This is a genomic window from Psychrobacter glaciei, assembly GCF_014652895.1.
Lineage (GTDB): Bacteria > Pseudomonadota > Gammaproteobacteria > Pseudomonadales > Moraxellaceae > Psychrobacter > Psychrobacter glaciei.
On record NZ_BMZR01000002.1, the window covers coordinates 288,358 to 346,028 of the forward strand.

Consider the following 57,671-nt stretch of genomic DNA (forward strand, 5'->3'; position numbering starts at 1 on the left):
ATTATTGCCCATCAGCTATATTCTGCTGCTCAATTCCGTTAAAATTGTCTTATCTTTGTTTTTTGCCTATTATATCTCTATACGTCACTGCCTCTATCTGGTCAGTGCGAGATGGCAAATTGACAATTAACCTATTTATTTTAATATTTACGATTCAAGAGATTAAATTTTATGACCAACACCATGACCGAAGAACGCTTAAAAGAATGCTTAACCGTTGTTGAAACTGCGCTAGACGATATGAAAGCGAAGAACATCACTGTAATGAATGTAGAAGATTTGACAGACGTGATGGAGCGCATCGTGATCGCTGACGGTACCTCTAAGCGCCATGTACGTGCAATGGCTGACAGCGTTGGTGCTGAAGCTAAGCAAGCGGGCTTTATGCCACTTGGCCGTGAAGGCGGTATCGACTCTGACTGGACGTTGATCGATTTGGGCGCTGTTGTCGTCCATATGATGACGCCACAAGCTCGTGAGTTTTATGACTTAGAAGGCCTATGGTCATCACCTGAGCAGTTGGCTGAGCTAGTCGCCGTGCCACGTGAAAAGAAAACGGCCGGTCGTCGTAACAAAAACAAATAAGAGTGTTGATTACGATACTCGTTCAACATTTAAAAACGTATTACAAAAAAGACCAGATGATTATTCTGGTCTTTTTTTATGTAAAAATAAGCGGTTCTGTGTCTAATAAATATTCTGAAAATGGTTCAAGATTAGGCTAAGATATCAGCAACCAGTCAGCATTACTGCCTCAAAAAACAACCAACCATCAGAGTGGCTTATGAGCACAGAACCGATGATATCTACGTTACCAGCAACGGCACAAAGCAAACAAGACTTTAACCAAGACTTGCCGCTACATATTGCCACCCTAACCTGTGTGCGTGCTGGCAAATCTATGCCATTCACCCGTGAGCAACTGAGTGCCATTGACAAAGCGCCAATTAAAGCGCCTGTCGCGGTCAACTTCATGGGCCTCGCCACTGATGAGCAAGCCGACCGCAAGCATCATGGTGGTCCGCTAAAAGCGGTGCATCAACTGGCACCTGCGACTTATGAAAAAATCAATACAGAGTTTGGCCTAAAAGTACGCGTCGGTACATTGGGCGAAAATCTTACGACTGAAGCCGTCAATGGCCTGCCTGAAATGACCGAATCTGCCGTATGTATTGGCGATGTTTTTCAATATGGTGGACATTTTGAGAACGGTCAAGACAATAGTAATGATGATAGTGTCCAGCTACGCATCGTTCAACCGCGACGCCCCTGCTACAAAATCAATGATCAGATTGGACAGTTTACCAAAGTGCCAAATATCGCGGCATGGGTCAGTAAACAAGGTATCTCTGGCTGGTACTTCCAAGTCGTGCGTGATGGCATCATAGATGCTGATTTACCAGTTTACTTGATAGAACGCCCTTATCCGTTTGCGACACTTGAGACACTGTGGCAATTGGCCAATTCTAAAGAGAAATACGATGCTGATATGATTGAGCCTTGGCTCGCGATTGAATGTTTGGAGGACAGTTGGAAGAAAGTGTTGGCGAAGAAGATTCGCAAGAATTAAAAAAGCTTTCAAAGATATTTCGACCTCATCTATCTAATATCAATAGAAAATAAAGGCAAGTATCAAAGCTCACCTTTATTCACACAGAGCATTTCATGGTAAAAAACATATTCTTAGCATTTGGCCTAACACTGCCCTTGATTGGCTGCGTGACCACGACCTCTCCAGTTGCAAGCACTGAGAACTACATCGTAGATAGCAAAACCTATCAAGCCACTGGCAAAAGCGAACGCATCAAAACCATTGTGCTGCACTATACGGTTTCAGACAATGATAGATCTATCAAAACACTGACCACAGGCAAGGTCAGCGCCCATTATCTTATTTTAGATAATGACGATGATAAAATTTATAATCTAGTACCAGAAAACGAGCGAGCTTGGCATGCAGGTGATGGCGGCTTTGCAGGACGAACGATATTAAACGATACTTCTATCGGTATAGAAATCGTCAATACAGGAATTGCGCCTGAATATAAAGATGCGCTAGAAGACGGCAAGCTGGCGTATCATCCTTATGAGCATTATGTGGCTTTTGACGAGTTGCAGATTAAAAAGGTCGCAGAGCTAGTACAAGATATCACCGCAAGATATGGCATTTCACCAAAGAATATCATCGGTCATTCTGATATGGCACCCTCACGTAAGATAGACCCCGGTGCAAAGTTCCCTTGGCAGCAGCTGTATAAGCAATATGGTATCGGCGCTTGGTATGAAGGTGCTGACAAGCTTGCTTTTATGGATACAGACGCATTTGCAGCGGCCACGATACCTGAGATCAAGCAGCAGTTTCGTGACTATGGCTATCAGATCAATAATAGTGACGAATGGGACAAAGCCAGTCGCGATGTCATCTATGCCTTTCAGCTACACTTTCGACCCCGTAATCCAACGGGGGAAATAGATTCAGAAACTTATGCTATTTTAAAGGCATTGAATAAGAAGTATGCTGATACCAACGATTTTTATTAGCCATTAACAACCAAAAATATATCAATAACAACAATGAAAAAGGAAATACTATGAGCACATTGTTTAGCGTAAATTTGAATAAATTGGCTTTAATCCGTAACTCTCGCGGCACTGACTACCCTAACCTGTTGACCTTTGTGAAGAAGCTGATTGACCTAGGGGTCAAAGGCTTTACCGTACACCCAAGACCCGATGAGCGTCATATCAGATACCAAGATGTCTATGATATCAGTGCATTCTTAAAAGGCTATCCAGAGATTGAGTTCAATATCGAAGGCAATCCGAATGAGCAGTTCTTAAAGATTATCCGTGAAGTAAAGCCGCATCAATGTACGCTCGTACCAGACAGTGACGATCAACTGACCTCTGATCATGGCTTTGATATCATTAAACATCATGAGTTTTTATCAACGTTGAGCAAAGAGCTGGAAGCATTCGGTACGCGCTGTGCGGTATTCATCGACCCTGATATCGAACAAATCAAAGCGGTCATCGAGAGTGATGTACAGACGATCGAGATGTATACCGAAGAATGGGCGCGTGCTTACAGTAATGGTAAGAGCGATGACAATGTTGAATTCGATGAGGTTAAGCAACGCTTTAGCGACTGTATCACCCTAGCCAATCAAAACGGTATCCGCGTCAATGCTGGTCATGATTTGAATTTGGAAAATTTAGCCGATCTGCTCGCGCTTAGTGATATCGCTGAGGTGTCGATTGGTCATGCATTTACGATTGAATCGCTGGAGCAAGGCATGGATAATGTCGTGCGTCAGTATTTGGAGATTTGTGGGTAGTCCGTACTAATAAGCAAATAGTCTATTCACTTTACACTCGATGCGGTGATGCTGGGATATATTTTATGCAGCCTCTGTCAGCGTAGACACAGCAAGCAAGTAAAATTTATACCAGTAGCACGGTAATATTGGCGTATCAATTTTATTTTAAAATGACTACAGTTTGGTTCTATTAGCAGTCCTAATATCTGCATTATCAATACAAACGCTAATAATATTAAAAAAAGGAATCTTTATGTATCAAGACTTTCAGAAACACCTACAACAAGAAATCAGCGACATACGCGCAGCAGGACTGTATAAAAACGAGCGCGTTATCACCTCCCCACAAGATGCGCTAATCAAGATTGCCGATGGCCGTGAGATGCTTAACTTCTGTGCCAATAATTATCTTGGATTGTCTGACCATCCTGAGATTAAAAAGGCGGCGATCAAAGCCATCGAAAACTCAGGTTATGGCATGTCATCGGTGCGGTTTATCTGTGGGACGCAAGATTTGCATAAGCAATTAGAAGCGGCGATTTCTAAGTTTTTTAATACCGAAGATACGATTCTTTATGCGGCCTGTTTCGATGCCAATGGCGGTGCCTTTGAGCCACTCTTGACCAGCGAGGATGCGATTATCTCTGATTCGCTAAATCATGCCTCAATCATCGATGGTGTACGCCTGTGTAAAGCTGCCCGTTATCGTTATACCAATGCGGATATGCAAGATTTAGAGACGCAATTACAAGCGGCGCAAGCACAGCGTTTTCGTTTGATTGTGACCGATGGTGTTTTTTCGATGGATGGTAACGTCGCACCAATGGATGAGATCTATGCGTTGGCACAAAAATATGATGCCATGGTAATGATTGACGAGTCGCATTCAGCAGGCGTGGTCGGCCGCACGGGTGGTGGCGTGACTGAATTGTTTAATCTGCGTGGTGATATTGAGCTGATCACTGGTACATTGGGCAAGGCCTTTGGCGGTGCTATTGGCGGCTTTACCACGGGTAAAAAAGAAATCGTTGAGATGCTGCGTCAACGCTCACGCCCATATTTGTTTTCAAACTCTATTCCTCCTATGGTGGCTGCCGCTGGGGTAAAAGCGTTTGAAATGCTGTCAAAAGACAATACCCTACAAGATAAATTGCATGAAAATACCGCCTATTTTGTGAAGCAAATGCAAGATGCAGGCTTCGATATCAAGCCTACCGAATCGGCCATTTGTGCGGTGATGCTTTATGATGCTAACGTCTCCCAACAAATGGCAGACGCACTGCTTGAAGAAGGGATTTATGTGATTGGCTTCTTCTACCCTGTCGTACCCAAAGACGAGGCTCGCATCCGTGTCCAGCTCTCTGCCGCCCATACTCGCGAGCAGCTAGACAAGTGTATCACTGCCTTTATCAAAGTCGCCAAGCAAATGAAGGTGATTGATTAAGCATCGTTCGATATTTGTTCGGTATTCACTCGCTAGATTCAACCATTAAGTACAACATCGTTAAATAAGAGAAAAGTATGAAAGCACTGGTTAAAGCCCATGCCAAAAAAGGCATTTGGATGCAAGACATGCCAGAACCTATGGTTGGCATCAATGACGTTAAAATTAAAATTAAAAAAACTGCTATTTGTGGTACAGATTTGCACATTTACAAATGGGATGAGTGGTCAGAAAGAACCATCAAGACGCCGATGATCATCGGACACGAATACGTCGGCATCATTAGCGAAATGGGCGATGGTGTGAAGCATTTTGAAGTGGGCGACCGAGTCACTGGCGAAGGACATATCGCTTGCGGGCATTGCCGAAACTGCCGCCGTGGTAAGCTACATGTGTGCGAAAACACCATCGGCGTGGGCGTCGACCGCGATGGCGCGTTTGCTGAATATTTGGTGATACCTGCCGACAATGTCATCAAACTCGATGAGCGTATCAGCGATGAGATGGCAGCCATTATGGATCCCTTTGGCAATGCCACGCATACTGCCCTTTCATTTCCTGTCCTTGGTGAGGATGTACTGATTACGGGTGCGGGACTGATTGGCTCTATGGCAACGGCGATTTGCCGCTTCGCAGGAGCGCGTAATATTGTGGTCAGTGATATCAGTGATTATCGTCTAGAGCTTGCCAAAAAAATGGGCGCGACGATGACCATCAACCCAGCCAAAGGTGAAACCATCGAAGGCGCTATTGCTGAGTTAAAAATGCACGGCTTTGATATCGGGCTTGAGATGTCAGGCTCGCCTCAGGCCTTTGATTCAATGATTAGTAATATGTATAACGGCTCTAAAATTGCGCTCTTGGGTATTTTACCTAACACCACCACGGTGGATTGGAGCAAGATTATCTTTAAGGCGTTAACCCTAAAAGGTATCTATGGCCGCGAGATGTGGGAGACATGGTATCAGATGGAGCAAATGCTGATTAGCGGTATTGATCTATCGCCCATCATTACCCATCGCATGCACATTGATGACTTTCAAGAAGGCTTTGATATCATGGAAAGCGGACAATGCGGTAAGGTAATTTTAAGCTGGGATTGATTTTAGCGATTCAGCATTTGAGGAATCGTGGTTAACTTTTAAGTTGTCACGACTTATAAAACGGCGCTGATTTCAGTGCCGTTTTATATATGGTAAAAATCATATGGGAGATAAACTATGGGCGATTCTGAAGCCGATAAACTTGAAAATTATTTAGCAGAAAAGGCCAAGCAAGATCAGGAAAAAGAACAAGCGTCTGAGCCGCTTTCTGCCTATGATGCTTGCGTGCTAAAGGAAAGTGCTAAGATACATGAGTTGATTGCTGAGGCTCAAGTAAAGGCTAAAAAATAATTTGTCACTTTTATATATTGATAAAATCACTGTTATCTACCTTCAATTTTTTCAAATAGCAAACTTCGTAGTACTTAAAATATAGGAACTTTTCATATGGACGAACTAAGTATCAAGAATTCTAGTACTACTGAAAAAATCGTAGAGGATAAAGTAGCTCTCAAGGAAGAAGTATATGGAGTTGGAGAAGTAATTGATATTTTCTTACATAGAATTATGGATATTGAGGAATGTGCATCAGAATATATCCCTGAAGCTGCTCAACGATATAATGATAAAACAAATGAACTATTCCATGAGTATAAAAATATAATCAATACTTTGGAAACAGTAGACGGCAAAGAAAACAAGGTAGTATCTGAGAAAGATCTAAGAAAGGCTTTAAGAAAGATTAGAAGGCATGTAGGTTCATCCCCAGTTGAAACGCTCGAAAAAAGCTTATTCGTTAGCCTTTTTTCATCCTTTGACAAATTTATCGGTGATTTAGTTGAAGTTCTATTTAGGAAAGAGCCAAAACTATATTTGAATATAAATAAAGAAATTAAAATTTCAGATGTTCTTGAATACAGTTCTATTGAAGAACTACGTCAATCATTTTTAGATAAAGAAATTGAAGCAATAAGAAGGAAAAGCTATCAAGAGCAGTTCAAAAGCCTTGAGAATCAATTTAAAATTACACTTACAAAGTTTAAGCAATGGCCTTCTTTTATTGAAAAATCGCAAAGAAGAAATTTATTCACACATTGTGATGGTGTTGTAAGTAAGCAATACATAGATATATGCAAAGAAGTTGGTTACAAATTTGAATCAGAAAAAAATATAGGTGAACAACTTGAAGTAGGAACTGAGTATTTATTTCATTCTTGTATGATTGTTGCTCAAGTAGGAGTTATGCTTGGGCAAACGCTCTGGCGAAAAGTAGTTAATGATGAAATAGAACAGGCAGACGGACATCTTAATGAGAAAATTTTCGACTTTCTACATGAAGAAGAATGGTTGAATGCTATTACGATTGGTAATTTTGCACAGAATCTACGAAATAATTCAACAGAATCAATGGAAAGAATGTTTTTAATTAACCATGCTATTGCTCTAAATGCAATAGACAAGAAAAAAGAGGCTAAAAGTCTACTCGATACGAAAGACTGGTCTGCAACGCTTCTTGATTTCAAACTAGCTTACACAGTTATAAATTATGAATATGATGAAGCACAAGAAATTATGAATAAAATAGGAAAAGTGGGTGAGTTAGTAATTGAAATTGCATATCACGACTGGCCATTGTTTCGGGAATTCAGAGATTCAGAGCAATTTCTTAGCGGTTATGAATCAGTATATGGCTATCCGTATCTATCGAAAGTAAAAGAATTAGCTGAACAAACTAAAAATGAAGTTGAGTTTCTTCATGAAGAAGTTTTAATAGAAGATTATATAGTTGATTCAGATTTTTCCACTATGCAATGGATTCCAAATACGAGCGAAAAATCAAAATTCTTAATTATAATTTAAATAAATACTTATTCAAATCTATCTGTCTTCGGTCTCTAGGATGCACCCAACGCACCGATTCCAATTAAATCTCAGATTAATTTATTACAAAATGGTTCTTAGAAAGTACGTTTTAGCCCAGACTGGCAGATATCAACGGTAGAGAAAATTCTCTTTAAGGAATTTTCACTTACGAAGCTAAAACTGCAGTGCAATTTTTTAAAGCCTCTCAGGAATAATTCCCCACTTCTTAAACACCAAAAAGGTGAGCCTAAGCCCACCTTTTTATTTTAGAAAATAGCTGTCTAAAGCAGTATTGCAAACTAACTCAGTTAATCTTAACGAAGCAACTGAAGGCGTCAAAAAACGTTATATATCATTCAGCTCTTTTAACGCAGATATCGCCTGCTCCGCCTTATCATCCGACACAAATATATGGTCATGATAGTAGGCAGCGATCACATTGGCACTGATACCTTTTGAGGTCAGTTTGGTTGCTACTGCCGCGGTTAGACCTACCGCTTCTAAACTTGAATGCACCATCAGAGTGATTTGCCGAAACACGCCCTCGTAATGCAAATCTGTCTCATCAGCTTTGTCTTTTGTCAAAACCAGAGTCAGCCCTTCTGTCTCCACAAATGTCGCTATTGGCGCTAGGTTTACGTATTCAGCCAGTTGACCTTTTACGGTACAAAACACGAATAATTCATCAATCAATGCTGGTTGCATAGAACCCAATAGCTCGTTTATATCTATAATTCCTGACATTTTCTTATTCCTTATTTTGCCTGATTTTAATCTTTGTTAACCGCAATTTTAGCATGGGTGTCACCACCTATACTTGTGAAAACACGGTATAAACGCTAGCCCTTCTCCAAACACTCAAATCTTAAACACAAAAAAGGTGAGCCTAAGCCCACCTTCTTATTTTAAAAAACAGCTATCTAAAACTATAAGCAATTACTAGAGGTCTGAGTAGCGACTAGCGCAACCAAGCTCGGGCATTGCGGAACATACGCATCCACGCGCCGTCCTCATCCCACTCTTCTGGTTTCCAGCTGTGGTTATAGGCTTTTAGGTTACGCTCAGGATGCGGCATCATGATAGTGACGCGACCATCAGTGCTACACAGACCCGTGACACCGCCGACAGAACCGTTTGGATTGAGCGGATAAGTCTCGGTTGGATGACCTTGGCTATCGACATAACGCATCGCAAGTTGACCGTGTTTTGCCATACCGTCGATTTCGTTGTTGTCTAGTGTGGCATAGCCTTCACCATGCGCCACAGCGATTGGCAAGATGCTGTCTTGCATGCCTTTGAACAGGATAGACTTGGTACGCTCAACTTTTACGTTGACCGTACGCGCTTCAAAACGAGCCGATTGGTTGGCGATGAAGCGTGGGAAGTTGTCTGCACCTGGGATGAGGTCTTTTAACTGAGCCATCATCTGACAACCGTTACAGACACCTAATGAGAAGGTATCAGGACGGGCAAAGAAGCGGACAAACTGCATGCGTAGCTCGTCATGGAACAAGATAGAGTTTGCCCAGCCAGAGCCTGCGCCGAGTACGTCACCATAACTAAAGCCACCACAAGCGACCAGACCGTCGAAGTCACGTAGATTGATGCGACCACTGAGTAGATCGCTCATGTGTACATCGACTGCTTCAAAGCCAGCTTGGGTAAAGCCTGCTGCCATCTCTGTCTGACCGTTGACGCCTTGCTCTCGGAGGATTGCGACTCTTGGTTTGTTCTCGCGACTGTTGAGGTAAGGCTCTTCAACTTTTTGATTGAGATCAAAGTTTGGCGCAGCGATTAGGCCTTTATGGCTCGCATCAGCAATCAAGTCATACTCTTGCTGTACGCACGCTGGATTATCACGGCGACGCGCGATTTGATAGCTGACCTGCGTCCAAGCTTGCTGCAATTCAGTACGGCTAAAGCGTAAAGTGTCGGCACCCATGAGCGTTGGCGTTTGGATAAGTAAGCTGTCTTCTTCCGAGCTTTGACCAACGAGGCTCAGCATGTCAGCAACGTTAAACTCTTCTGCCAATTGCATGAGAGCAGCGACGTTTTCTGGCAATACTTGGATGACCGCACCCAATTCTTCACTGAACAGTTGACCGAGTAAGTTATCATCCGTCAATGACAGCTTGATACCTTGACGGCTGGTGAACTGCATCTCAGCGATAGTCGCTAGTAGACCGCCATCACCGATATCGTGATAGGCGCTGATGACGCCTTGCGCGTTACCCGCTTGGACAAAGTTAAAGAAGTCGACCAAATCGCTTGGCTGCGCCAAATCTGGGCAGTCGTTACCTAATTGGCTAAGCGTCTGCGCAAGAATTGAACCACCTAGACGTAGCTTGCCTTTAGATAAGTCAATACGGTAGAACGCGCTATCGCCATTGATTAGCTCAGGGGTTAGCGTTTTTGCGACATCAACCACAGGAGCAAAGGCAGTAATCACCAAGCTCATTGGTGATACGACTGATTTGTCTTGACTGTCGCCATTGTCGTTGTCAGTCCAGTTGGCACGCATCGATAGCGAGTCTTTACCGACTGGAATCGCGATACCCAGTGCTGGGCACAGCTCTTCGCCGACTGTATATACCGCGTCAAACAATGCAGCATCTTCTGCATCATCACCACAGGCTGCCATCCAGTTCGCTGACATCGTGATATCAGACAACTGAGCAATACGCGCACCAGCGATGTTGGTGATCGCTTCACCAATTGCAAGTCGTGCTGACGCTTGTGGGCTAATTAACGCAACTGGTGTACGCTCACCGATACTCATCGCTTCACCGCTCATCACCTGACCATCTAGCGCAATCAAGCCTGATGCCGTCACCGCACAATCCGATACGGGCACTTGATAGCGACCCACATACTGATCACGCACGACCATACCCGTGATAGAACGGTCACCAATGCTGATCAAGAATGATTTGCTAGCGACCGTTGGATGACGCAACACATCAGTGATTGATTCGGCTAGGTTCACATCGCCCAGCTCTAATGCTGGCAACGTGCTATCAGAACGCTCAAAGCTACGCTTCATCTTCGGCGTGCCACCGAGCAATACTTGCATCGGCATATCAACTGGCTGCTCATCCAATAGCGTATCGTCAACGACTAGCTGACGCACATCTGTAGCTGATCCCAAGATGGCATACGGGCAACGCTCACGCGCACAGATGGCATCGAATTGGGCTTCGCTTTCTGGGCGAATCGCGAGGACATAACGCTCTTGCGCTTCGTTTGACCAGATGGCCATTGGTGACATGCCAGCTTCTAACGAAGGAATTTTACGCAGGTTTAGCACCGCGCCCATCTCGTGGTCATTGACCAACTCTGGCATCGCATTAGAGATACCGCCAGCGCCCACGTCATGCAATGACACGATAGGGTTGCCGTCTTTGCCATTATTGCTCGCATCGACATCATTACCCGCTAGTGCCCAGCAGCGATCCATCACTTCTTGGCAACGACGCTCCATCTCAGCATTATCGCGCTGAACTGAGGCAAAGTCCAAGCCTTCATCAAGTGAGCCACTATCAACTGAAGACGCTGCACCACCGCCCAGACCAATCTGCATGGCAGGGCCACCAAGGACGATTAATAAATCACCTTGTTGAATGGCGTTTTTTTCAATGAGGTTGCGTTTGATATTGCCATAACCACCTGCCAGCATGATTGGCTTATGATAGCCGCGCATTTCGCTGCCGTCTTTTGCCGCTGACGTATCAAGCTGAAAACTACGGAAATAACCGCATAGGTTAGGACGACCAAACTCGTTTGAGAAGTTGGCTGAACCGAGTGGTGCTTCAGTCATAATCTCAAGACTGGTTGCCATACGATCTGGCGTGCCATAAGCCTGAGTACTCAATTGACCTGACTGCTCCCATTTTTCAGCGAGCTCTGGGATATGTAGGTGTGATACGTGAAATCCTGTTAGACCTGCTTTTGGCTTACCGCCACGACCTGTTGCGCCTTCATCACGAATCTCACCACCAGCACCTGTCGCAGCACCTGCATAAGGGGCGATGGCGGTTGGATGGTTATGCGTTTCGACTTTCATCAGAATGTCGATCTCTTCTTGATGGAAGTCATAAGGATGGGCAGAGTTTACGTCCATCGCGTCAGTCGGAATCGGGTAGAAACGCATACCGTCAGACCCTGCCATCACCGCAGCGTTGTCTTTATAGGCAGATAAGATACCTTGTGGATTCGACTGGTAAGTATTCTTAATCATTTGGAACAATGACTTTGGCGCCACAATACCATCAACCGTCCACTCAGCATTGAAAATCTTATGACGGCAATGCTCTGAGTTTGCCTGTGCAAACATCATCAGCTCAACGTCAGTTGGATTGCGCTTTAGCTCATTGACATACGCATTCATCAAATAATCAATGTCTTCACTTGATAATGCAAAACCAAACTGGGTATTGGCAGACTCTAATGCTGACTGACCTTGTCCGATGACATCAATATGATTCAATGATGCTGGTTGCTCATCATCAAACAATTTGTTCAAATCATTCAAATCATAAACCAAGCTCTGCGTCATACGGTCAAACAACAACTGCTCAGCGTCTACTGGTAGTTTTTCGCCCACTTCACCATCGATTGTTAGGGTATAAACAACCACACGCTCAACACGGTTGAGCTCAATTTCACAGTTATTAAAAATATCAGTCGCTTTACTTGCCCATGGCGAAATCGTGCCAAAACGTGGACCAACGATGACTTGTATTTGATTGTCCTGCGTACCAGTCAGCACTGTCGCACTGTCAACAGCGAGTAGGTCTAACGCCTTTTTATGTTCATCACCTTCGAGCTTGCGTGATAGCACATACACTTGCTGGGTACTTATTTGACTGACATTGAGCTCGGTTTTTTGCTGGAACTGACTGATGAGTTGCTGCGTCTGAAAATCGGTAAGAAACGGTTGTCCGGCGATGGTCATCATAAAGGCATAATCCGTAAGATCAAGGCATCTCTGCCATGCTAAGTAAATGGTCTGCGTATTATAACAAGAAGCCCTGTAATAAGCAGGTCTAAACCAAGATAAATTGCTGATAGGTTGCGCTCTTCTGCTATCAGATATTTACAGAATAGCAAGCTTGCGCTAAGGCCTAATCGCTACCCTTTCAACTTTGTACTGGATAATCAGACAGCAAAAATACACAGCGTCACACTTTTTACCTAACCCTCATACTCCTTACAAACACTCACATCGCATTACTGGTCGCCTATATAAATGTGTGGTCACAACTCGGTATTCTAGTTCCAGTTGTTGGGACGATTATTGTTTTTGATATTTCAAATACACTTTGCCCAAATAAAAACTACTATAAACAATTAACTATAAAGAAAAGGAAATCCCCTATGAGTAGACAAGACCATATCGATAAAGTACAAGCTTTGGTAAAAGAAGTGAAATTTGCCATGATGACGACTCGCACTCACGAAGGCCATCTACATGCCTGCCCAATGACAACGAGCGAGACGAGCATCGGCGCAAAAGAGATTTGGTTCATCGGTGATAAGAGTACTGAAACCGTCAGCGATATCCAGAAAGACCCACAAGTGAACTTGGCCTATGTCAGCCAAGATGCAAAAGACTATGTCTCAATCAATGGTAAAGCAGAGTTGGTAGAAGACCAAGAGAAGCTCGATGAGCTATGGTCGCCAATCTACAATGCATTCTACGAGCAAGGTAAAGAAGATCCAAACGTCCAGCTAATCAAAGTCGTACCACATGGTGCCGAATATTGGTTGAGCGGTAGCTCAGTGGTCAATATGTTTAAGATGACCACCGCTGCCGTAATGGATGGCAAAAAAGCGACCAATCTGGGCGAAAATAACTCAGTGACTTTATAAAAATTAGTAACGTTATAAGAAACCGTTATTTAAAAGTAGAATAGTAGAATACAAAAACGCCAGTGGCTAATGCGACTGGCGTTTTTTGTTGTCTAACATTTATGTTTTTGATACTAAGGTTATGAACTTAACCGCTTTGCTTGAGGTATGGCCAAGCAGCTTTTAAATAAATCATCATAGACCACAACGTCAGTATCACAGCAGCGACCATCAATACATAGCCAATCATTTCGAGCGATTCCCAGTTGAGCAGTAACACCGTAATAGCTACCATCTGAAAGGTCGTTTTTAGCTTGCCGACATAGGACACGGCGACACTGGTACTTTTACCCAATTCTGCCATCCACTCACGCAGCGCTGATACCGCGATTTCACGCGAGATAATCACAATCGCTGCTATCGCCATAATGATGTTGGGATGCCACTGAACCAATATAATCAACGCAGCGGCGACCATGAGCTTGTCCGCAACGGGATCTAAAAAACGCCCAAACGCCGACATAACATTGAGCTTCCGCGCAAAGTAGCCATCCAACCAGTCGGTAATCGCCGCGATGATAAACACACCAGTCAGTAACAAGTGCCGCAATAAGCTGTCGCTGAATTCACTCATGCCAACTCGGGCAATCACATTATCTGAAATGGCTGGCATCCCGATACCCATGGCTGGTGGCCAATAGGCAATCGCCACAAACAGCGGAATCATTAGGATACGCGCGATAGTAAGGTTATTGGGCAAGTTAAAAATACTTTTGGTATTTTGTGTACTTGACGGCTCCTGCGTATGCACTTGCGTATTCTCAGTCATGGCAAACCCAGTTTAATAGAGACATAATAATGGCGGATAGCTTAGCATTTTTCCAGCACGTCGTCATGCCATCTCTTGATGTATTGTTTTACTGCTCGTACTTAAAGACAGCCATTACTTTTATCTCAATACATCAATCTTGACTATCCACTGCTGAAATAGTGATAGCGCTGTCTATTTTATACCACACTCACACGTCGTAAACACCTGCAATTTGCTAAACCAAATTCCTCGTTCAGCAATAATTGCTCAACGCATAGCAAGGGATGAGAATACCGAGAAACGTAATGTCATGTAACTGAAATAACCAAATGAGAACTATTTGCGCTATGATAGCGAAGGTAATAAAACAGTTGTACACTTAAAGTTGTAAGCAAATATATGCACCCATTGAATTCTCCATTATTACCCTAATCTTAGTTAAACAATAGCAAAGAAAACCAATAATAATAAGTCATCATCACTGCCCTGTAGTCAATCTACACGATCAGTTTTCCTCAGCCCACAGCACCTCCTCTGTGGGCTCTTTTTTTGTCTGTAAATCCTTGGTATAGCTAAAAAGGCTATGAATAACGTCGTTACGTTAGCCTTTTTACTTTTCAACTTAAAAAGGTGCTGAGAATTGTAAAATGAAGAAACAAGCAAGACGATTAAAAGCACGACAAATAGTAGGCTAAATGAGCCTGACACCGTATTTAATTGATATAGAATTGACGATGTCACGATATCTTGCTCATCATTATGTTAATTGCTTGATTGCCTGAACCGTTTCTACTGCCATTTGATAACAGCTTTCTATATTGCCCTGTCCGCACCAGTCACCACTGACAACCCATTGATGTTGTGGATCGACCAAGATACCCAGTGCCTCGTTATTATCGACAATCGTTGCTGCATAACGCCAGCGATGGCAGTCTACTTGGCGTGGTGCTGTCTCATCATCCCAATGCAGCGCGTGCTGCGCGGCTTGCAATAACTGCTCTGTTATGGTGTCGATGTCGTCATCAACGTGTGTCTCTGACCAGTCGTTACGCGCATGAATGGTGACACTGGGCAGCAAGTCGTTATGAGCAGGCTTTTGATGCTCGATGAATATTCTGTCTAATGGTGAATTATTTACGTAAGCCACGTCCCACCTTGATGGTGTTTGACTGGTCAATGTTGCAGGTAATGATTGCACCTCATCCCAGCCTAACATTAAGGTATAACATGCCTGCATTTTTGGCTTGGCGATGTTGGCTGATTCCGTAAAACCGCTCTCTGCCATCAGCTCTAGCGCTTGACCATTTGGCGCGGTACAAATTACCCAATCAAAGCAGCCGAGACTGTTGCCAGACTCATCGAACAGCTCAGTCTTGTCATCGGTTTGGTTTTGGGGATATTGCGCAAGGGGTGCGACGCGAGTTTTGAATTTTATATTGGTATGTTGCAAATCATCGGCTAATGCGCGCCCCCAACTGGTCATTTTTGGCGTACTGATGTAGCGAGCTTGGGCAGTACCCCATTCATCTTTGTGCTGTATATCAGATGACTCAGTATTGTCATTAGCTGCCGTTAACTCAACCACCTCAGCACACCATGGTTGTAACAAATCAGTCTCAAGCCAAGGTGCAATAAACTGCTGAAAGCTAGGCGTTTTTGCGGTAAAAAACTGCGCCCCAAATGCCCATTGCCAATTTTTACCAGTTTGACTATCAGTACGATAACGGGTGGCTAAGCGCCCTACACTGCGTGACTTTTCAAAAATGGTTATTTGCGGTATAGAGGATTGGTCTGTGCTTTGAATGTCTGTGCTTTGAATAAAGGCACGCTCTAGTAATGTGGCGGTCAACAATCCTGTCAAACCACCACCGATGATGGCTATTTTTGGGAGAGATTCATCAGTTGAGAGTAAAGTGTGATCAGTCATAATGACAGTAGACCTTGTAAATTATTTGATAAAAAAAGACTTATATTCAAAATATCCTAAAACTAGTCAAAATACCCCAAGAACGCTACGATACTGCTGATATCGATATTACTTTGCACTGACTACATAACAATGGCAGGGATATTTTGAATAATATGTCTATCAATCATATTTAACCTTTGAAAGGCTTCAATATCAATATTATCTCCGTAAAAAAGCCATGCTACCCTCGATAACATGGCTTTTATTTAGCGGTGATAGACGAACAAAAATAGCTAGTGTTAAACCACCATTGTTAACGCTATTAACCAGCCTTCTCTGCGCGACCAGCTTTGACCACATCGACCAACTGATTGATCACTGAGCTGTCTGCAAGCGTAGACAAATCACCCAATCCAACATACTGTCCCGCCGCAAGGTTACGCAAAATACGGCGCATGATTTTTCCTGAGCGCGTCTTTGGTAGCGCATCAACCATATAGATGGCATCTAAAGTGGCAATTGGGCCAATTTCAGTGCGCACATGACGTTTTAGCTCAGCTTTGAGTGCGTCTGTTTTTTCTTCACCAGATTTCAGGATGATAAAAGCGCAGATACCTGTACCGCGAATCTCATGCGGCATACCGACGATAGCGGCCTCAGCAGTAGCAGGATGAGCGACCACCGCGCTCTCAATCTCCGCAGTGCCCAAACGATGTCCGGCAACGTTGAGTACATCATCGACGCGGCCTGTGATCCAATAATGGCCATCTTCATCGCGCTGGGCACCATCACCGGTGAAGTAAAAACCTGGGTAATCACTAAAGTAGGTCTTCAAAAAGCGTGTGTGGTCATTATAAATGGTACGCATTTGCCCCGGCCAGCTACTGTTAATCGCCAAATTTCCTTCTGCAGCGCCTTCTAGTACCGCACCATCACCATCGATAATCTCTGGTTTGATACCGTATAGTGGCGTCATCGCTGCACCTGGCTTGAGATCAACGGTGCCTGGAATAGGTGCCATCAAAATACCGCCAGTCTCGGTTTGCCACCACGTATCGACGATTGGACATTTGCCATCACCAACGACATTATAGTACCAGTCCCATGCTTCTGGATTGATAGGCTCTCCAACCGAACCAAGCAAGCGTAGGCTTGAACGATCTGATTCTCGTACAAAAGCATCACCCTCTTTCATCATCGCGCGAATCGCTGTCGGTGCGGTGTATAAAATCGTAATGTCATGCTTGTCGACGATATGACCGATGCGCGCCCACGTTGGATATTCTGGCACACCCTCGAACATGACTGTCGTTGTGCCATTGGCAAGCGGTGCATAAGTTGAGTATGTGTGACCAGTAATCCAGCCCACATCTGCCGTACACCAATACACATCGTCTTCTTTGATATCAAAAACATCACGAAAGGTAGAGAGTGCATAGGTGATATAGCCGCCGGTGGTATGCAGTACTCCTTTGGGCTTACCCGTTGAACCAGAGGTATATAATAAAAACAGCGGATCTTCGGCATTCATGACTTCAGGCTCGCAGTGCTCTGATTCACCGTCTATCAGGTTGTGATACCAGACATCACGGCGACCGCTCATCGGTATGGCACTACCCGTGCGATGGACGACGATGACTTTTTCTACACTGTCCGTGCCATCTATATCTAACGCGTGATCGACATTGGCTTTGAGCGGTGTATGCTTGCCACCACGCAGGCCTTCATCAGCAGTAATGACGACTTTTGAGCGGCTATCGATTAAGCGATTGCCCAAGCTCTCCGCAGAGAACCCACCAAAGACCACTGAATGCACCGCGCCAATACGCGCACATGCCAGCATCGCTATCATGGCTTCTGGTATCATCGGCATATATAGCGTGACGCGATCGCCTTTTCCGACCCCAAGCTTACGCAGTGCATTGCCTAGACGACAGACTGATTCATATAGCTCTTTAAAAGAGATAATTTTATGTAGTGAGGGATGATCGCCCTCCCATATGATGGCGGGCTTGTAAGGGCTTTTTTTCATATGTCGATCAAGGCAATTGACGGAGATATTCAGTTCACCATCTTCGAACCACTTAATATGGAAATCATCTAGATCATAATTGACGTTGCTGATTTTGGTGGGTTTTTTGATCCAATCGATTAGCTCAGCACGCTTCGCCCAAAAAGCATCACTTGTCTCAGTTGATTCGATAGAGTGTTCGTAGTCTTTGAGGTACTGCTCAGGCGTGGTATTGGCAGCAGCCATGAAGTCGGCGGCGATAGGAAATGATTTCTGGGTCATAGTGTTCATCCTTTTTAATTATTATGACCTATATAAATAATCGTCTATAACGACCATCTATACGGGCAATAAGAGTCATCTTCCATAATGTGTGACACTTCATGATAGTTTGACAAATAAGCGCAACGGTTGCAAGGCATCAACAGTCAATCATAACAATTTCGCTGTACATCTGTATACTTAGGCACAGATAGTCTCATCCTTATAAAGCGACTAATTTGTCATCCTAGTTAATTTTTATTATCGGTAGCTAGTGGCTTATTTTGTGTTAAGTACGGATTTTAAACTCATAAAAAGCTATAAAGTAGTTAAAATATAAAATGAGACTATAGTCGGTTCAGTATAATTTGGATACAAGGAAGCCGAGTGAAAGTACTACAAATAGTAGACTAAGCGAGACTGACACCGTATCCAATTTATAGAGGATTGACTATAATCAAACACAAAGTTTATAAACGATACAAGCCATACTTATGTATGGCTTGCTGCTATCAAAATTTCACTAAATTAATAATGCGTACTTATTTGAGCTGTTTAACGGTTTTCCATGCGCCGCTTTGTACTTGCGATAAGTAAACATCGTTAAAGGCGACATGGCTTTCAGGAGTAATAGCAATAGTAGATCCTGTGATGCCATCTACAAAACTAACGGTTTCCATACCGGTATTAAAAGTATCGGCATTCAAATCTTTGCCAGCAGCTTTGAGTCCTTCAACAGTGATTCTGGCTGAAGTATAGCCAAGGATAGCACCTGCTGATACATCTTCCCCTGTGACTTTTTTATACTTTTCAATAAAGGCTTTGGTCTCAGGCTCATTCGCTCTCAAAGCCAAATCGTTATAGTAAGAAACCGCATATAGACCTTCACTAGCGCCGCCCGGTGCCTCAGCCACTGCGGGATGGAAACCCGTTGCAGGAGCGATGAATTTCACGTCAGTCCAGCCCATAGCGTTCGCTGTCCCTACCGCAGTAATAGCGCCGCGTATCGTAAGAGATAGGCCGATTAACTCGCAATTGGCTTCTTTTAATTTGGCAATTGCACCAGCAAAGTCTGTTTCATCAGGACGATGTGAGCTGGCCTGAACTAACGTGACGTTAGGGTTGTTATCGCTGATATCCTTAGCTGCCTCATTGGTCTCTTCACCATAGTCTGAGGGGATATACATGACGCATAAATTTTTAATATCATTTTCGGCAATCAAATATTCCATACCCATTTTCATAGAGTCGTAATACGTACTACCCATCGTATAACGGCGATTGAAAGCCCCTTCTTCTTGCATAGGTTTTGCAAAAGTGATCGGCATAATATTGGGGACATTCGCGCGATCCATAATAGGGAAACTCGCTAAGTTATGCGGCGTACCAAGCGACATCAGCATACCAAATACTTTATCGCGGCTAACGAGCTTATTAGCAGCCTGTACCGCCTTTGGTACTTGATAAGAATGGTCCTCGACGACGTAACGAATCATTCGACCGTTAACGCCGCCTGCCGCATTTACCTCATCGAAATACATATTGGCACCCGCGACCGCAGGATTACCGAATCCTGCAAACGGACCTGATAGATCATTCGCACCGCCCAATAGAATCTCGGTATCCGTAACACCTTGTACCGGCATATCACTCGTTGAAGCGGTTTCAGTATCTGTACCAGCTGCGGCGGGCGTTTCTGAATTGCTACACCCTACTAAACCTATCGTACCGACAGATAGTGCCAGTAGCGTCGTCTTGAATGTCCATTTCATTGCCTTTCTCCTTGCGACTTCAGTCGCTGTTAGTTTGATGCTTTCAAGGTTGATACTTTTGAGGCTGATACTTTTAAGATTGATACTTTCAAGGTTGAGATAACGTCAAAAAATCTGAACGGTGCTAATTGATGACAAGCCCCAGATCAGTACATAGAGTCGATAAGAGCGTGATGCTTTTTCTCAACCAAACTTCTTTTCAATTTCATGGTCGCAGTCAATTCGTCATCTTCAGGACTGAGCAGCACATCAATAAGCCTAAAGTGCTTGATGGTTTCCACCTGTGCTAACGTCTGATTGGTAGACTGTATGACCTCATCTATCAAGGCGATGACTTCTGGCGCATGACACAGCGAGCGAAAATCTGAGAACATTACCTGATTGTCTTGCGCAAACTTTTCGACATTCTCCTGATCTATCATAATCAGGCAGGTCAGATATTTGCGTCTATCGCCGATGATGACGGCATCTGAGATATAAGGCGAGAATTTAAGCTTGCTCTCAATCGCAGCGGGTGTGACGTTTTTGCCACCTGCGGTGATAATGATGTCCTTGATGCGGCCCGTAATGAATATATAGCCGTCTTTTATCTCGCCAACATCGCCAGTATGTAGCCAGCCATCCCGTAAGTCCTCAGCGGTTTTTTCGGGCTTGTTCCAGTAGCCTGCAAACACGTTCGCCCCTTTTACGAGTATCTCGCCGTTGTCGGCGATACGGACTTCAGAATCGGGTAATGCCTTACCTACGCTACCAGCCATCTGTGCTTCAGGCGTATTGACCGATATCACACCCGCACTTTCAGTCATGCCATAGCCTTCATAGATAGGCACGCCTATCGCATGAAACCAGCGGATAATATCTAGCGAGATGGGCGCGGCCCCAGTGGTGGCACGGCGAATATTACTCATGCCTATCAGGTCACGAATTTTATATAGCACCAGCTTGTTCCAAAACTCGTAACGCAGTCGTTGACCTGTCGTGGGCGTATTGCCTGCCATCACGATATCAGCGTGGTCATGACCTGCTTTTATGGCCTGATCAAATGCCCAGCCATTAAGCGCACTGGCATCACTACGCATATTACTGATGGAGGCATACATTTTTTCCCACAATCTAGGCACAGCGGTAAAGGTATCAGGCGAGACTTCTTTCATATTCTCAAATACCGTCTCTGTGCTCTCAGCAAAGTTGACAATACAGCCTCGATGAATGGGCAGATCCACTGACGTCAGACGCTCAAGCACATGGCACAATGGTAGAAAACACAGCTGCTCATCAGTGGGCAATATAGGTAGGATATCAATGCTTGTTTTTAGCTCAAAGAGGACATTGGCATGCGTTAAAATCGCACCTTTTGGGTTGCCTGTCGTGCCAGAAGTATAGATTAAGGTGCGTATATCGTTCGCTGTACCTTGATCGATATAATCGCCAAAACGCTCTCTTACGTTTTCAATAGTCCGACCGATCGTATATAGATCATCTAAGAACATAACCTGATCATCATCTAGGCTACGCAAACCTTTACGCTCAAAGACAATGACTTTTTTAATGTTAGGCGTTTGTTCACGAATCTCTAAAAACTTATGCAATTGCTCATCGTTTTCTACGATCAGAAACTTAGAATGGCTATCACTTAATATATAGGCAAGCTGCTCGGGACTGTCGGTCGTATAGACACCGTTGGGTATGCCACCTACAGCGCAGATGCCCATATCACAATAGAGCCATTCTTTATTGTCTTCGCTCAAGATAGAAACGGTATCGCCTTTACTCAGACCAAGCTCGACGAGTGCCATGCCGATATCACAGCCATGATGATAATAGTCTAGCCAACTGTAACTCTGCCAAATACCAAAGCTCTTTTCGCGATGAGCAATCTTGTCGCCTCGGCTCAAGCAAACTTGTCGCCAAAGTTTGCTCAGCGTATCGCACCCTTCTAGGATTTGAAGTGGATGATCGAAAGGCGCATTGCGTATCTGTTGACCAGTTTCATCATCATGATTGTCGGAGTAATCGTGAGACGATACTGGCGTGGCAGATGTATTCGTCTTATCCGCAGGAAAAAGTGAAGTATTGTTTTCAGTATGAATATCAATAGAGGTCGTCATGATTATTATCGCCAAGTCTTTTTGCGTTTCCACCGAGTGGCTTCCGCAGTGTTGTCTTTGGTTTGTCCCAGATAGAACTCTTTAATATCATCAGAGTGCATCAGTTTGTCCGCTGAGCCTGCCATGACAATACGCCCTGTCTCTAACACATAACCGTAATCCGCTGCTGCCAAGGCAACTCTGGCGTTTTGTTCAACCAGTAGAATCGTGACGCCCTGCTCTTTATTAAGCCTGCGAATAATCGCAAATATCTCCTGTACCAATAAGGGAGACAGTCCAAGAGACGGCTCATCAAGTAACATGAGAGAGGGTCGTGACATTAGCCCGCGACCGATAGCGAGCATCTGCTGCTGACCACCGGACATCGTGCCCGCTGCTTGTGTACGGCGATCTTTTAGGATAGGAAAATACTCATATATCATCTCAACATCACGCTGTATCTCAGACTTGTCACGCCGAGTATAAGCGCCCATCGCCAAATTTTCGGCGACGTTCAAGAACGGAAATACCTCGCGCCCTTCGGGTACGTGCGACAGTCCTTTTTTGACCAAGCGATCAGGTTCAGTGCCATCGATACGCTCACCGTGGAACCATACTGCGCCCTTGCGAGGATTGATAACACCCGAGATGGTCTTCATTAACGTCGTCTTGCCCGCACCATTCGCGCCCAAAATAGTGACGACTTTACCTTCGGGCACCTCTAGACTCACTCCCCTCAATGCCATAACCGGACCATAAGCGGATTCTAGATTTCGCACTTCAAGCACGTTGTTCTTTACTTCAGAGTCGACCAAATTCATTTCAGTGGCGGGCGCGGCAGAGGATAGTGATTTTTTAATAGCTGACATTACACACTCTCCTGTCCAAGATAGGCTTCAATAACCTGTGGATTGGCTTGCACCTCAGCTGCCGTGCCCTGAGCCAAAAACTTACCTTCAGCGACGGCCAATACTCGATCGGACACCCGATTCACAAGACTCATGTCATGCTCTACCATCAAGATAGTCAGGCCAAGATCTTTTTGCATGTCTTCGATCCACCATGCCATCTCGGATGTTTCCTCCACGCTGAGACCAGAGGCAGGCTCATCGAGCAAAATAAGCTTTGGGTTAGCCGCTAGTGCGCGCGCAATCTCGACTACTTTTCTAATGCCATAAGGCAAACCTGCGATCAGCTTATCTCGATAAGGGGCTAACTCTAAAAAATCTATAATTTTCTCAACTTGCAGACGATGCTCGCGCTCGCTACGGCGCACTTTTGGTAGAAATAATAAGTCCTGTATCCATGACGTATTGCGCTGTGAATGTCGACCGATAAGCAGATTCTGTAACACGCTTGAGTGATCAAACAACTCGATGTTTTGAAACGTACGGGCGATACCCAGTTTTGCGATATCGTGAGCGGGTAGCTTGGTAATATCATTCTCATCAAAGGTAATACGACCACTGAGCGGCTCGTACAAGCGACTGATTAAGTTAAAAATCGTTGATTTACCAGCGCCATTAGGCCCTACGATCGTGAATACCTCGCCCTCCTGTACCTCAAAGCTAATGTTATCAACGGCTTTTACACCACCAAACGCGATAGATAAGGAGTCAACTTTCAATAAGCTCATCGCATACGCTCCGTTTTAAGATAAGTTTTGGAACGACGAAATAGTCCTTTTCGATATAACGGAAACATCTGAAACCAAGTCCGTATCTTTATCCAAATACCGTATATACCGCGTGGCTCATAGATGATCATGATGACAATGACTAAGGCAAATAGCGCCGTATCAATACCAGGAATACTGGTGATATTAGAGCCCGTACTTTGACCGATGACATCGCCTAAGATAGCAATCACTTGTGGCAATAGTACAACGACGATAGCACCAAAAAACGCACCATGTATCGATCCTAAACCGCCGATGACAATCTGCAATAGTATGGTTATAGAGATGATAACGGTGAAGCTCTCATAGTTGACTGCTTGCACAAAATGCCCGTACATAGCGCCGCCAATAGCGGTAATCGCACAAGATATGCTAAAAGCGAGCGTTTTGGCTTGCGGGACATTGACGCCAAGCGCGCGGGCGGAGACTTCGCTGTCTCTAATGGCTAGGAACGAGCGCCCTGTGCCGCTTCTGAGTAAATTGATATAACCTAAGGTCACCAACACTACTAGCACGAGGCACAAGTAATAAAAGGCCTTTGGCGTGATGTAGCGATCGATAGTGTAGCCAAAGAGATTAATGGGAGAAGCAAAGGTACCAGAGATGCCGCCAGTAATAGGCTCAGCCACGATAGCGATGTCTTCGACGATAATACTAAGCGCCAAAGTCGCGATGGCTAAATAGATACCGCTGGTTCTCAAGATTGGTCTGGCAATGATAGCGCCGATGACTCCAGTGATGAGCGCGCAGGCAATCAAGGCAGGGAAAAAATTCCACCCTCGAGCCATCAGTGCCATGTGGCTAAAGGCACCTATCGCCATAAAGGCGGCGTGACCTAAGCTGACTTGTCCGGTGTGACCCGTCAAGAGCATCAGACCCAGTCCAGAGATAGACCAGATCAATATGGCACTGAGCTCACTAATATAATAGTTACTCAGCAGCCAAGGTGCCATTAAGAGGAGTAAGAGGAGTACGCCATACTTTATGAGTTGGCGCTTGTCATCGAAGATATTGATATCTTGATCGTAACTGTGTTTAAACTGGGCTTTCATGGGCAGTACTCATCCTTGAAATATTTTAGTCATCCTTGACTCAAAACTTCTATACTTTTTTCTGTTTTACCTGAGAAAAAATACCGCCTGGACGTACGATTAGTACGATCAGCATAACCACATAAGGCGCAATTTGACTTAAGCCTAGCGGTAGATAGCGACCAGCAAATGGCTCTATCACCCCTACTAACAGTCCACCTGCAAGCGCCCCCGGTAAAGAACCTAAACCGCCGATTACGGCAGCGGCAAAGGCCTTGATACCGAACAGTAGTCCGACAGAAGGCTCAATCGCGCCTTTGGCGGCAAATAGTATGCCGGCAAGTGCAGCAACCACCCCTGATAATGCCCAAACGATACCATTGACGCGCTTAACGGGAATACCCATATAATAGGCGGCCATTTGGTTCTGACTACTGGCTTGCATCGCAATACCAAGCCGCGTATGGGCAAAAAAGAAGTATAAAATGGAGGTTAATGCGATAGTAGATATGATGATAATGATGTCAACATAGGCGATACTCAGCGAGCCTAATGCCATCATCTTGCCTGAGAATGGTGTCTGTAGTGACACTGGGCTATGTCCCCAGATGACACCAGCGACAAAACGCATTAAGAATCCGAGCGAGATGGTCAGGATGACCATCGCAAATTGCGGTTGACCAAAAATACCACGTAGGACAAAGCGATCAAGTAAGTAGCCAAATGCGCCCATGATAATAGCCGCAAAGGTGATACCTAATAAGAAAGGAAAGTTTGCCTGATCGGCATTAATGAAAGATATGCCTAAAAAGGCACCGAGCATAAGCATGTCGCCTTGGGCAAAGTTCACTGCCTCTGAGGCTTTGTAAATGAGTACAAAACCGAGCGCTAACAGCCCATATATACAGCCATTAGCAATCCCGCTAATGAGCAGTTGTAGGATATCCATAAAGTCCCTTTTGTCTTAGCATTGTCATCCGTGACAATGTTTGAATAAGCCGTTCAATCGGCTGGCTTTTTAACTCAACTACTTTTGAAGAAATTCATTTCCTTCAAATAAAAACGACTAAAATTCTAATAGGTAACAAAAGTGGCAGCAGTAGGTGCAAATAATATTCATATTTTTACATTATACCAATCATCAATTGTTGTCTATAGAAAAAGTAAAGTTATTCAATGATTTATAGCAAGCAGACTAAAGCTCTCTATATTACTCACCTAAAAACACTTCCATTATTGCCATGGTATAATTGAGATACTTTATATCGTTTATCCAAACCTATTATCTTAACCTACCCTATAAGTCATTATCATGAGCCAAATGCAAAACCAAGCGGCACCCGTTAAGTCAAACAGCCAATACGATGTCATCATCATCGGTGCAGGCGCTTCAGGGTTATACTGTGCGCTTACTGCGGGTCGCCGTGGTCGCCGCGTGCTGGTATTAGACCATGCCAATAAAGCTGGCAAAAAAATCCTCATGTCGGGTGGTGGCCGCTGTAACTTTACCAATTATTTTGTAGAGCCTGAGCACTTCATTGGTGCCAATCAACATTTCTGTAAGTCAGCCTTGAGTCGTTATCCGAGTTGGGAATTTATTGGTATGGTGGAGGCGCACAAAATTGCTTACCACGAGCGTGAGCATGGTCAGCTATTCTGTGATGACTCTGCACAAGATATTTTGACCATGCTGCTGGATGAATGTAGCGCGGTAGGTGTGCAAGTAAAGCTGAATGCGCAGGTTGAAAGCGTTCAAGCCATCGAAAATGATAAAAATGCCCGATTTGAATTACTGACAACCAAGCAACTCAGCAAAAAAGAAAAGCAAGAGAGAAAAGAATCAGGCAATCAAACCAAGCTGCCGCAAACAGGCTACCGCTGTGAATCTTTAGTGGTGGCGACTGGCGGGCTGTCTATCCCAACGATGGGCGCTAGTGGCTTGGGTTATGAATTGGCGCAGCAGTTCGAGCATACGCTTGTCGCAACCGATGCCAGTCTCGTGCCTTTTACTTTCACCGATAAAACGGGCGAGCTCATCCGTGCTTTGGCAGGTATTAGTCTGCCAGTCATTGCCAGTAATGAGCGCATCTCCTTTAAACTGCCTGTGTTGTTTACCCATCGCGGACTCTCAGGTCCTGCTATGCTACAACTTTCAAACTACTGGCAAATTGGCGAAACCATTAGCATTAATTTACTACCAAATATCGATATGACAATGCTATTTTTGGCGCATAAAAAATCGCATCCCAGACAGCTCATTCGTACTGTCTTGGCTGATTACACCGATAGCGCATTACCCAAAAAGCTATTGGCAGCGCTACAAACGCACTTGTGGGATGATATCAAAGACACAGAGCTGGCCAATATTAAGGACGAGCGTCTGACTGAACTTGGTACGACGCTCAATGGCTGGCAGCTTAAGCCGTCTGGCACCGAAGGATATCGTACCGCGGAAGTGACGCGCGGCGGTGTCAAAACAAATGAAGTCTCGTCAAAAACCATGCAAAGCAGCTTTCAGGACGGACTATACTTTATCGGAGAAGTATTGGATGTCACAGGTTGGCTCGGTGGCTACAACTTCCAGTGGGCGTGGGCCAGTGGCTTTGTCTGCGGCGAAGTGGTTTAATAGAAGTGGATTTTATATAGGGTCTATTGATAAGTTTAAAAATAAACCCTAAATAGACCCCAGATAGACAGTTATCGTCTGGGGACGTGTCAATCCGTTGTATATACGATTGACTGTGATGACCATTATTATAATAGTAAACATAAACACGGGCTTGCGAGGTGAACAATGCGTGCAATTAAACATATTCATGGTGACAAAGCACCGCATTGGGTCGGTGACGGTTTTTATGTGAAAACCTTAGTCAATCATCTTGAGGATGATCCCAATTTTAATTATAGCCACACTGACCCATTTTTATTATTGGACTATGGCAAGCCCACGACCTTTGCCCCAAACCCCAATTATGAAGCGCAGCCTCACGGTGTCGGACAGCATCCACACAAAGGCTTCGAGACCGTGACCATCGCTTACTCTGGTGAAATCAGTCACAGGGACTCAACTGGCGGTAATGGCATCATCTTCGAAGGTGATGTGCAATGGATGACTGCAGGGCGCGGTATCTTGCATGAAGAGTTCCACTCTGAGGCATTTGGACAGCGCGGTGGCGTCTTTAGTATGGTGCAAATGTGGTTAAACCTACCAAGCGCCCACAAGCTGACTGAGCCAAAATATCAGTCCATCAGACGGACTGATATGCCGATTATTGAATTGCTAGATGATAGTGAGGCTGCTCAAACAACCATTGGTAAAGTGGCTATCATCGCTGGTGAGTGGCAAGATATAACTGGAGCAGCCGATACCTTTACACCCATTAATTTATGGGATATCGAGCTGCATGCAGCAGGATCGACGACGCTACAGGTGTCAAACAGCCATAATGTCTTATTATTGGTACAAGAAGGCGAGCTACTCGTCAATGATACCTCTATCGCAGCGGGTCAACTGGTTCAGTTTATAGCACCTACCAAAAACACTATAAACTCTCAAACTATAGATTCACAAACAGGACAGTCTGCCTCATTTATTGCCGATGCCACTGACACTATTCAGCTGACTTACCCAGCAACGTCTGATACTGAAAAAACCGTCGCACCTGTTAAATTACTGCTATTAAGCGGCGAACCCATTGGCGAACCTATCGCCAGTTATGGGCCGTTTGTCATGAATACTCAGGCCGAACTAAAACAAACTTTTCGCGATTATCAAACAGGGAATTTTGGTAAGTAATAGGGTCTGTTGAATAGTATAAAAACCATAAGAAATAAACATAGTAAATCTTCAAATTATTGACAATAAAAAAGCCACCTCACTATTGATAGTAAGGTGGCTTTTTAATGGATATACCTTTTAGGGATATTTATCGGCTTAGCATTTACGCGAGCTGACAGTCCATTATGCTTGGCTTAGAAATGGATAATCGGTGTAACCTTCAGTACCGCCGCCGTAGAAGCTTTCTGGATGCTGCTCATTTAGCGCAGCGCCTTCGCGGATACGTTCGGCCAGATCAGGGTTGGCGATATAGTCACGACCAAAGGCGACCGCATCGATATAACCTGCTTTGATGTTTCTCTCTGCTTTTTCAGCAGTATAACCACCAGCCGCGATAATCGTCTGACTAAAAGCTTGGCGAATGTGCTTACGGAATTCATCGTTATAAGGCGTGCCACCTGCCCAATCAGGCTCTGACAGATGTAAATACATCAAACCACGGTCATTAATCTGCTCAATCATCCAGATGTTTTCATCTTCATTATAGCCAGCTTCGACATTATTAAAAGTACCAAGTGGCGAAATACGAATGCCCACATGGTCTGCATCCCAAGCGTCGACACAAGCATCGATAACGTCAAGCGTCAAGCGAGCACGGTTTTCGCGACTACCACCATACTCATCATCGCGCTGGTTGGTTTGCTCAACCCAGAATTGATGCAATAGATAACCATGAGCCCCATGAATCTCTACACCATCAAAACCTGCTTCTTGAGCATTTTTGGTTGCTTGTGCAAAATCAGCAATGACTTGTTTAATTTCATCAAGTGTGGCTGGGCGTGGTGTCGTTGCTTCAACACGGATGGCTTGATTGTTGCTATCGCGCAATGAGGTACGGATACCAACATGAACATCTGACGCAGAAATTGGCGCTTTGCCATCAGGCTGCACGCTCTCATGAGAAACCAGACCGGTATGCCATATCTGTGCGACAATTTTTCCGTCTTTGGCATGTACATTATCAACGATGGTTTTCCATGCTGTAATTTGATCTTGGGTATGAATACCCGGCGCGCCAGCATAGCCTTTTGCTTGAAAAGAAACCTGAGTCGCCTCAGTGATGACAAGCCCAGCGCCACTACGCTGTGAATAGTATTCGCTTGCCAATGCTGTCGGAACATCACCTGGCTCGACAGAGCGCAAGCGCGTCAATGGTGCCATGATAATGCGGTTTTTTAGGGTTTGAGTGCCCATATCGAGTGGTTCAAATAAGTTGTCGTGTGCCATGATATGCCTTATATCTAATTGGTTTGTTATTACAAATGAAGATCGTTGTTGTAGATGCCCGTTACTATAAATCAATCCGCTCAGCGCTATGAAAAGTTTATGAGTTATTGAGTTCATAAAATGTATCCATGCTTGCGATTGAATCATGCAATCGATACACAAAGTATCTTATGAGCAGTTCGACTACATTATGGGGAATAAGACTTTATATTCAATGATAATTTATCAATCCTGTTGTTTGATAAAGCTAATCTTAACTATCAATGCCTTACTCAACAGACTTCCGAGACCACCTTATTGAAAATATCAGGGAATGTTTGATTGACGAGATGGAAGGTTAGATTTTTGCTAGGTATTGAAAACAAATGAAATGGTTGAATCTTTAGTACAGTCAATCGCTTTTACGCTAAGCAGTGCCTAAACTTGCATATAGACGATATACTTTGACGAACTTAAGTTTGATTTTTAACGCTTTAGGCCTCTATAATGTCAGGCAAATAATAGATTCGCGATAAGCGTCTAAACGTTGGGCATTTAAGCAAGGTAGCACTATGGCAGCCTATATCACAGTCGGCGCAAAAACCTCACATGGTGGGACGGTCATCTCTGGTTCACCGCACACCACTCATAACGGCATCCCTATCTCGCGTAAAGGCGATAAAGTTGTTTGTAAAAAATGCAAAAAGGTCACGACTATTCTTACGGGTGACCCGTCGTTTATCGTCGATGGCGCACCCATTGCACGCGGCGGCGATGTCACTAGCTGCGGCGCGAAGCTGATTGCGATTCAGCAGGCGTTTGCGGAGTCTGGCTTTGAGGTGTTTGGGGTTGAGCAGGCGGCGCCTTTGGTGTTTGCGAAGTCTGAGCCAGAGAGTATATTTGGTAATAGCTTTGTAGAGGATAATGGCACATTTGGTATAGGAGGCAATGATAATTGGATTAAAGGTACTTTTTCTCTCGGACTATGGAGCCAAGAGCAAGGAAACTCACCGTTAGAAACTCGTAGATTGTTAGATGAGTACAACACTGGCAAACACTATGCTAATAAAGCACACCCTCTATTATCAACCAACAAACCAAAAAACTATGTTGGCAATGAGGAAATGTTTAACCACTATTTACATGGTCAAGGTCAATCTTTAACATTAGAAAACTTAGGGTCTTTAGAGTTAGTAAAAAAAGCAGTTATTGAAGAAAAATCGTTTGGAAAAGATGGATCAATACAAAGTAGATTCATCAGACAGTTGATCAGAAAATTTAAGATAGGTGACAAAGATTATACTTTTGAAAACTCTTACAATGTTGGTAAAGAAATTGGAATATGGGCTTACGGTAGTGGAGTAATAGCTGGTGAATTCAATGGTGTGATAACTGAGAACTCTGTAGGTGATATCAGAATCTCTGGAAAGATCAACTACTTCTTCAAAGATAAATTTAAAGATCCTTATGATACATTTGACTGGATTCCAGGAAGCTGGGATCCGAACGGTACACCCTATAAAATAACAGGGAACTGGTCAAACTATATAAACACAACTATCAAAAAATAGATAAGGATAAAAATTGTTTAACAAACCTAAAAAATTCTTAGCTTTATTACTCATTGGTCTGTTAACTATAACTATATTGTTGTTTCTCAATCATAAGGTTTATCAACCGCCAGTTCTAGGTAAATTAAAACTAAGGTATATCTCTAGTGAAAATTACCAATTAATCTACAAAGGTGAAAAAATTGCAGGTAAAGTTACAGCCGTTGATAGCTGGTATGTTCATGAACCTTATGTTTATGGGTCAACTACAAATTTTGAAACATCGACAGGCGACGATATTGTGTACTTCTTCATTAATGTGTGTAGCGGTAATAGTTTTGAAACAGAGAATTTCATAAAATTTAAAAGTTATTTGGATAGCAAACAAATACCAGAAAATAAAAGAAACTGGATGAGTGGTGATAATGCTATAGACATCAAAAGAGCTGAGTACTCCTCAAATATCGACTGTAATGAATACTAAAGCAACTTATTTGTATGAAAGTGAATAAATTTTTTTCAGGATTATCAAAAAGCAATGCAATGGTATTTATTAGCCGCCGACCAAGGCAATCAAGAAGCCAGTAATCGAATCGGTAGATTGGTCATGAATGGTAAAATTGACGGTACAGGCATCACTATCTACAGCACCCAAGAAACTGGTCTCACATTAGGTGATATTGAAGATATGAGCCAATGATAATGATGGCTGTATGAGCCAGTAGCTTTTAACTCATACAGCCACTAGTTTGTGAAATATCTAACAACCCCATCACTCCACCAAACCATCCAAAATCATTTTCACCTCCGTCACATATTGACCCAAATCTGGCTCTAAATTAAATCCTTCTACTGGTGTGGGCAAACCTTTCTGCTTGCCCAATCTGACGATGATTGCGTTCTCTTCTGGCAACACTAATACTCTCTGACCTAAATGACCAAGCATTGCATAAAACGGAATCGGACTGTCCATATCCGTCCACACTGAATGTCCATAAACTTGCGCCTGCCCTTCTGCAAATGCACCCGCGTTTGGCGTAATCATAAAATCAACATGCGCTTTGCTAAGCAGTTGCTCACCTTGCCACTCGCCACCATTTAATAATAACTGCCCAAATTTAGCAAAATCCAGCGCACTGGCGTTTAGACAGCAATATACTTTTTCAATGCTCTCTGAGCCGTCAAGCGACCAGTAAGCGTCACCTTGCATACCAAGTGGCTGCCAAAACTTCTCTTCCAAATAGCTAGAAAGTGTATAGCCATGAGGTTCTAATGCACGTGATAGAGCAATACCGAGCATTTGCGTGTCACCCGATGAGTATTCAAACTGACCGCCACACGCCTCTACGAAATCTCGATTGACCATTTGCTTGACTAAGTCATGACCATAGTAGGATTCTGCGGTGGGGTTAATTGGAAAGTAGTAATCCTCCGTCCAATCATAGCCTGAGGTCATCGCTGATAAATCCGCGAGGGTACAGTTTTGCGCATATTGATTGTCCGCATATTCAGGCAACCACTTGGTAATCGGCTCATCAATGCTGCCGATGTAACCGTCTTCCACCGCTTTGAGATAGAGCATAGTCGTGACGGTTTTTGCCATCGAAAAGCTGTTGGTGTGCGAATTTCTGCCATAACCTTGCCAGTAGTTTTCGTACAGTAGCTTGCCGTCTTTGATAATAGCAAAGGCCACCGTTTGGTCTGTATCTAAAGCATTCTGCAACGTTGTGGTGAGTTTGACTTGCTCAAAATTGGAATTTTTTTCCCATTCAATCGCGTCTTTTGCGCGGATAGTCCGATTGTCAAAATCGACATAATCATCAATATTGGCAGTGGCTTCACCTTTCAAATAAGTGAGTTGTAAACCGCGAAAGATATAAGCATTACCGGTCACTACTAAGCCCAAGCTGATAATAATTAATAAACCTAGGATGGGCAAAATGACCCATTTGAATAATATTCTTAATACAGCCATCGTAAAATCCTTTTTATGTGGCATCATCCGTTATTCTAATTTTATTAACAGTAGACAAATTCTTATTTATCTACGATAACGAATACCTAAAGTTAAAACATAATATGATATTTATGAGTAGCAATGCTATATTTATGTTTAGTATTGGCACTGCCAAATTAATTTTCAAGCGCCGTATTGTTATATAACTAAGTATTAACAGATGAGAATACTATGAAAAAATCAGCCTTAGCTATCATTAATATTTTAGGCATTTACCTGTTCTCTACTCATGCAAACTCAGCCAGTTTTGATTGTAATAAAGCCAGCACTTGGGTAGAGAAAACCATTTGCAAAAGCTCTGATCTATCAAAGCTTGATGAAGCAATGGCAAAAAAATATAAAAACCATCTCGTTAACGAGTCAGATGATAAAGACAGCAAAGATTGGGTGATTCATGAGCAACGAACATGGCTTAAATTCCAGCGCAACACTTGTAAAGAAAAAGAGTGTCTCATTCGTGAATATAAAGAACGTATTGAAGATAAAGCTCATTATGGTGTGGCTTGGAACTTTCCAGACGAACTAAGTAGTTCTGACTTACCTAGCAAAAGCTCGTTTGGTAATTTTTCTCAGACTTTTAAAATTTCAATATATAATTCAGAAACTAGCCAAGATGATATTCAAGAGGTAAAGAACAATTTATCAATTCATAGTGTCGCTAATAAGCCTTACCTTTCAATCATCGAGGGAACTTTATTTTTTACTAATTTTCATACCTGTGTTATTGGAGAAAATATTGCAAAATGGTCACAGAATCATTGGGTTATAAATGATGAGCAAGATGAAACCAGCGAAATACGTATGTATCCAGTACTTTATAAAGGTAAGACACAGTTACTATTAAGAGATATTAATGATCAGTTTAAATCGGGCCGTTGTGGTGCGCGAGGTTATTTTGACAGTATTATATTAGAAAGAGAGTAAATGAGCCGAATTTCTTAATTCTTTCAAGACAATCTTAAGCTGGACTGAATCTCTATTCTAAGAAAACAAATATTTTAAACAAAAAACGGCAGGAAATTGCTCTCCTACCGTCTGATAATCTTACACTGCGATTTTAAATCAAACCTTAAATCGCTGCCGCAACCTCAGCACCATCACGAATCGCGCGTTTGGCATCCAATTCAGCGGCAAGTTTGGCACCACCGATAAGATGATATTGCGCGTCCGGTGCATCACCGACATTTGGCATTAACTCAACGACAGACTCTTGACCGGCACAGACCACGACGCTATCGACACGGAGCAACTGAGTTTGGCCTTGATTATTGGTAATCCAAACACCTTCATTGGTGATTTTGTCATACTGCGCACCTGATACTTGGATGACACCGTGCGATTTTATATGAGCACGATGTACCCAGCCCGACGTTTTATTCAGACCACTACCCAAGCGACCTTTGGTACGCTGCATCAGATAGACTTGGCGAATAGGTTTGATGGCTTCAGGCTTAATCAGACCACCCTCAGTTTGGTAATCGGTATCAGAAGTTACGCCCCACTCTTCACGCCACTCGCTAACTGACTGCGCTTTTGGACGATAGCTTGGGTCTTTGAGCAATTCAGGACCTAGCTCATCAAGCGGCTGACCATGCTTAGCTGTGAGATATTCACTAACGTCGAAACCAATACCGCCAGCACCGATGACGGCGACGGTATCACCAACTGATTTTTCACCAGAGAGCAATTCAGCATAGCTCATCACTTGTGGCAAGTCAGCTCCTTCGAGCTTACCTGCGAGGCTTCTAGGCACCACACCAGTAGCAACAATGACATGATGGAATTTGGCTTTTTCTAGCATGGCTTTATCGACTTTGGTATTGAGTTTAATCTCAACGCCTAAGTGCTCAAGCTCATTGATATAGTAGCGAATGGTTTCAAAGAACTCTTCTTTACCCGGGATAACTTTGGCGTAGTTAAACTGCCCGCCCAAGATATCTTTTGCTTCAAATAGCGTGACCTTATGACCACGTAGCGCGGCGACGTGAGCGGCTGACATGCCAGCGACACCGCCACCAATGACTGCGACCTTTTTGGGTTTTTTGGTTTTCTTATAAACCAATTCAGTCTCGTAGCAGGCTTGAGGATTGACCAGACAAGTTGAGCGTTTATTGGCAAAAGTATGATCGAGGCAAGCTTGGTTACAGGCGATACAGGTATTGATGCGATCGGCTTGACCGTTTTTGGCTTTATTAACCCAATGGGCATCGGCTAAGAATGGACGCGCCATTTGAATCATATCCGCCTGACCACTAGCGACAATCTCTTCAGCGGTTTCTGGCATATTGATACGGTTAGCCGCCATCATCGGAATGTTAATATGCTTTTTAATTTCAGCGGTAAAATCAACAAACGCCGCACGCGGTACACTAGTGACAATCGTCGGAATGCGAGCTTCATGCCAGCCGATGCCCGTATTCATGATGGTCACGCCCGCCTCTTCTAACGCTTTGGCAACAGTGATGACTTCGTCCATGACGTTACCGTCTTTGACCAAGTCAATCACTGATAAGCGGAATAGAATAATAAAGTCTTCACCGGCAGCTTCTCGCACTGCTTTAACCACATCAACTGCAAACTTCATACGATTTTGAATGTCACCGCCATACTCGTCCGTCCGTTTATTGACATGGCGCGATAAAAACTGATTCAGCAAATACCCTTCTGAGCCCATGATTTCGACACCATCATAACCCGCCTGCTTAGCAAGTTTTGCGCAACGGGCATAATCTTTTACCGTTTGCTCGATATTTTTAATGCTCATCTTACGCGGTTTAAATGGCGAGATTGGTGATTTTATCGGACTTGATGACACCACAAACGGTTGATAACCGTAGCGTCCACTGTGCAAAATTTGCATGATGATTTTGCTGTCATACTTATGTGCTGCACGAGTGACACGCTGATGATTAATCACATCAGCTTTGGTGTTCATCGTGCCACCAACAGGCGACAACCAACCTTCACGATTCGGCGCAATACCACCGGTAATCATCATCGCCACGCCGCCTTTGGCACGCTCTGCGAAATATGCTGCCAGTTTACCGTAATTATAAAAACGGTCTTCGAGACCTGTATGCATCGACCCCATCACTAAGCGATTTTTTAGCGTGGTAAAGCCCAAGTCTAACGGCTCAAATAAATGTGGATAGTGTTCATTGGTGCTAGCGGTCTCAATAGAATTGGCAGTGCGGCTGGCGGTCATATCATTTTCCTTATGAATGGTTTGTTGATCTAAACACAGTTTACAGTTTTACATGACTGGTATCGTAACACACCGCTATTATTATCAGCTACGCAGACGAGCGACTGATGAGTGAGCACTATATCGACAACCCTCTTTAATCGCGCAATTTTATGGTATTTGGTTAAGTAAAAACCACAAAATCAGCCTAACTTCGCGACGCCTTTGGCTATAATAAAGGCTGCTTATTAATAGACAACGCTAAGCTATACAGTCTCAGCTATAAAAATAGCCAAACTCAAAGTACGATAAAGGATTATCTCCATGACTGACTTTCACACAGGTCTCGGCAAAACCCCCGCCAATTATCAACCGCTGACTCCCATCGATTTTATCATTCGCAGTGCACAAGTTTATCCTGACAAAACTGCGATTATCTATGATGATCTAGAGCACAATGACCTCACGCAGACTTGGCAACAGACCTACGATCGTTGCAGGCAGTTATCGGATGGCTTACGTAAACTGGGTATTGATAAAAATGACACCGTCGCGGTCATGATGCCCAACACCCCAGCGATGGTCGAATGTGCCTTTGGCGTGCCCATGTCAGGCGGTGTACTTTGTACCTTAAACACCCGTCTCGATATCAATGCGCTTACCTTTTGCTTACAACACTCAGAAGCCAAAGTGTTGATTTTAGACAGTGAGTTTGCTGATTATGCTGAGATTATCGATGAGACTTTTCCCAACCTAATCGTCATTCATGCGACAGACAACGCTATCGATGTCGAGCGCTTTGGAAAAATGAGCTATGAAGCATTGATTGCCAGCTCAGACAGCTTAGATAACTGGGAAAAGCCAGCAGATGAATGGGACGCAATTGCGCTGAACTATACGTCTGGTACCACGGGCAAGCCCAAAGGCGTGGTCTATCATCATCGCGGTGCCACCCTCAATGCGGTCTCTAATATTTTAGATTGGGACATGCCCAAGCACCCAATGTATCTGTGGACACTGCCATTATTTCATTGCAATGGCTGGTGCTTTCCGTGGACGATCGCTGAGCGCGCTGGGGTCAATGTCTGCTTGCGAAACATTGATGCTGATTTGATATTGCAGTTGATTGCCAAGCATCAAGTCAGCCATTATTGTTCAGCGCCTGTGGTGCACAATATGATTGCGGGCGGCAAACCTGAGTATAAAGAAGCCATCACTCATACGGTCAAAGGCTGGGTCGCTGGTGCGCCGCCATCTGAGACCATGCTCGCAGCCATGGAAGCGATGGGCTTTCACATCTCTCACGTTTATGGTCTCACTGAAGTTTATGGGCCCGTCACCGTCTGCGCAGAACAAGAAGAATGGGATACGCTTGATGTCGCTGGCCGCGCGCAGAAAAAATCACGTCAAGGGGTGACGTCGCATTTGATGACGGGATTTGACGTGTTCAAACAAGGCACGACTGAACCCGTTGCCACTGATGGTGAAGAAATGGGCGAGCTGGCACTGCGCGGTAACATGGTCATGAAAGGCTATCTAAAAAGCCGTAAAGCGACCGAAGAAGCCTTTGCTGATGGCTGGTTCCGTACGGGTGATTTGGGCGTCAAATACCCTGATGGCTATATCAAAATCATGGATCGACTCAAAGACATCATCATCTCAGGCGGGGAAAACATCTCTAGTATCGAAGTCGAAAACGTCTTATATAAAATGCCTGAAATCCAAAGCTGTGCTGTCGTCGCCGCGCCACATGATAAATGGGGTGAAGTACCCGTCGCCTTTATCGAAATCCATGAAGGTAGCACTTTGCAGCGCGACACAGTCACAGAACATTGCAAACAGCATTTAGCCGGCTTTAAAGTGCCCAAGTATATTGTGTTTGCCGAAATTCCAAAGACCAGTACGGGTAAAGTACAGAAGTTTGAACTGCGCCAAGCCGCCAAATCATTGGCACATGAAACGCCTAAAGTTACTCCAAGCGCCAAGTAAACTTTCCAGTATCAAATGATTACTGAATAGCCATTAAATAAAAAGAGTCAGTCTAATAAATTTAGACTGACCCTTTTTTTCACACTGTCATGAGTAAAGCAATTATTTCTCATAATATTTTTGAGAGCTATCAACCAGGCTCATGTTAATTAAGCTTCGGCTCAAGCCATTGATAGACCAACATCCCGACAATCATCGCTGGAATAAACACATATATTTGCCATTGTCCCGTCCCAAGCAGCACGATACCGGGTCCTGGACAAATACCGACCAAGCCCCAACCGATACCAAACAGCATTGCGCCGATAAGCAGTTTTTTATTAATGACGGTTTTATTTGGCATCTCAATCAATGTGCCAATCCAGCTGGTCTGTTGGCGCTTAGCCAATTGCACGCCGACCATTGCCACTATCAATCCGCCACCCATCACCAGTGCGAGTGAAATATCCCACGCACCAAAGATATCCAAAAACCCCTGCACTTTAACAGGCTCGGTCATACCAGATATCAATAACCCAAAGCCAAATAATAATCCAGCCAGTAATCCAATTATATTTTTTAGCATGGTTGTGTCTCGCTATTCTCTTCTGTTTATAGTATCAAGCACTGCCTTCGCAACGTGCTGTCTATGCCACTGTTAGATCAAGCCCAAGCCATGCCGACCAATATAGACGGTCACAACGCCAAACAACATAAAAGTCACTGTCGCTGCCATAGAACGTGGTGACAGACGCGCATTACCGCAGATACCATGACCGCTCGTGCAACCAGAACCCAAGCGCGTACCAAAACCGACCAGCAATCCTGCCCCAATTAATAATGGCAAAGAGGTACTCATCTCTACATCAGGTAACGGTCTTCCCAGACTATATAGTATCGGCGAGACAACCATGCCAACTATGAACAATACCTGCCACATCTCTACCTGCTTGGGTTTAAGCAGATTTGAGAAAATACCACTAACACCAGCGATACGCCCAATACCTAATAGTAGAATAACCGTCGCTACACCCAGTATCAGACCACCCGCTAAGGAGATAGGCGTAAATGCTTGCCAGTCTATTTGTATATTCATAATATTTACCTAGCTTGCTTGTTTTCTTAGTTGCTTAATTCATTGATAAGTAAATAACCCATATGACAACTTTCGATTTATTAAAAAACATTATATTATAAAATATAATAAAAAGGTAAAAAAATACTGAACCTATTGTTATAAAGGCTCAGTATTTTTAAATTAAACAGATTTCATTTTGAGTAGCAAGGAAAGCGAGCATCAGTGCTACTTCAAATAGATAAAGCAAGTTTGGCACAGCCAATCATGCTTCTGCGACAGCTGCTATTTCGCCAATACTTTATCAAGCGCGGTTTCAAAACGCGTTACCGCGCCATCAATATCCGTCAATTTATCTAAACCAAACAAACCCAAACGGAAGGTTTTGAAGTTTTCTGGTTCACCAACTTTTAATGGTACGCCAGCGGCGATTTGCAAACCCGCTTCAGCAAAAGCGCTACCTTTATGCATGTCATCACGCTCAGTATAAGCCACGACCACACCTGGCGCTTCAAAGCCTTCAGCGGCAACACTTTCGACGCCTTTGTCTTCCATGACCTTACGGACACGGTTGCCAAGCTCCCACTGTGCGTCAGACAGTTTAGCAAAGCCCACTTCTTTGGCCTCATTAATAGTATCGCGGAACTGACGCAGGCCATCGGTTGGCATGGTCGCATGATAAGCATGACCGCCATTTTCGTAGGCGCGCATAATGTTTAACCATTGCTTCAGATCAAGGCTAAAGCTATCAGATTCTGTATCATCGACTTTTTTGACGGCTGCATCACTTAGCATCACCAAACCAGCACAAGGTGTACTGCTCCAGCCTTTTTGTGGCGCGCTGATAAGCACGTCAATGCCCAGCTCTTTCATATCCAACCAAACGCAACCTGAGGCGATGCAATCGATGACCAATAAGCCACCTACGCTATGGACGGCTTCACCCAATGCTTTGATATAGTCGTCTGGTAGAATGATACCGGCTGAAGTTTCGACGTGCGGGGCAAAGACAATGGCTGGTTTTTGTTCTTTGATTTTTGCTACAGCGACATCGATATCGACTGGTGCAAACGGCTTTGGCGCATCAGTATTTTCTGTACGATCAGCGGTCAATACCGTCGATGACTTAGCAATGTTGCCTTTTTCTAGGATTTGCGTCCAGCGGTAGCTAAACCAACCGTTTCGGATAATCAGACAATCTTCATCCTTTGCCAATTGACGGGCGACAGCTTCCATCCCATAAGTACCAGAACCTGGCACGATAGCAACGGCATCGGCGTTATAGACTGATTTTAGCTCGCTAGATAAGTCGTTCATTACTTGCTGAAAGACTTTAGACATATGGTTGAGAGCGCGGTCAGTGTAAACCACTGAATATTCTAATAGGCCATTTGGATCAATATCTTGACGTAATGCAGTCATGGAACGCTCCTAGTTTATGGTTAGATAATTTGATGGCGCTTAAATCTCAGTACAGCCATATCCAAATATGGATACAGCCTAGGTACTAATATCGGATAAGAAACCAGAAAACGACGTAAAGCTGACAATATTGTACTTTAGCCTAGAGCGTGTCCTCAATCTGAACGGAAGCGACTAAATGGGCTAAAAATGAATATTGATAAAGCCTATCAACGCTAAGCCAATATATTCATAGCCACACGCTTAGCGAACACCAGTACGGTATCTTAATCCAAACCATTTATTTAATGAGAGCTTGATATTAGCACCGATACCGAGGGTTGACAACGATACGGCTAGGCAATGATATGACTTGCACTGTTGACTGTTTATTGGTAAATGCGGTGCTGATCAGCATCAATGTCCACGATTGGCATCTTTTAGTCCTGAGACGACAAAGTCTAACAATTCGCTGTCCCCTTCACGTGCCGCTTTACGCATCAGCTTGGATGGCGCATGGGTCAAGGTTTGGGTTAAACGTCTCGACAGCTCGGCTATGATATCTTCAGGGCTCGCACCCTCAGCGTTAAGCTTAGCAATAGACTCATTAAGCAGCTTATCTACTTGGTCATTAGTACGCTCACGATACTGCTGAATATCTTTGCCGACTTGGCGCACTTGAAAGCGTCGATCCATTTCGACGACCAATTGGCTAACGAGTAGCTCAGCGTCTACTGCTGCTTGACGACGCTGTTCAATATTACCCGCTATCACATGTTGCAAGTCGTCGACAGAATATAAATACACATCATCTATGCGGCTCACAGTCGAATCGATATCACGTGGCACCGCCAAATCTATCATCAGCATTGGCTGATAACGACGACGTTTCAACGCCTGCAATGTCATGGTCTTATCAATCAATAAATCCATACTACCGCTACAGCTACTGACAATATCGGCTTCCGCCAACACTTGCGGCAACGCTTGTAAAGTTCTGACTTCCACTTGTCGTCCGGGTTTGCGTAGCTCAGCCGCTAGAGCCTCAGCACGCTCAGGGTTGCGGTTACAAATAATCACCCGCCCAACCCCAAGCCCCGCAATATGCGTGGCAACCAAACGATTCATCTCACCAGCGGCAACCACCAACAAGGTACGATTGGGCAAATCATCAAAAATTTGCGTGACCAATTTAGCCGCAGCAAAGCTGAGCGATACGGCTTGAGCGCCAACCTTGGTTTCATTACGTACCCGTTTGGCAGCAGCGAATACCTGATCGACGATCCAACCTAGCTGATTGCTTAATACTTTTTGTTCTTGCGCCATATGTACGGAGCGCTTGATTTGACCCAGTATTTGCGGCTCACCCAATATCATAGAGTCCAGCCCAGCAGCGACTCTCAACCAATGAGTCAAGGCGTGAGTATCACGGTGCACATATAGATAGGGGTCAATCTCGGTGAGCGACAGTTGCTTAAAATCAGCCAGCCAAGTTTTAATCTTCACGATATGGGCGCTGATGGCCGCTGATGAGATATTGGTGCTGAGCGCAGCATTGCTAGTATTGCTGCTAAAAGATGGCGAGGTAATGTCATTGACCGTGGGCGACGTTACTGCTTGCTGAGACTGAGACAAAGTCTGCGGAACGAGGACATAAATCTCCGTACGGTTGCATGTAGAGACAATCACGCTACCATCGGTAAAGGCCTCTAACTGCTCAAGGGCGATAGCCACATCCTCACCCACAAGCGCCAAGCGCTCTCGTAGAGCGACTGGTGCGGTTTTGTGATTGACCCCAATGACCACTAATCTCATTATTGATAGACCATAAATATAACGCTCACTTGCCAGCCAAGCGTACTCGCCGTTTGCCAAAGGCAGTTTTTATAAAAAGGCAGTTTTTATAAACTAGAAAAGCAGTGTTTAGCAAACAGCGCTTAAAGGAAAACCTAAAACCGCTTATTATATCATTATTGCTGGCTTTATTTTACACTCGACCACCTGTGGTGACTATTTGCTTGTATCTGGGCGCATGAGTAACAAATCAACTACCTGATAGATTTTTTGGACGAATAATTGAGTAACACGGGCGCTATTGTTTATCACCTCAATCTCCTTTTATAATGTCGATCATGGGTACTGGCTACCGATGTCTATTTTAAAATCATCAGGATAAAATTGCCTTATTAATGGGTAAACAATAGGTGTACACTGCTATTTATGATTTTTTTTGAGTCATCATTTCGATCACAACTTGTGCATAACGATCAATCTAGCCTTCGCGCTTTATTACACGTCATTATTGAACGTCTATGCCAACGTTATAAGCTAACACTATCGTTGGCCATTTGTTTGTGCCTAGCCTCACCCGCTCAGGCCAATCCGCTCGACCCATCAGACATTCATAATGCCACTAATAATCAATCCTCATTAAGCCAGCCTTCAGTCGCAATGATGAATACGGATGCGACCAATCGTAATACATTTTCCAATGAACCAACACAGAACGAGTCAGCAACGACAATAACAAGTGTGGCAAATGTAAATAGCTTACCACCGACGATTGCCGCACAACCGACGCTGACCGAGCCAAGCTTGTATGCGCTTTTGGATGCAGAATTTTCCGCTGATCGCAATGACAGACGCCGGGCGGTGATGATTTATAAGCAGCAATCTTTTAAAGAAGATGCGACGGCAGTGTTTGAGAGAGCGCTTAGCTTATCTTTGCGTAATGAGAGTGTCGAAGATTCCTTACAATTTGCCAAAACGTGGCAAGATCAAAATCCTGATCATGTCCCCGCATGGTTTTATGTGGCACATTTGGCCTTGCGCGCGCACGACTATCTGTTGGCAGGTGAGACCTTAAATCGTATCTTGCGTTATGACCCTCGGGCAGACTTAAGCGAAATTCTTATCGGTATTTACCCCAATACCGACAATGACAAACGAGAATTACTCGCCGCCCTACAACCCCTTGATAGTGAACAAAATGCCTCGCTATCGGTGTTGAAAGCAGGCTTGCTATACCAATTTAACGAACCTGAAATTGCCATCGTCCATATCAATCGTGCGCTAGAGCGTCAGCCTGACTATGTGCCTTTTGTCACCTTAAAAGCAGATATATTGCGCAAAATAGAAAAGCCTGAAATGGTGATTAATTATGTTAGCCAATCACGTCTGCGTAATCCTGATAGCAAAAGCTTGTACCTATACGAAATTCGTTACTTACTGGATTTGAAACAAAGCGAGCAAGCGTGGCAGCTATTACTGGAGGCGCACAATCGCTTTGCTGATGATGCCGAGATCACCTTATTGGCCGCACTGGTCAGCTTAGACATTGAAGAATACCCTAGTGCTGATCGCCTACTCAATATGCTGGCAAAAAGTCCTGCTTACCTTGACCAAGCCTATTATTACCTCGGTATCAGTGCCGAGCGCCAGCAACGCTTTGATCAAGCGAAATACTATCTCAATGGTGTCATGCAAGAAGACTTGGTGCTAGAAGCACGCAAAAAAGTCGTCGCTTTTGAATTGATTAATGATGACGTGGATGCAGCCATCGCTACCTTAGAAAAACTACGCAAAGAATTTAACGTCTTTGCGCCTGACACTTATGTGCTACAAGCCGATATTTTATGGCAACAGAATGAGCCAGAGGAAGCGCTGCGGTTGTTGACGCGGGCAGCGCGTAAGTATCCTAATAGTGAGATGTTACTGTTTGCCCGCGCTCAGCTGTTAGATGATAAAGCCGACTACGTGGTCAAACGCACCTTGCTCAATCACTTGCAAGCGCTCGATCCTAGCAATCTCTCTTATCAGCTCAGTTACGCCCAATTATTGCTCTCCAACGAGCGCAGCTCTGAGCAAGGGTTGGCGCTAGCGACAGCGATTATCCAAATTCGCTATGATGACCCACGTTACGATAACGAGCTACATCTGCAAGCATTGAATATCTTGGCAGGCAATGCCTTGGCCAACGAAGACTACCGCCAAGTGATCAATTACCTGCAAACCCCTTACGATGTCTTACCCACTCTACGCTCAGGGACACTATTGCTGCGTGCTTATCAAGGTCTAGGGGATAATGATAAAGTCGACGCCTTGCTCGCCGATCTACAGCAGCGCTTCTCATTTGGGCAACACAATGTTAATGACCGCATACAACTATATTAATGACAGTTAGAGTCATTTTTAAGCAATATTTTGTATAACAAATAAGCCATAACCATTGCGCAAGCTATCAAAACCCAAGTTATCAAAGCTACAAGGCTCTTATAAGAAGCTAACAGCGACGTATAAATGGGTAACAAATTCAGCTTAAGCTATTATCTTTGTTAATTTTGAGGAAGCATCATGTCAGTATCACAAACAATCCCTTTTCCAGCCAAAAAACTCAGTCTATTGACGGCTTTGACAGCAGCCATTTTGGTGACGACTGGTTGTCAATCATTAAAGACCACCAGCGGCACAAACCAAGCTAGTAGCACCGTACAGGGACAAAGTGGCCAGCAGCCACAAAAGCTTGAGAGCTTCAATATCACTGGCAAAATTGGCGTTACGACACCTGCTAATGACACTAACGGTGCTCAAGGCGGTAGTGCCTTTTACGCATGGGGACAACAAAACGACCGCTTTGCGATTGAGTTGATTGGTGCGCTCGGGATTGGTAAAACCAACATTGAATATAATGGTCAAACAGCAACACTAGTCAGCGAAAAAACCGGTACATTGACCGCTGATGACCCTGAGACCTTGCTCAAAAAAGCCACTGGCTGGCAAGCGCCGATCTCGCAAATGCCGTATTGGGTATCTGGTCGCCCAGCGCCTTCCGACACCGCCCCTACCCTTGACAATCAAAATCGTCTGATTAGCTCAGTTAATGGTGAGTGGAATGCTAGCTTTACCTACAAAGGCAACGATAAGCTGCCTAGTAAAATCAGCGCTGCACAATCACAAGGCAATAAAGTCGTCATGACGATTGATCATCAGAATCGTTAAAGCATTGAAATATTTAGACATGTAAACGTTGAAATGTTGAAACATCCATAAATCAAATGGCGATGCAAAATAATATGAGCGCTAAAACGACCATCACTCGCTTGTCCCCAGCAAAAATCAATCTGTTTTTGCACATTACTGGTAAGCGTGCTGATGGCTATCATGACTTGCAAACCGTTTTTCGCCTGCTCGATTGGGGTGATTATTTGCACTTTTCAGTCACAGATGATGCCGTCATTTCTACGGCTGATAATCGGTTAGATGCCAATAAACTTTGTCTTCAGCTGCTGGCCTTAACTGGCGCAGATGCAATAACTGCCAGTATAGATGACAATTTGATTTTTCAAGCCGCATGCGCATTGCTAACGTTTGCCATACAATCAACCAGATTACCTAAGCAATTAGCACAAGTGCATGTCACTTTAGACAAGCACTTACCGATGGGTGCAGGCTTGGGCGGTGGTTCTTCCAATGCCGCGACGACGCTACTAACATTAAATGAGATTTGGCAGCTTAATTTAACGTGTGATGCGCTGATAAAAATCGGTGCTAAAGTGGGTGCCGACGTACCAATATTTATCTTTGGACGTGATGCGATTGCGATGGGTATTGGCGAGGAGCTGACAGCGATTGATTTGCCTGAGCAGCAATATTTAGTGCTAACGCCAAACGCGCATGTGAATACCGCCAAACTGTTCGCCCATCCTGAATTAAAGCGCGATATTACGCCACTATCAATTGAGACGATTAAGAGTCAGTCTAATGACTATGTGCAAACCCTCATTGCTCCTTACCATAATGTCTTTACGCCAGTGGTAACCATCCTCGCCCCTGCTGTCGATGAAGCGCTTCAGTATTTGCAACGTTTAGAAGAGCAAGCACTAGGTACAGCACGCATGACTGGCTCTGGTAGTGCGGTGTTTTTGCCATTGGATGCAAGCGTGGCTAATGATAAAGCGCTTTTGGGAAAATGGGTTGAAGGTGCGCCTTGTGCAGCGTATGTAGTGAGGAGTTTGTAGCTAGTTATTTTTTACAATTCTGAGCTTGGTTTCGATAATACAACCAGCACATACCAACATATTCCAGCTAAGCCAAGATATAGCACTGATAAACCAAATTTATGAATAGCAAAGTGAATTATGCCAGCCAAAGCAGCACAAATGGCTACCATCAAAAATAGAATAATTCCAATTGCACCAGCGCAACCCGCTTCATTAGCGGCTAATTCTTGAGATTTCTTTAACGTTTGCTCTTCTTCAATAGACCTTTTAGGCGTGGCTTTTCTAAGCCGCTTATCGTGTTTGTAGAACCAGTAACTAGGAAAACCAAATAGTAGGAACGTTAAAAACCATTGGCGACGATCTGTACGCTGCTCTGCCCTAAAATAAGCAAGCTGATCTTCGTATCTGTATAGCTTTTTGCCATCAACACTGATTTCATATACGACATTACCAATCCATGTACTTGGCTGATAGAGAATATTCGCGGTTTGTCCAGAATAATCATAGGCTTGACTACAACTATCACGGTCATAATGTTTACAATGTAGCCTTGTATCCCTAATTAGTAATGATGATGACGTGTTCTTACCTACTCGACGGTTAAATGGCTCATCTGGAATAACCCCACTCACTTGTTCTAGCTTAGTTTTATCTTCAGCAATTTTTGTAAAAGATATACTTGAGTTAAAGAGAAATGTAATAATTATAATGAATGGTATGATACCGGTAATAACATTATACCCATTACTCGAAATAACAGGCTTAAGGTAGGTTCGCGCTACTAGAGCAGATAAAATCAAAAAGAAAAGCATATAGGCTGAAACCATAGAGTCAGCGATAAAAACGCCTATCAATGGAAATACTATCGCGTAAACTGAACTTGTATAAAAAAACTGCTTAGGCGTTGGTTTAACGAACCACTGTTTTATACCCAAGAAACTATCCCTTATTGGCTATTTATATAAATATATTTATTTGACTTCTATTGTAAGTAATTTAGAGAACTGTAGACATTAAGTATAAAGAATTTTATTACATTTTAAAAAACACTGCTCTAGATAAATCCCATCTAAGCTCACCCATACAATCCTACAATAAGATCTCATTAACGCGTCAATTATTATGGTCGATTTCTGCCACTCACCTATCAAAACCACCTCAACATCAACTCATTGTCAATAAAAGGCATAAAAAGCCGCAAATGACTTGCAAAATCTGAAAATTTACTTATAATAGGTCGCCTCAATAGGGGTATAGCCAAGTTGGTAAGGCATCAGGTTTTGATCCTGACATCCGTTGGTTCGAGTCCAGCTACCCCTACCATTTTTTAGTACGAAGCGTTCGATAGACACTGATTATAATTGGTATTGTAAATACTCACTTATTTTGATTGTCATTGACAACGTTATCCCAGTTTCGGTATAGTTCGCAATGGACACCGCTAGGGAAAAAGTTGTTTTTTAGACGGTTTAATCGTTTATGAGATAATTAACAGGTGATGACATCATTCTAAGAATAACTAGTAGTTACTATTAGATATCGGATGTTCATAGCCTAGACATTACAGGGGTATAGCCAAGTTGGTAAGGCATCAGGTTTTGATCCTGACATCCGTTGGTTCGAGTCCAGCTACCCCTACCATTTTTTACTGTAATAGTAGTCTCCAATCATTTTCACCACTCTTTTCTGAATTTGAGCAGTTTGACACTGCTTAGCGGTCGCTGCTTGAGTCAATCAATAGGACTTCTGTCATGCCTTATTTGGCGATTTTTACGGGCAATGCCCACCCAGAATTAGCAAAAACCGTAGCCGATCACCTTCATATACCTCTTGGTAAAGCTGACATCACGCGTTTTTCTGATGGCGAAATTGCCGTGGAAATCAAAGAACACGTACGTGGTAAAGATGTGTTTATCATGCAGCCTACTTGTGCACCGACCAACGACAACTTGATGGAAATCATGATGATGGCTGACGCTTTGCGTCGCTCTAGTGCTGGCCGTATCACGGCTGTTATGCCCTACTTCGGTTATGCCCGCCAAGACCGTCGCCCTCGTTCAGCTCGTGTACCTATTTCGGCTAAAGTCGTCGCTGACATGCTAAACATCGTTAGTATCGATCGCGTTATGACTGTTGATTTGCATTCAGATCAGATTCAAGGCTTCTTTGATATTCCAGTTGACAACATCTACGGTACGCCTGTACTACTCAACGACCTCAAAAAACAAGACTATGACAATATCATGGTGGTTTCACCTGACGTTGGCGGTGTGGTACGTGCGCGTGCGATGGCCAAGCAATTGGGCGATACTGACATGGCTATTATTGATAAACGCCGTGCCCGTGCCAACGAATCACAAGTGATGCATATCATCGGTGATGTTCGTGACCGTGATTGCGTGATCGTTGATGATATGGTCGATACTGCAGGCACATTGTGTAAAGCGGCTGAAGCATTAAAAGCAAACGGTGCACGTCGCGTCTTAGCTTATATTACTCATCCTGTTCTATCGGGTAATGCGCTGAAAAACATCAGCGAATCTGCGCTAGACGAAGTCGTCGTTACCGATACAATTCCGTTATCGGCTGAAGCTAAAGCATGTAGCAAAATTCGTCAGGTCAGTATTGCCCCGATGCTTGCTGAAAGCTTACGTCGTATTAACAACGAAGAATCTATTAGCGCAATGTTTGATGCCTAACTTTAAACCGTTATCGCAGTGATTTTGATAGTAAGCACTGTGACCACGTCACCCTTAACAGCAAAAAATAGAGCGTCAAGTATCATTACTTGGCGCTTTTTTTAGGTAAGCCTTTTTTCTAGGTCTTTATTATCACAACAAAACCACGTATAATGCGCGCCTGTGCCGACCATTTATCTTATCTAAAGTGGTCGATATTACCAAAAGTGCTGATCACGCTGATAAGTAATGGCTTTTATGCTCACCATAATGACTTTTATGATCATTATAGTGATAGAAATCCTTGCTATGAGCGAATGGTTTAAGAGGCTGATTGATTGTTAGTTATTATTAATCATTAGCCATCTTAGCTATCATCACGTCTTAGTGGATCGGTCGCAAATCCACTTTTTATGACCAGACACTTTTTCATTCTTTTTATAGGATTATATCCATGAGCATTAACCATTTCGAGCTAAACGCAGTTGATCGTTCTGCTGAACAACAAGGTAAAGGTGCGAGCCGCCGCCTACGTAAGCAGAATCTAGTTCCTGCTATTATTTATGGTGGCAACGAAGAGCCTACCTCTATCTCTATCAAGATTAACGAATTGGTAAAATCGCTTGAATTTGAAGCGTTTTTCTCGCACATTTTGACCATCAATGTTGACGGCGTAGAACACCAAGCTGTTATCAAAGATTTGCAACGCCATCCAGCTAAAGGCTTCCCAATGCATGCTGACTTCCAGCGCATTGTGAAAGGTCAAAAAATCCACATGAATGTTCCTGTGCATTTCACTGGTCGTGAAGATGCGCCTGGTACTGCTGCTGCTGGTGTACTATCAACGCTAGTATCTGACATCGAAATCATCTGCCTACCATCACTACTTCCTGAGTATCTAGAAGTAGACGTATCTGGTATGGAAATCGGTGATTTGTTCCGTCTATCAGACATCAAACTTCCTGAAGGCGTTGTCATTCATGAGCTTGAGCTAGAAGACGGCCATGACCGTACTATCGTTAACATGCAGCCACCAACGGTTGAAGAAGTTGACGAAGATGCTGAAGACGTTGATGCAGCTGAAGTACCTGCTAGTGAACAGTCTGAAGACAAGAAAGACGGCGAGTAATAACCAAACTCTATATAGCGACCTATTGTTTGTTATATAGTTACTGGTGCGCTTAGTCAAAAAAAACAGCAGGTGATGAATATCTCCTGCTGTTTTTGTAAGTACGGTTTGGGTATAAAAGTAATATTTTTTATTCGATACGTCTATAATTCGATACTTTGATACTTTGATACTTTGATACGCAAGCCTTACCACTCATTTATTAAACTCAAGCAGGATGTTTTTATGGCCATAAAGCTTATTGTCGGTCTTGGTAATCCTGGTCAGCAGTATATGTTTACGCGTCATAATGCAGGATTTTGGTTCGTCCATCATTTGGCCCAGCAGTTCAATATTGACCTGAGCCCTGACAAAAAATTCCATGGTGTCACAGGACGCGGGCAAATTCATGGGCACGATGTTCGTCTTTTGATGCCGCTGACTTTTATGAATAAATCTGGCGAATCCGTGGTACCCATGATCAATTTTTATGGCATCCATAATGATGAATTGTTGATCGCCCATGATGAGCTCGATATCCCCGCTGGTAGTATCAAGCTAAAAACCGATGGTGGTCATGGTGGTCATAATGGTCTGCGCGATATCACGCCTCACATCGGCAATGATTTTCATCGCCTACGTGTGGGTATCGGTCACCCTGGTCACAAATCTAAAGTCAGTGGGCATGTCCTTTCTAAAGCGTCTCCCGATGAGCAAATTGCCATTGATAGCGCATTAACTGCTGCCTTTGAGGCCTTGCCGTTACTGCTAGGTGGTGATGTCGAAAAAGCACGTTCACAAATTAATGGCTTTAAATTACCCGAATAATATAGTGGTGCGATTATAATGGCCTTTTATTTTGGCAGTTTTGTCCCCATTAACCTTTTGATTTAGTTATTTAATATCAGTTACGCTAAGGAAGCAACCTATGCTACTTAATATGCTTAAATGCAAATTACACCGTGCTCGCGTTACCCATGCCGAGCTTCATTATGAAGGCTCATGTGGTATCGATGGTGATCTGTTAGATCTTGCTGGTCTACGTGAAAATGAATCTATCGATATCTATAATGTGACCAATGGCAAGCGCTTTCGCACCTACGCTATTCGTGCTGAAGCAGGCTCTGGTATTATCTCGCTAAATGGTGCTGCGGCGCATATGGCAGATTTGGGTGATATCGTCATCATTTGTGCTTATGCGCATTTTGATGAAGTTGAAGCCTCAACGTATCAGCCAAAACTGGTCTATTGTAATGAAGACAACACCGTAAAAGACACGGCAAATATCATTCCAGTACAAGTGGCTTAAGAAAATCACTTCAAATTTTGTTACATAAAGTATGGGTAAATACGTCATCATACAGTTGCTGTTGTTGTCAAAATCCCATTAAAATACTTGTACTTATATCGAAGCTGAATCCAGATTGTGATTCAGCTTTTTTTTATGCCATTTTTATATGATGTAAGCTTATTCAACATCCAATATCTATTTTTTATCCCTAACGAAGGAGTTATCTACATGTGGTTGGCAGTCATTGCAATTTTGATTGGTCTAGCAATTTTGGTTTGGAGCGCTGATGTTTTTATTGATGGAGCGACCGCTTTAGCCATTAAGTTACGCATGCCAAGTTTTTTGATTGGCGTGATCATATTGGGGGTAGGCACATCCGCACCTGAGATGGTCGTCTCCGTGTTGGCCGCACTAGAAGGCAGTCCTGAGCTGGCATTAGGTAATGCTTATGGCTCTAATATCATCAATATTGCTTTGGTATTGGGTGCAACCGTATTGATTAGCCCTATTATCATTCATAAAGGTGTCATAAAGCGCGATCTACCGATACTGGTAGTGATTACCGCATTGGCAGCATGGCAACTGCGTGACGGGCTGCTGAGCTTAACTGACGGGTTAGTATTATTAGGAATGCTAGTGCTCGTCTTAGGGATTCAAATCGTGCTGAGCTTACGCGAAGGCAAATCAAATGACGCCGATGCTATTACAGAAAGTTTGAGCGACACAGAGCACAATCATCCTAGCTTGATGCGTGGGTTAGGCAGTTTACTGATTGGCTTGTCAATGCTGGTGGCAAGCTCGCAAGCCATTGTCTGGGGTGCGGTAGAGTTGGCAACGTTTTGGGGCTTAAGCGAGCTAATTATCGGCTTAACCATCGTTGCGGTTGGTACATCGCTGCCTGAATTGGTCGCCAGCTTGTCAGCAGCGCGTAAAGGCGAGCATGACATGGCCTTGGGCAATATCATTGGCTCTAATATCTTTAATACCTTAGGCGTCGTTGGTTTGGCCGCCCTCATCGCCCCCATCACTGCCAATCCGATTATCTTATCGCGTGATATTTTAGCGATGGGGTTGATCACTCTATTACTCGTGGTATTGTGTGTTTTTGCCTTTATGACCAAGCGTCCATTTGGTCGTATATCTGGCGCGACCTTAGTCATGTTTTTCGTCGGCTATACTTTATGGCTGATGCAGACAGCCAATATGTAACGCTTAAAGTGTGTTGACAGACTATGGCGATGATAATGCGGTTTATTTTCCTTGCTTGCGGTTTCTAATGACCCGCCATAGTCCTTCATTCTCTGTTTTTGGCATTTTTAACGTGATGGTATTTGATAGCATATCTTGCACCGCGAGACCACGCGGGTTGAAGAAGCAAAAAGCATAATTAAAGATAAAGCCCAAAAAAGCACTGGTTAATAAGATAGCCCGTGAGCCATCGATGACACTACCAATGATGCCAAATATGAGTGGCATGATAAAGGCGGCTAAAATGCGCTTAAAGGACTGACCCCACGTCAGTAAATGACCGCTATTATTGACCGTTTTTAAGCGCCACGTCTGCATGCCTAACGTCTGCCCACCGCGACGCCAAAATATCCCGTAGAACCCCACCAGCGTCAGTATAAAAGACGGCGTCATAATAAAGTTTTGATACCATGTCGGCAGCGACTGCGCTTGTGAGGACTCGCTACCCGTCTCCATAGTCATAAGTGTGCCAATCACCGTCAGCAAAGTCCCTACCAAAAATAACAACGCTAAAATCAGCATCCCATCATAAAGGATCGCTGCCATACGAGTGCTAGGTTTGGCAATCGTTGGTTCTTCAATTTCAGGGGCGCGAGGCATGGAGGTTTTTGGTGGCAATTTGGCTTTATTAGCCGCTTTTGACGACGATTTTGACATGATACAAGCCCATAGCAAGCGAAAAATAGAGCGCTCATTGTACCGTAATTCAGGCGCTTATCGTACATTATGATGAGAGAAGACGTCAGATGCAAAAGACTGTTTATTCAAATTTAGAGGGAGGATGACAAGTAGGACATGGCTTTATAATATAAATAGTGGCTTTATGAATAGTAGTTTTATAAAAACTGTAGACATAAAAAAATCGCCAAATTGTCATAAGACAGGCGATTATTTTAATGTTTCTTTAACTGGGTTAAAGAAGTGATAATGCAAATGGTGCGCTTGGAGAGATTCGAACTCCCGACCCCTTAGTTCGTAGCCAAGTGCTCTATCCAACTGAGCTACAAGCGCGTACTTTGCACATCATTCACTACGCAGTAAATAACTTTGTAGTAAATTAGGTTGGTCATTATATAGATAATATCGCTTGTGTCAACATCTTTATTCATTAAAATCAAATTACTTTTTAAATGATAAAAAATCAACCACTACTTTTTGCGATACTACTCTAAAAATAACACTATAAATGGAGGTGAAGGAGGGATTCGAACCCTCGATACGCGCAAACGTATGGTTCCTTAGCAGGGAACTGGTTTCAGCCACTCACCCACTTCACCAAACGATGTAAGACTTTTTAAGTTCTAAAAAATAGTATTATTGCTGATAATACGTCTTATCCCGTGGGCGAGTATTATAGCAAAGCCAAAACGAATTGCAAGCGTTGTCTACAGATTTAATGCGATTTTTATCATATTTATTTGTTTACATCGCCTTATACCCTCTTGAACGACCAAAGTATCAGAATAATCAGTAAAAATGAGGTTTAGAGCAGTCAGCCTAATCTGACACCATTCACAAAAATTAGAGTAGCAAGGAAAACGAGTGTAAGTGCTACGCATTGTAGACTAAACGAGTTTGACACCGCTAATCGTACTTTTTGGGTTTGGTATGAGTTGTTATTGATTGATGGATTGACCGTCTATACACAATCTCTAACCTGCTATGGCTTTTTTAGTAGTGGGTGTCTATAGTATTTGTTACTCATTTTAGATTATGTCAAAGGAAGTATTATGCGACCAGTAGTACTGTGTTTTTCAGGATTGGATCCCTCAGGCGGTGCTGGATTACAAGCAGACATCGAAGCCATTGGTCAAGCAGGTGGTCATGCTGCCATTGCTTGTACGGCCATTACCATACAAAGCTCGCAGCAAGTTTTTGGTTTTGAAGCTTGTAGCGCTGAATTAGTCAGAAACCAAGCTATGGCAGTGCTCGATGATTTGCCAGTAAAGGTGATCAAATCGGGCATGCTCGGCACTACGGATAATATAAAAATGATGACTAGATTATTCGCTAATAAAGTTATCAAGAAACACACCTCTTTTGTACTAGACCCAGTATTGGTTGCCAATAGTGGTGGTAGCTTAGGTGACGAGCAGACGTTGGTCGCCGCTTTCAAGAAGCTGCTGCCCTATGCCACTCTGATTACCCCAAACACTCATGAACTGCGAGCCTTGAGTGGTGAGCAAGACTTGCATACAGCTGCGAAAAAACTGTGCGCACAAGGGTCTTATGCCGTATTGGTCAAAACCTCACACGATTTTGATAGCGGTGATATCGAGCAATATCTATATGTACAAGGTGATATGGTGCATAAAAGCACTTTACCACGCCTAACAGGTGAATTTCATGGCTCTGGCTGCTCGCTGGCTAGCTTTATCGCTGGACGATTGGCGATGGGAGACGTGCTTATCGATGCGGTCAAGGCAGCCGATAGCTGGATTACACAAACCCTGCGTGCGGCTGATGCTCCGCACCCTGAGGATAACCAAGCCCAATTGATACCCAATCGTTTTATAGACTTTCAGAATAATCTATAAACGATAAATAAAAAAAGACGCTCTATATTAATAGAGCGTCTTTTTTAGCGAATCTTTTCTTAGCTTTCTGTCTTTACTTTACTAGCCCAACATCGGCATAAAGCTCGCTGCCAAACCACCAATGAGCATTTCGAGCAAAATAAAAGCAAAAAAGGCGACCATAGGTGACAAGTCAAGCATGCCTAAATTTGGTGTGATACGGCGAAAGGGCGCTAAGATTGGCTCAGCCAAATTAATGATGATGCCAATAATAGGATGCTCAGATTTAGTGAACACGACAATCCAGCTCACAATAATAGAACCGATGACCAAATAGCGACACATGCGCAAAAAGTCTAATATCAAGCTGATGGTACCCGTAAAAAATAGCGGGACAGGTGCGATGCCTTTATGGGTCAGCGCGGCTTTACCAGAGATATCAATCAGGCGTATCAAAAACATCAGCACGATGGCGGCAATACTGATACGACCTTGCCCGACAGTTGGGAAAATACGCCCAAACACATCGACGATATGAGTCGCTTTGTAAGCCGGAGCAATCATCGGATTGCTAGCATCCATCCCTGCAAACTGCAGCATAAAACGGATGAAGACCAACATCATAGCGAAGGTGGTGACCAAATCAAAAATTTGAAATAACAGGTTGTTCATGAATTGCTACTCAATGGGCTTGTACGCTAATAACAACAAAATTAATAAAAGACGAATAATCGAGACCAGTATTAACCATTTATGATGACAGCCACTCTCAAAGTGGCTGGTTGTATCTGGTGGCTATTGGTATTATTTCATCTCTTCGCTAAGCGCTTGGCTACGGTCATAACAAGCTTGCATGGCTTCACCGATTTGGCGACCAATCTCATTGGCTTGCATTGATTCTACCGCAGCTTGAGTCGTACCGTTCGGTGACGTGACTTTGCGGCGTAGCTCAGCAGGCGCATCATCACTATCCATTGCCATTTTTGCCGCGCCTAGCATGGTTTGCATGGCCAATGCTGAGGCTTGTTCTTTATCTAAACCTAAAGCAACTGCCCCATCGACCATCGATTCGATGATATAAAACATATATGCTGGCGCTGACCCTGACACGGCTGTGACTGCATGCATATGCTCTTCCTCATCAACCCACATGACCAGACCCGACGCTTCCATCACCGCGGTTGCTAACTGCTTTTGTTCCGTAGAGATATCATCCGTACCATACAGACCGGTCGCACCCATCTGAATCATGGCAGGTGTATTTGGCATCGCGCGCACGATGTTACTATAGCCACCTAGCATGCCTGACAAAATATCCGTCGATAAACCTGCCGCGACCGAAATCACCAATTGCTTGTCTAACACATCGGCAAAAGCGCTCACAACCGGTTTCATCACTTGCGGTTTTACTGCCAGTACCACAATGTCAGCATCGATAATAGCAGCAGTTGCATCTACAGTGGGGTCAACCGTATTCAACCCTTTAGCAGCCAGTTGCTCGCGAGCCTCGCT

Annotated in this window: 48 protein-coding genes and 4 tRNA genes (2 of these 52 only partly in view); 28 read left to right on the forward strand and 24 right to left on the reverse strand. The window is 43.8% G+C overall.

All coding sequences use genetic code 11. The features are described 5' to 3' along the window. From IE130_RS05950 to IE130_RS05990, 9 genes are all read left to right on the forward strand, one after another. Window positions 1-42, forward strand: partial view of a nicotinate-nicotinamide nucleotide adenylyltransferase gene (locus IE130_RS05950; protein ID WP_189583141.1) — the 3' end only. Its footprint begins 888 nt before the window's first position; 42 of the gene's 930 nt are visible here — the last part of the coding sequence; its start codon lies off the left edge, out of view; the stop codon is at window positions 40-42. A gap of 129 nt (window positions 43-171) precedes the next feature. Beyond that, the gene (gene rsfS / locus IE130_RS05955; RefSeq protein WP_010195955.1) at window positions 172-585 is read left to right on the forward strand and encodes a ribosome silencing factor; all 414 of its coding nucleotides are present in this window, start codon (window positions 172-174) and stop codon (window positions 583-585) included. A 214-nt stretch (window positions 586-799) separates the two neighbouring features. Further along, window positions 800-1,570 (forward strand): MOSC domain-containing protein, encoded by a 771-nt coding sequence (locus IE130_RS05960; protein ID WP_189584102.1) that lies wholly within the window; start codon window positions 800-802, stop codon window positions 1,568-1,570. A 95-nt stretch (window positions 1,571-1,665) separates the two neighbouring features. Further along, a complete protein-coding gene (locus IE130_RS05965; RefSeq protein ID WP_189583144.1) occupies window positions 1,666-2,541 on the forward strand; it encodes an N-acetylmuramoyl-L-alanine amidase in 876 nt (291 codons plus the stop codon). A 50-nt stretch (window positions 2,542-2,591) separates the two neighbouring features. Further along, window positions 2,592-3,338 (forward strand): pyridoxine 5'-phosphate synthase, encoded by a 747-nt coding sequence (locus IE130_RS05970; RefSeq protein ID WP_189583147.1) that lies wholly within the window; start codon window positions 2,592-2,594, stop codon window positions 3,336-3,338. Between the two features lie 235 nt (window positions 3,339-3,573). Next, entirely contained in the window at window positions 3,574-4,764 is a 1,191-nt protein-coding gene (gene kbl / locus IE130_RS05975; RefSeq protein ID WP_189583150.1) for a glycine C-acetyltransferase, read from the forward strand. 77 nt (window positions 4,765-4,841) lie between these two features. Next, window positions 4,842-5,867 carry an L-threonine 3-dehydrogenase gene (tdh, locus tag IE130_RS05980; RefSeq protein ID WP_189583153.1) on the forward strand — a complete coding sequence of 342 codons (1,026 nt, stop codon included), beginning with the start codon at window positions 4,842-4,844 and terminating at the stop codon, window positions 5,865-5,867. 117 nt (window positions 5,868-5,984) lie between these two features. Continuing rightward, window positions 5,985-6,158 (forward strand): hypothetical protein, encoded by a 174-nt coding sequence (locus IE130_RS05985; protein ID WP_189583156.1) that lies wholly within the window; start codon window positions 5,985-5,987, stop codon window positions 6,156-6,158. Between the two features lie 96 nt (window positions 6,159-6,254). Then, the gene (locus IE130_RS05990) at window positions 6,255-7,667 is read left to right on the forward strand and encodes a hypothetical protein (RefSeq protein ID WP_189583159.1); all 1,413 of its coding nucleotides are present in this window, start codon (window positions 6,255-6,257) and stop codon (window positions 7,665-7,667) included. 348 nt (window positions 7,668-8,015) lie between these two features. Here IE130_RS05990 and IE130_RS05995 read toward each other — a convergent pair whose 3' ends face one another. Together IE130_RS05995 and purL are read right to left on the reverse strand one after the other, a co-directional pair. Next, window positions 8,016-8,414: an ACT domain-containing protein gene (locus IE130_RS05995; protein ID WP_189583162.1), complete on the reverse strand. Its 399-nt coding sequence runs from the start codon at window positions 8,412-8,414 to the stop codon at window positions 8,016-8,018. A gap of 214 nt (window positions 8,415-8,628) precedes the next feature. Next, entirely contained in the window at window positions 8,629-12,627 is a 3,999-nt protein-coding gene (gene purL / locus IE130_RS06000) for a phosphoribosylformylglycinamidine synthase (protein WP_189583165.1), read from the reverse strand. 419 nt (window positions 12,628-13,046) lie between these two features. Here purL and IE130_RS06005 point away from each other — a divergent pair, with 419 nt between their 5' ends. Next, on the forward strand, window positions 13,047-13,541 hold the full coding sequence (locus tag IE130_RS06005; RefSeq protein WP_189583168.1) for a pyridoxamine 5'-phosphate oxidase family protein: 495 nt from the start codon (window positions 13,047-13,049) through the stop codon (window positions 13,539-13,541). A gap of 127 nt (window positions 13,542-13,668) precedes the next feature. Here the strand turns inward: IE130_RS06005 and pgsA are convergent, their stop codons facing one another. From pgsA to IE130_RS06050, 9 genes are all read right to left on the reverse strand, one after another. Next, window positions 13,669-14,349, reverse strand: coding sequence for a CDP-diacylglycerol--glycerol-3-phosphate 3-phosphatidyltransferase (pgsA, locus tag IE130_RS06010; protein WP_189583172.1), 681 nt, complete (start codon window positions 14,347-14,349; stop codon window positions 13,669-13,671). A 739-nt stretch (window positions 14,350-15,088) separates the two neighbouring features. Beyond that, the gene (locus IE130_RS06015) at window positions 15,089-16,258 is read right to left on the reverse strand and encodes an NAD(P)/FAD-dependent oxidoreductase (RefSeq protein ID WP_189583176.1); all 1,170 of its coding nucleotides are present in this window, start codon (window positions 16,256-16,258) and stop codon (window positions 15,089-15,091) included. A gap of 304 nt (window positions 16,259-16,562) precedes the next feature. Continuing rightward, complete coding sequence (acs, locus tag IE130_RS06020) at window positions 16,563-18,533, reverse strand: acetate--CoA ligase (protein ID WP_189583179.1); 1,971 nt, start codon at window positions 18,531-18,533, stop codon at window positions 16,563-16,565. Window positions 18,534-19,054: 521 nt separating this feature from the next. Beyond that, window positions 19,055-20,284, reverse strand: coding sequence for an ABC transporter substrate-binding protein (locus tag IE130_RS06025; RefSeq protein WP_189583181.1), 1,230 nt, complete (start codon window positions 20,282-20,284; stop codon window positions 19,055-19,057). Between the two features lie 146 nt (window positions 20,285-20,430). Further along, on the reverse strand, window positions 20,431-22,392 hold the full coding sequence (locus IE130_RS06030) for an AMP-dependent synthetase/ligase (RefSeq protein WP_189583185.1): 1,962 nt from the start codon (window positions 22,390-22,392) through the stop codon (window positions 20,431-20,433). A 5-nt stretch (window positions 22,393-22,397) separates the two neighbouring features. Next, entirely contained in the window at window positions 22,398-23,240 is an 843-nt protein-coding gene (locus tag IE130_RS06035) for an ABC transporter ATP-binding protein (protein WP_010196012.1), read from the reverse strand. After that, complete coding sequence (locus IE130_RS06040) at window positions 23,240-24,007, reverse strand: ABC transporter ATP-binding protein (RefSeq protein WP_189583190.1); 768 nt, start codon at window positions 24,005-24,007, stop codon at window positions 23,240-23,242. Before IE130_RS06040 ends, IE130_RS06035 begins: the two co-directional genes overlap by 1 nt. Then, window positions 24,004-25,101, reverse strand: a complete 1,098-nt coding sequence (locus IE130_RS06045; RefSeq protein ID WP_189583192.1) for a branched-chain amino acid ABC transporter permease — start codon at window positions 25,099-25,101, stop codon at window positions 24,004-24,006. Before IE130_RS06045 ends, IE130_RS06040 begins: the two co-directional genes overlap by 4 nt. A gap of 49 nt (window positions 25,102-25,150) precedes the next feature. Next, window positions 25,151-26,029 carry a branched-chain amino acid ABC transporter permease gene (locus IE130_RS06050; protein WP_189583195.1) on the reverse strand — a complete coding sequence of 293 codons (879 nt, stop codon included), beginning with the start codon at window positions 26,027-26,029 and terminating at the stop codon, window positions 25,151-25,153. Window positions 26,030-26,392: 363 nt separating this feature from the next. Between IE130_RS06050 and IE130_RS06055 the strand changes: the two genes are divergently transcribed. Next, window positions 26,393-27,706, forward strand: coding sequence for a BaiN/RdsA family NAD(P)/FAD-dependent oxidoreductase (locus IE130_RS06055; RefSeq protein WP_189583198.1), 1,314 nt, complete (start codon window positions 26,393-26,395; stop codon window positions 27,704-27,706). Window positions 27,707-27,874: 168 nt separating this feature from the next. Next, on the forward strand, window positions 27,875-28,876 hold the full coding sequence (locus tag IE130_RS06060) for a pirin family protein (protein ID WP_189583201.1): 1,002 nt from the start codon (window positions 27,875-27,877) through the stop codon (window positions 28,874-28,876). Window positions 28,877-29,041: 165 nt separating this feature from the next. On the opposite strand, the gene IE130_RS06065 is transcribed toward IE130_RS06060, so the two are convergent. Beyond that, window positions 29,042-30,145, reverse strand: a complete 1,104-nt coding sequence (locus IE130_RS06065) for an alkene reductase (protein ID WP_189583204.1) — start codon at window positions 30,143-30,145, stop codon at window positions 29,042-29,044. A 551-nt stretch (window positions 30,146-30,696) separates the two neighbouring features. On the opposite strand from IE130_RS06065, the gene IE130_RS06070 reads away from it, so the two are divergent. From IE130_RS06070 to IE130_RS06080, 3 genes are read left to right on the forward strand one after another with little or no spacing between them, the layout of a single operon-like run. Then, on the forward strand, window positions 30,697-31,695 hold the full coding sequence (locus IE130_RS06070; protein ID WP_189583207.1) for a PAAR domain-containing protein: 999 nt from the start codon (window positions 30,697-30,699) through the stop codon (window positions 31,693-31,695). Between the two features lie 13 nt (window positions 31,696-31,708). Beyond that, the gene (locus IE130_RS06075) at window positions 31,709-32,158 is read left to right on the forward strand and encodes a hypothetical protein (RefSeq protein ID WP_189583210.1); all 450 of its coding nucleotides are present in this window, start codon (window positions 31,709-31,711) and stop codon (window positions 32,156-32,158) included. Window positions 32,159-32,212: 54 nt separating this feature from the next. Next, window positions 32,213-32,374, forward strand: a complete 162-nt coding sequence (locus IE130_RS06080) for a hypothetical protein (RefSeq protein ID WP_189583213.1) — start codon at window positions 32,213-32,215, stop codon at window positions 32,372-32,374. Between the two features lie 72 nt (window positions 32,375-32,446). Here IE130_RS06080 and IE130_RS06085 read toward each other — a convergent pair whose 3' ends face one another. Next, the gene (locus IE130_RS06085; RefSeq protein ID WP_189583215.1) at window positions 32,447-33,649 is read right to left on the reverse strand and encodes a serine hydrolase domain-containing protein; all 1,203 of its coding nucleotides are present in this window, start codon (window positions 33,647-33,649) and stop codon (window positions 32,447-32,449) included. A gap of 213 nt (window positions 33,650-33,862) precedes the next feature. Here IE130_RS06085 and IE130_RS06090 point away from each other — a divergent pair, with 213 nt between their 5' ends. Continuing rightward, window positions 33,863-34,615, forward strand: coding sequence for a lysozyme inhibitor LprI family protein (locus IE130_RS06090; protein ID WP_189583219.1), 753 nt, complete (start codon window positions 33,863-33,865; stop codon window positions 34,613-34,615). Window positions 34,616-34,760: 145 nt separating this feature from the next. Here the strand turns inward: IE130_RS06090 and IE130_RS06095 are convergent, their stop codons facing one another. Beyond that, entirely contained in the window at window positions 34,761-36,896 is a 2,136-nt protein-coding gene (locus IE130_RS06095; RefSeq protein WP_189583222.1) for an NADPH-dependent 2,4-dienoyl-CoA reductase, read from the reverse strand. A gap of 303 nt (window positions 36,897-37,199) precedes the next feature. On the opposite strand from IE130_RS06095, the gene IE130_RS06100 reads away from it, so the two are divergent. Next, a complete protein-coding gene (locus IE130_RS06100) occupies window positions 37,200-38,864 on the forward strand; it encodes an AMP-binding protein (protein ID WP_189583226.1) in 1,665 nt (554 codons plus the stop codon). 145 nt (window positions 38,865-39,009) lie between these two features. Here the strand turns inward: IE130_RS06100 and IE130_RS06105 are convergent, their stop codons facing one another. The 4 genes from IE130_RS06105 to hemA form a co-directional block, all read right to left on the reverse strand. After that, the gene (locus tag IE130_RS06105; protein WP_189583229.1) at window positions 39,010-39,429 is read right to left on the reverse strand and encodes a DUF6691 family protein; all 420 of its coding nucleotides are present in this window, start codon (window positions 39,427-39,429) and stop codon (window positions 39,010-39,012) included. A gap of 72 nt (window positions 39,430-39,501) precedes the next feature. Continuing rightward, complete coding sequence (locus IE130_RS06110) at window positions 39,502-39,939, reverse strand: YeeE/YedE family protein (protein WP_189583232.1); 438 nt, start codon at window positions 39,937-39,939, stop codon at window positions 39,502-39,504. A gap of 264 nt (window positions 39,940-40,203) precedes the next feature. Beyond that, a complete protein-coding gene (locus IE130_RS06115) occupies window positions 40,204-41,340 on the reverse strand; it encodes an aminotransferase class V-fold PLP-dependent enzyme (protein WP_189583235.1) in 1,137 nt (378 codons plus the stop codon). Between the two features lie 396 nt (window positions 41,341-41,736). Next, window positions 41,737-43,134: a glutamyl-tRNA reductase gene (hemA, locus tag IE130_RS06120; protein WP_189583238.1), complete on the reverse strand. Its 1,398-nt coding sequence runs from the start codon at window positions 43,132-43,134 to the stop codon at window positions 41,737-41,739. Between the two features lie 441 nt (window positions 43,135-43,575). Between hemA and IE130_RS06125 the strand changes: the two genes are divergently transcribed. The 3 genes from IE130_RS06125 to ispE all read left to right on the forward strand — a co-directional run bounded on the left by IE130_RS06125 (window position 43,576) and on the right by ispE (window position 47,336). After that, window positions 43,576-45,492, forward strand: a complete 1,917-nt coding sequence (locus IE130_RS06125) for a tetratricopeptide repeat protein (protein WP_227676149.1) — start codon at window positions 43,576-43,578, stop codon at window positions 45,490-45,492. Between the two features lie 180 nt (window positions 45,493-45,672). Beyond that, entirely contained in the window at window positions 45,673-46,317 is a 645-nt protein-coding gene (gene lolB, locus IE130_RS06130; RefSeq protein ID WP_189583244.1) for a lipoprotein insertase outer membrane protein LolB, read from the forward strand. A gap of 74 nt (window positions 46,318-46,391) precedes the next feature. Further along, window positions 46,392-47,336: a 4-(cytidine 5'-diphospho)-2-C-methyl-D-erythritol kinase gene (gene ispE / locus IE130_RS06135; RefSeq protein WP_227676150.1), complete on the forward strand. Its 945-nt coding sequence runs from the start codon at window positions 46,392-46,394 to the stop codon at window positions 47,334-47,336. An 11-nt stretch (window positions 47,337-47,347) separates the two neighbouring features. On the opposite strand, the gene IE130_RS06140 is transcribed toward ispE, so the two are convergent. After that, entirely contained in the window at window positions 47,348-48,253 is a 906-nt protein-coding gene (locus IE130_RS06140) for a hypothetical protein (protein ID WP_010196060.1), read from the reverse strand. 312 nt (window positions 48,254-48,565) lie between these two features. Between IE130_RS06140 and IE130_RS06145 the strand changes: the two genes are divergently transcribed. The 7 genes from IE130_RS06145 (at window position 48,566) to IE130_RS06175 (ending at window position 53,604) form a co-directional block, all read left to right on the forward strand. Further along, a tRNA-Gln gene (locus tag IE130_RS06145) sits at window positions 48,566-48,641 on the forward strand. A gap of 242 nt (window positions 48,642-48,883) precedes the next feature. Further along, window positions 48,884-48,959 (forward strand) — tRNA-Gln (locus tag IE130_RS06150). Window positions 48,960-49,069: 110 nt separating this feature from the next. Then, entirely contained in the window at window positions 49,070-50,017 is a 948-nt protein-coding gene (locus IE130_RS06155) for a ribose-phosphate pyrophosphokinase (RefSeq protein ID WP_010196062.1), read from the forward strand. A 433-nt stretch (window positions 50,018-50,450) separates the two neighbouring features. Next, on the forward strand, window positions 50,451-51,125 hold the full coding sequence (locus IE130_RS06160; RefSeq protein WP_189583248.1) for a 50S ribosomal protein L25/general stress protein Ctc: 675 nt from the start codon (window positions 50,451-50,453) through the stop codon (window positions 51,123-51,125). A 225-nt stretch (window positions 51,126-51,350) separates the two neighbouring features. After that, on the forward strand, window positions 51,351-51,932 hold the full coding sequence (gene pth, locus IE130_RS06165; RefSeq protein WP_189583250.1) for an aminoacyl-tRNA hydrolase: 582 nt from the start codon (window positions 51,351-51,353) through the stop codon (window positions 51,930-51,932). Between the two features lie 100 nt (window positions 51,933-52,032). Further along, entirely contained in the window at window positions 52,033-52,413 is a 381-nt protein-coding gene (gene panD, locus IE130_RS06170; RefSeq protein ID WP_010196068.1) for an aspartate 1-decarboxylase, read from the forward strand. A 210-nt stretch (window positions 52,414-52,623) separates the two neighbouring features. Continuing rightward, a complete protein-coding gene (locus IE130_RS06175) occupies window positions 52,624-53,604 on the forward strand; it encodes a calcium/sodium antiporter (protein ID WP_010196070.1) in 981 nt (326 codons plus the stop codon). A gap of 42 nt (window positions 53,605-53,646) precedes the next feature. Here the strand turns inward: IE130_RS06175 and IE130_RS06180 are convergent, their stop codons facing one another. From IE130_RS06180 to IE130_RS06190, 3 genes are all read right to left on the reverse strand, one after another. After that, window positions 53,647-54,300, reverse strand: coding sequence for an RDD family protein (locus IE130_RS06180; RefSeq protein WP_189583252.1), 654 nt, complete (start codon window positions 54,298-54,300; stop codon window positions 53,647-53,649). Between the two features lie 277 nt (window positions 54,301-54,577). Then, window positions 54,578-54,654, reverse strand: a tRNA-Arg gene (locus IE130_RS06185). A 176-nt stretch (window positions 54,655-54,830) separates the two neighbouring features. Continuing rightward, window positions 54,831-54,920, reverse strand: a tRNA-Ser gene (locus tag IE130_RS06190). A 453-nt stretch (window positions 54,921-55,373) separates the two neighbouring features. On the opposite strand from IE130_RS06190, the gene IE130_RS06195 reads away from it, so the two are divergent. Further along, window positions 55,374-56,180, forward strand: a complete 807-nt coding sequence (locus IE130_RS06195) for a hydroxymethylpyrimidine/phosphomethylpyrimidine kinase (RefSeq protein WP_189583255.1) — start codon at window positions 55,374-55,376, stop codon at window positions 56,178-56,180. A gap of 81 nt (window positions 56,181-56,261) precedes the next feature. Here IE130_RS06195 and IE130_RS06200 read toward each other — a convergent pair whose 3' ends face one another. Both IE130_RS06200 and proC read right to left on the reverse strand, forming a co-directional pair. Continuing rightward, window positions 56,262-56,831, reverse strand: a complete 570-nt coding sequence (locus IE130_RS06200) for a YggT family protein (protein ID WP_010196074.1) — start codon at window positions 56,829-56,831, stop codon at window positions 56,262-56,264. A gap of 132 nt (window positions 56,832-56,963) precedes the next feature. Continuing rightward, window positions 56,964-57,671: the 3' portion of a pyrroline-5-carboxylate reductase gene (gene proC / locus IE130_RS06205; protein ID WP_189583258.1), read on the reverse strand. 123 nt of this gene lie beyond the right edge of the window; only the last 708 of its 831 coding nucleotides appear in the window; the start codon falls outside the window, past its right edge — the gene reads right to left on this strand; it ends in the stop codon at window positions 56,964-56,966.

What these genes read in the sequence shown, in the direction of transcription:
- rsfS (WP_010195955.1), top strand. Translation starts at nt 172, where the DNA reads ATGACCAACACCATGACCGAAGAACGCTTAAAAGAATGCTTAACCGTT.
- pth (WP_189583250.1), top strand. Translation starts at nt 51,351, where the DNA reads ATGGCCATAAAGCTTATTGTCGGTCTTGGTAATCCTGGTCAGCAGTAT.
- IE130_RS05985 (WP_189583156.1), top strand. Translation starts at nt 5,985, where the DNA reads ATGGGCGATTCTGAAGCCGATAAACTTGAAAATTATTTAGCAGAAAAG.
- IE130_RS06025 (WP_189583181.1), bottom strand. Translation starts at nt 20,284, where the DNA reads ATGAAATGGACATTCAAGACGACGCTACTGGCACTATCTGTCGGTACG.
- IE130_RS06080 (WP_189583213.1), top strand. Translation starts at nt 32,213, where the DNA reads ATGCAATGGTATTTATTAGCCGCCGACCAAGGCAATCAAGAAGCCAGT.
- IE130_RS06050 (WP_189583195.1), bottom strand. Translation starts at nt 26,029, where the DNA reads ATGGATATCCTACAACTGCTCATTAGCGGGATTGCTAATGGCTGTATA.
- IE130_RS06035 (WP_010196012.1), bottom strand. Translation starts at nt 23,240, where the DNA reads ATGTCAGCTATTAAAAAATCACTATCCTCTGCCGCGCCCGCCACTGAA.
- IE130_RS06005 (WP_189583168.1), top strand. Translation starts at nt 13,047, where the DNA reads ATGAGTAGACAAGACCATATCGATAAAGTACAAGCTTTGGTAAAAGAA.
- IE130_RS06175 (WP_010196070.1), top strand. Translation starts at nt 52,624, where the DNA reads ATGTGGTTGGCAGTCATTGCAATTTTGATTGGTCTAGCAATTTTGGTT.
- IE130_RS06045 (WP_189583192.1), bottom strand. Translation starts at nt 25,101, where the DNA reads ATGAAAGCCCAGTTTAAACACAGTTACGATCAAGATATCAATATCTTC.
- IE130_RS05965 (WP_189583144.1), top strand. Translation starts at nt 1,666, where the DNA reads ATGGTAAAAAACATATTCTTAGCATTTGGCCTAACACTGCCCTTGATT.
- IE130_RS06055 (WP_189583198.1), top strand. Translation starts at nt 26,393, where the DNA reads ATGAGCCAAATGCAAAACCAAGCGGCACCCGTTAAGTCAAACAGCCAA.
- IE130_RS06200 (WP_010196074.1), bottom strand. Translation starts at nt 56,831, where the DNA reads ATGAACAACCTGTTATTTCAAATTTTTGATTTGGTCACCACCTTCGCT.
- hemA (WP_189583238.1), bottom strand. Translation starts at nt 43,134, where the DNA reads ATGAGATTAGTGGTCATTGGGGTCAATCACAAAACCGCACCAGTCGCT.
- IE130_RS06100 (WP_189583226.1), top strand. Translation starts at nt 37,200, where the DNA reads ATGACTGACTTTCACACAGGTCTCGGCAAAACCCCCGCCAATTATCAA.
- IE130_RS06030 (WP_189583185.1), bottom strand. Translation starts at nt 22,392, where the DNA reads ATGACGACCTCTATTGATATTCATACTGAAAACAATACTTCACTTTTT.
- lolB (WP_189583244.1), top strand. Translation starts at nt 45,673, where the DNA reads ATGTCAGTATCACAAACAATCCCTTTTCCAGCCAAAAAACTCAGTCTA.
- IE130_RS06065 (WP_189583204.1), bottom strand. Translation starts at nt 30,145, where the DNA reads ATGGCACACGACAACTTATTTGAACCACTCGATATGGGCACTCAAACC.
- IE130_RS06155 (WP_010196062.1), top strand. Translation starts at nt 49,070, where the DNA reads ATGCCTTATTTGGCGATTTTTACGGGCAATGCCCACCCAGAATTAGCA.
- IE130_RS06110 (WP_189583232.1), bottom strand. Translation starts at nt 39,939, where the DNA reads ATGAATATACAAATAGACTGGCAAGCATTTACGCCTATCTCCTTAGCG.
- IE130_RS06160 (WP_189583248.1), top strand. Translation starts at nt 50,451, where the DNA reads ATGAGCATTAACCATTTCGAGCTAAACGCAGTTGATCGTTCTGCTGAA.
- IE130_RS06015 (WP_189583176.1), bottom strand. Translation starts at nt 16,258, where the DNA reads ATGACTGATCACACTTTACTCTCAACTGATGAATCTCTCCCAAAAATA.
- IE130_RS06115 (WP_189583235.1), bottom strand. Translation starts at nt 41,340, where the DNA reads ATGACTGCATTACGTCAAGATATTGATCCAAATGGCCTATTAGAATAT.
- IE130_RS06095 (WP_189583222.1), bottom strand. Translation starts at nt 36,896, where the DNA reads ATGACCGCCAGCCGCACTGCCAATTCTATTGAGACCGCTAGCACCAAT.
- IE130_RS05995 (WP_189583162.1), bottom strand. Translation starts at nt 8,414, where the DNA reads ATGTCAGGAATTATAGATATAAACGAGCTATTGGGTTCTATGCAACCA.
- IE130_RS05990 (WP_189583159.1), top strand. Translation starts at nt 6,255, where the DNA reads ATGGACGAACTAAGTATCAAGAATTCTAGTACTACTGAAAAAATCGTA.
- IE130_RS06060 (WP_189583201.1), top strand. Translation starts at nt 27,875, where the DNA reads ATGCGTGCAATTAAACATATTCATGGTGACAAAGCACCGCATTGGGTC.
- pgsA (WP_189583172.1), bottom strand. Translation starts at nt 14,349, where the DNA reads ATGACTGAGAATACGCAAGTGCATACGCAGGAGCCGTCAAGTACACAA.
- IE130_RS06105 (WP_189583229.1), bottom strand. Translation starts at nt 39,429, where the DNA reads ATGCTAAAAAATATAATTGGATTACTGGCTGGATTATTATTTGGCTTT.
- tdh (WP_189583153.1), top strand. Translation starts at nt 4,842, where the DNA reads ATGAAAGCACTGGTTAAAGCCCATGCCAAAAAAGGCATTTGGATGCAA.
- kbl (WP_189583150.1), top strand. Translation starts at nt 3,574, where the DNA reads ATGTATCAAGACTTTCAGAAACACCTACAACAAGAAATCAGCGACATA.
- IE130_RS06040 (WP_189583190.1), bottom strand. Translation starts at nt 24,007, where the DNA reads ATGAGCTTATTGAAAGTTGACTCCTTATCTATCGCGTTTGGTGGTGTA.
- IE130_RS06180 (WP_189583252.1), bottom strand. Translation starts at nt 54,300, where the DNA reads ATGTCAAAATCGTCGTCAAAAGCGGCTAATAAAGCCAAATTGCCACCA.
- acs (WP_189583179.1), bottom strand. Translation starts at nt 18,533, where the DNA reads ATGACCCAGAAATCATTTCCTATCGCCGCCGACTTCATGGCTGCTGCC.
- panD (WP_010196068.1), top strand. Translation starts at nt 52,033, where the DNA reads ATGCTACTTAATATGCTTAAATGCAAATTACACCGTGCTCGCGTTACC.
- IE130_RS06070 (WP_189583207.1), top strand. Translation starts at nt 30,697, where the DNA reads ATGGCAGCCTATATCACAGTCGGCGCAAAAACCTCACATGGTGGGACG.
- IE130_RS06090 (WP_189583219.1), top strand. Translation starts at nt 33,863, where the DNA reads ATGAAAAAATCAGCCTTAGCTATCATTAATATTTTAGGCATTTACCTG.
- IE130_RS05970 (WP_189583147.1), top strand. Translation starts at nt 2,592, where the DNA reads ATGAGCACATTGTTTAGCGTAAATTTGAATAAATTGGCTTTAATCCGT.
- ispE (WP_227676150.1), top strand. Translation starts at nt 46,392, where the DNA reads ATGAGCGCTAAAACGACCATCACTCGCTTGTCCCCAGCAAAAATCAAT.
- IE130_RS06195 (WP_189583255.1), top strand. Translation starts at nt 55,374, where the DNA reads ATGCGACCAGTAGTACTGTGTTTTTCAGGATTGGATCCCTCAGGCGGT.
- IE130_RS05960 (WP_189584102.1), top strand. Translation starts at nt 800, where the DNA reads ATGATATCTACGTTACCAGCAACGGCACAAAGCAAACAAGACTTTAAC.
- IE130_RS06085 (WP_189583215.1), bottom strand. Translation starts at nt 33,649, where the DNA reads ATGGCTGTATTAAGAATATTATTCAAATGGGTCATTTTGCCCATCCTA.
- purL (WP_189583165.1), bottom strand. Translation starts at nt 12,627, where the DNA reads ATGATGACCATCGCCGGACAACCGTTTCTTACCGATTTTCAGACGCAG.